Raw genomic sequence first — 57,671 nt, 5'->3', positions numbered from 1 at the left:
ATTATCAGGCTATCCAGGCGATGAAGCAAGACCCGGACTGGATGATGAACGAGTTTGCCGGACAACCAATCCGAAAAGGACGTACAATCGAAGACCCGGACTTCCCACGTATCGCCATCACGTACTCGATGCAGGAGAACGAGGACAACTCGAAACAGGTCGAGGACGAGATGCGACAGGTCATCGGTGACTATAACGCGTATTTTGGGACGGCATGGTCGATCGAGGACATCGAGCGCTACAACGGGGACATCAACAACCGTCTCGCGCGTAAGAAGGCGGAGTTCAAGGAGTTTGGGAATCAGATTGACCTTGTCATTGTCGTCGACCGACTGCTCACCGGCTTCGATGCGCCGACCATCCAGACGCTCTTCGTCGACCGGAACCTGAGTTATGCCAACCTGATCCAGGCGTTCTCCCGAACGAACCGAACCTTCCCGGGAAAGACGAAAGGATTGATTGTCACGTTTCGGAAGCCCGCCCTCATGGAGAAGAACGTCCAGGATGCGACCCGGCTCTATTCGAACGAGAACGACGATTCGAGCCTCGTCTATCCGACGTACGAAGAATCGAAGAAACGATTCAAGAAAGCACATAAAGCACTAATTGAATTAGCTGCAGATCCTGGTGAAATTGATGAACATTCGACTTTAGAAGAACGAATTGAATACGTGAAGGCATTCCAGGAACTAAGTAATGCTTTTGAGGCGCTTGTGACCTATGACGAGTATAACGATGATATGGAAAAATCGAAGACACTTCAGGACCAAGTGAAAACAATCGAGGATTTCGTCGGTAGTTATAATACGGTCAAAGGCTCTTTATTAGAAGAGCCTGACCCTGACGATATTGACCCGGACAACACGCCTGATTTCTCGGATATCGAGTTCTATGGGGACAATGCTGCGAGGCTCTATGATGTCGACTCGAGCTATATCGACAAGCTACTCGGTACTTATTCGGCCAATAATGCCGACGTTCGTTCTGAGATTGAAAAGGCGCTTCAGAAGTTGAACAAGTCTGAGGTTGTTAAAGAAGTATACCGATCGATATTAAATGCGATTGATAGTGGTGAAGTTGAAGCAGATGACATCTTCACACTGAAACGAAGCTATTTCACAGCTGCTTACGAACAAGCTGTCCGTGATTTTGCTAAGACGTGGTTTGTGGAGGAGAGAGAACTATACGCCTCGGCTGTTCAATACAACATTGGCGCTGACCCGATTCCAAACATCGGTGGCATCATCAATAGTAAAGACTTCGCAGGTTATAAAGAAGAAAATCCTGACGCTTTACCATTAAAGTACGGTCCGGCGATGAAACGAGAATGGCGAATCACGTTAGACGAGACCGTCATCCCACTTAGTCAAGAGCTTCGCTAAAAAATCAAAGTCACAAGACCGTGTCTAGGTCTTGTGATTTTTTGTGTTTTGAAACAATAAAGTTTTGAATTCCTATGCTTTGGCAAGCCATTCAACAACCCGATTTTAAAAAATATGAAATGTGAACGATGGATTGTTAGTGTTTTTCCGCTGATTTAGAAGGTACCTGATAAAGGTTATAAATTAAAATCAGATCAATAAATAGTTTTGTTTTTAAAATAAGGAAATATTCCCGTTAATTTTTAATGAATATGTGCTATCGGTTCCGAGGTCTTTTAATATCAATGTATTTTCAATACATTGATTAAGCAGAATTAAATCTGCTAAATTACTAAAAAAATCAATCCCGATATTAATTTCATAATTTTCATAAGCTTCTTCAAGAAAGTTTTCAAAATCGTTCGAAGTGAATGTTATATTATAGTCACTTTTTTTATCGATAATTTCTAAAAGGTCATTATTTGTTTTAACCGCTACATTTTCTTTTTCTTGTATTTTTTGTTTTATAAATTGATTGAATAAACGTTTTTGAGTTTGATAACGGAGTAAGGATTGAAAATTAATTTTGACTTTTATTTTCTTTGTGTCATTCACTAGTGCGATTGGAACAATTGTTAATAGTGAAATTACTATAAGGGATACAAAGATTGTACTATTAAAAGTCGGAATGTAAGTTCGAATATAATCTACAATTCCATTGACTAAAGAATAGATATTGCTTCCTGGTCCAGAACTAGACCATGTAAAGAATCCGCCTAAAAATAAAGTTACATAAACAAATGAAGCTATTTTTTTGTAGCGGTTTTCATGAAAATTTTGTTTTAGCATTTGATTTTGAACCAACACATGGTACCTACTTCTTTCAGTCCTCAAAGTTTCATCAGATATATGATTTTGTACTCGATTTTTCATAATATTTCTCCTTTTCTATTAAAATCCTAAAACCATATATTACTTATCGGCTATTTTTTTAATATTTTCAGAAAATAAAATTTAACATATAAAAAAATATTTGGACGGCTTTGTCATAGCGACAGAGATTCATTTTAATTTAGACCAATGTAAGAAGATCAATAACTCAATCACATCAAAAAAGTGTAGAAGAGTTGAGGGCAACGCCGGCCTTTGATTTGTTTAAGGCACAAGGTGTTTCGGTCTAATTTATTGTTGTACTTGGTTCATCATTAACGATTCGGACAGACACCACAAAACTTTTAGGACAAGTAAAAACTTGAGCCCAGTTTTCTTTCGAACTTTTTTAAGTACTCAAAATAATAAAACCGTTCATTCCCCTTGTTCTCATAATAAGAGACGGGATGGAGTAAAAGTGAAAATATTCTTTCTTTTTTAAATTGAGGAGCGATACTTTGTTTCGCGAATCAGACTTCGAACAACCGTTAGGGCGTTAGTCAATCGACCGCTCTACATAAACAATCGCCTCGAATGGAACATGGATAATCCCGTCTCGCTCGTTGGCTAGCTCGACGGTCCGTTCCATATAGTTCGTCCGGTGTACAAATCCCTTAAACCGCTTCATCTCCTGTTTCTCCACATACTTCACCTCAACCATATCCCCACTAAAGATTGCATCGTTCAACACGTTTTCATAGATGGACAGCACTTGTTCATCGATATCCGGCATCTCAATCTTTTGAATTTCTTTATAGTATTTCGTGAGCAGCGCACGATGCTCCGGCATTAAAAATGGGATCCATTTCAGTTCACCTCGATCGCGATACATCGTCATCACAGTTCTCCTTTCATGAAAACGAACATTTGTTCTCATTTTATACCCGATCTATCAAGTTTGAACAGTCTTTTTTCGTAAACCGTCATCCGTGCGTCCTGTTTCCGTACTCTAGCTCGCTGGTCGTCGGTGCAAGGGACGTCAAAAAATGACGCGCCCTCCGGCCCGTCTTCCTTCGCTTTAGGCTCAAAGCAAGGCTTTTCGCTCGTTGGCTACGGAAGCCTGGTCCTCCGTTTGCTCTACGCATTTTTTTGAGGCTCTCCCTGCGGTCGCCCTTGCACCGTCTCCCGACGCTCGCTGCGTTCCCGTCAACAGGACGCACAACGGTGTTCGTTCTGAGGACAGCTTATCCGAAAGGGGACAAATCATCATGGAACTATCGTCAATCATCGAGGTCATCCGTATCAAACAAGAGGTTCGCAAGGAAATGGTCGCCCTCGAGCACGCAGTCATCCAATCACCCAACAATGCCCGACAAATCGGGGCATCCTTTATCGGGGATGATGACCGGGAGGTGTTCCTCGTCATCATGCTCAACACGAAGAATCGGGTCATCGGCGTCCATCGGGCGCACGTTGGGAGCGTCAATTCGAGTGTCGTCCACCCGCGGGAAATCTTCAAATGCGCCATCTTGAACAATGCCTCGTGCATCATCGCCTGTCACCAACATCCGAGCGGGGACCCGACCCCGAGCCGGGAGGACATCCTCGTCTCCGAACGCTTACATGAGGCGGGCGACCTCATCGGCATCCCGGTGCTCGACCATCTCATCCTCGGTGCGGACGAGTCGTACGTCAGTATGAAACAGCGGGGCTACATGGGTTGAACCAAATGGGGCCGGGCCGGTGGACCGGTCCTGGTCCGTCCGGTAAGGGCAAGGAGGAAAAACATACGTTTTTCTTTGACGGTTTCGGCGACTCGCGTTGCTCTCGCCTGGATCCAGAATTCGTATCCGGGAGAAGGAATGTTTTCGCGTGGCGAAAACAAATGGTTTGGTGAGAAGTCAAAGGCATAAAGAAATCGCGTTGCTCTGTTTTTTCATGAATGTGTATTTGCGATGTTTGGATTAATGAAAAATGAGTGCTTGTTCGGTGAAAATGGCCGTTTTTCCTACGTAAGCCCTGGGCTTGTTTCAAACAAGCCCAGGGCTTACATGAAACAAGGCGAGATGTCGAGTGGTCATATTCAAGGTATCGTTGAGCTATCAACAGGAGAGGATGATTCAAATGAGTCACACATTGGACCAGCAAACGATCAAAGAAATGAAAGAGGTATTGATTAGAAGACTTCCTGAACGGATGGACATCGACCCTGAGGCCTTCGAGTTAGTAAGCATGGATATCCTTTGTGAAGTGAGAGAAGGGGAACGATTGAAACAGATGACGGTCTTCCTCAATACGAACATGCTTCAAGTACATAACTGATTATTTCAAAATGTATACAATTATACTTGTCGATGGGTATACATGTATACATTTTTTTCTCTTATGAATGGTTGAGGAGTTGTTGAGGAAGATGTAAATCACATAAATATGGATATTTGGAAACGGTAGATAAAAATTGAAAAGGATCAGACATGATAGAGGAGTAGCTGCTCAATAATTAAGTGTGTGTGGATGACTTTTTATTAGGCAGTAGAGGCATGGTCTTTTCATTCGGAAAGTATTTTATTCCTCTATATCGATACTATCGCATCGACTATAATGGACCTATCGAGAAGGTCTAACCCTCAACATATGGGTACTTATTGTTTTTGTTGAGATACCGTGACGAAAAACAATTCTTTCGATGTGATCAGTGTGTAACACGATAAAATTACAGGAGTAACCACTAATGAAGCAATTGACCCCTTCGCAACTCAGTGACATCCTAACCAAGCATAGAAAATGGCTCATCAAAGAAGTAGGTGGCGAGCGCGCTGACTTAAGCGGTGCTAATCTAAGTGACGCTAACTTAAGGTACGCGAATTTGAGGAAGGCAGACCTTAGTTTTGCTAACATCAATCATGCAGATCTGAGTTTTGCTGATCTAACCAAAGCGAATCTAAAAGGAGCAAATCTAACCAAAGCGAATCTACTTGCTACATCGTTAAATGGTGTAGACCTAAGGGATGCATACATAGATAGTGCCGAACTAATTGGTGCATCTTTAATCAAGGCAGATCTAACTGGAGCACGATTCCATTCCGCTAACTTAGTTGACACTGACCTACACCATTCGAACCTAACAAAAGCTGACTTACGCGGCACAAAACTAAATGGCGCAGACTTACATCACGCCAATCTTGTTGAAGCCATGTTAAACAATGCCAATCTCGTTGAAGCCAACCTAAGTTATGCGAATCTAAGTTGCGCAAACCTAAGTGACGCGGACCTAAGGCACGTGAATTTAGTTGATGCAGACCTTAGTTTTGCTAACATCCATCACGCTGATCTGAGCTTCTCGAATTTAGACCATGCGAATCTAAAAGGAGCAAACCTAACTAGCGCGAACCTATTTGCTACATCGTTAAATGGTGCAGACCTAAGGGATGCACAATTAGATCATGCAGAATTAACTGGCGCGTCTTTCATTGAAGCAGATTTACATGGTACACGATTCCATTCTGCTAACCTCGTTGCCGTTGACCTAAGCCATGCAAATCTAACGAAAGCCGACCTAACGGGCGCAAGACTGGTTGAAGCCGATTTAGTTGAAGCCAACCTAAATTACACACGTTTAATTGAAGCAGACCTCAGTTTCGCTAACATCCATCAAACAGACATGAGTCACGCTAATTTAAGAGATGCAACCTTAAGAGAAACCAATTTAATTAAAACGAACCTCTTTGCTGCCTCACTGAATGGTGGAGATCTAAGAGGTGCACATGCATATCGTTCTGAACTAATTGGCGCATCTTTAATCGAAGCCAATCTAAGCGGCATACGACTACACTATGCTGACCTAGGTATAGCTAACTTCAGCTATGCTAATTTGACAAATGCTGACCTAAGTTCCACGAAACTACTTGGCTCATACTTAAAAGAAGCCAATCTAACAAATGCTGATCTAAGGTGGGCAAGACTATATAACGCAGACTTAAGCGGCGCAAGTTTATATGCAGCAGACTTAAGTGACGCTAATCTAGTTGAAGCGAATCTAGCGAATGCTGATCTACGGGGCACAATACTAAATGGTGCAGACTTAAGTGACGCTAATTTAGTTGAAGCCAATCTAAGCTATGTCGACCTAGTTGATGCTAATCTACGCTTCGCTGATTTAACCAAGGCTGACCTACGCGGGGCAATACTCATTAAGGCAGATCTCTATGAAGCTAACCTAAATGACATATTGCGACTGTAAGCATCTAAGTTGCCTATACAATATAGTGTTATTTAAATTGTCTAGCACAATGCGCGTGTCTCGATTAAATAGGCGAAGTATGTTGGGTGAAAAATGGCCGAAATTCGTCTTATGATGGAGAAAAAATAATAATCGCTTCATGTCAAAACTTCTCAAAAAATCTGTCAAAGTATCAATAATATGTATTAAACGGGAGAAGGAATATTAATTCGGGCTCATGCGTGAGCGTCTAGCGCCTTGTGGCGAAGTCGCTCATCGCACCGCTGCCTCCCTGACGGCCCGATAACAAGAGCTGCTTTAACATGCATCTCTATGTTCCTGGACCTTTCTTACGGGAGGCACGGAGCGTAAGGACAACGTCAAAAGCAAGAGCGTGGGCGTGTCTAGCGCCACGCGAGGAACACCATTCGGCTGAATGGTGTTTTTGTTTAATATCCATCTAGTGATTTCAAATCAATTCGAAATCGATTAACGTAACAGCTTACTTTAATACAATACTCATGGTATTATTTAATAAAATCATCATTGTGTTAAAAGGAGGCTTGGCATGTATACGATTGACGAAGCATTTCAAATCTTATCGAAGAACAAGCTCACGACTCACAAGGAGACGGTCCGCAACTGGGTACGAAAAGGCGTGATCCAGGCAGAACCGCTCGAGTCGCGAAAAAAAGGTTATCGGATCAGTGAAGAGGCGCTCGAACAGTTCATCAAAGAACGGATGCCGGAAGGATGGGAGCTGTATCCAGAGTCGGTAACAGGAGATGCTCGGGATGTCGTCAAGAATGAAGAAGAGGCCCCGTATCACGTTGAAGTCGATGTAGAAACGATTAGAGAGCAAGTCCGCGAGGAGATGTGGTACGAGCTTCTCGGTAAATTCGTCTTCGAGGACTACTTCGTCCTAAAGAAATCAGAGGTCAAGGCTGCCGTCGAGCATATGCGCTATTCAAAAGAGTTCGGAGCCGAGGTGTGGGAACGTTGCTCGAAGTATACGTGGGGTTATGCGACACCGCGAGTTCCATACCTGCTCGGATATTTCATGTTCGAAGGGGAGCGGATTCCCTTCGACAAAGATTTCGTGGGGAGAAATGAACAGATCATCCACGCATTGATTGAGAAAATTCGGCTCGATAAAGTGAATCGAAAGCGTAAATGAACATAAAAAGACATCTTCTTTATAAATGGAGGATGTCTTTTTATACAATCATCATTGTTTTAATTTTTGGTTGAAATCATTCCCCGGCCATCCCGTCGTTGTGGTTATCACGCATATTACAAAGTGATGCATGTCCATTGGCTCATCAAGTATCGCTTTGAGGATTGGGGCGGGGCATGGGAGAAGGAATGGTGATTCGGGCTCATGCGTGAGCGTCTAACGCCTCGTGGCGAAGTCGCTCATCGCACCGCTGCCTCCCTGACGGCCCGATAACAAGAGCTGCTGGCTCATCGCCGCATCTCGATGTTCCTGGACCTTTCTAACGGGAGGCACGGAGCGTAAGAGCACACCAAAAGCAGGAGTGTGGGCGTGTCTAACGCCACACGAGGAGCATCACTATCAAGAAGTGATGCTTTTTTTGTATATATAGAGTGTTTAGTAGAGATACTTTTAAATCCCGGTCAATTATTTTTATGGGTAATAAAAAGAAATAGATTAAGTAAAATATTTCAACTAAACTAAATTTATAACCTTTAATTAGGAAAGAATGGTGTATTGATGAATATTGAGGAAATGAGACAAAGAAGATTACAAATCATGCAGTCAGCTGAACAAAATATTCAGGAAATGGCTTCAATCAGACAAGAGACAGAGCGCGTAGCTGAAATTGCTGCTAATCCTCAGCAAGTGTTTGACGATTTAGAAACTATGTTTGAAAAGCAGACGGGCTTAGATAAAGTTGATATGACTTTCTTATTCTTTGCAACCGCTCTTCAATGTGTTCGACAGTACTGGTTAAGTAATGAAAAATTACGATTTAAAAATGATCAGGCAGCCAGCAAAGCGATGAAACGTTTCACCCCTCTCACTCTGACAGGTCCAGTTCCTTATGACGCATTTAAAAAGGATATGTTTTTTGAGAACACAGGAATTAGTGGTGCTAATCACCGATATACGACATTAGGGCACGATCCGTTGCTTGGATGGATTTTTGGAACAGCCAATATTTTGTCTGACACTGTTACAAAGAATAACTGGATGTTGGAATCGTATAATACGAATCTGATCGGAAATGAATATAAAATCTCTGGACCGACTCATGTTTTCACTATACTTGAACAGTCTTTCATGCGAGTTCAAGAAGATACAATGGATCTTGTAACGGCTGTATCGAAGCATGCAATTCATCTTGGTTCTGATGCATTCACAAAAATGGGACTGCCAATTCCAATCCTCAACTCAATCAATCCTGATATATCAGCGACACTACTCAAGAATTCGATTGATGTTTATAGCGTTGGTCGTAGTATGGCTGTGTCATCATTTATTAACTCGTTGATAGCCGTGATCCACTCACTTTTTTATGATGAAGCGAAACATCAAAATCTAAAGCTCTATGAAGTGAAAACAAGAAAGATTCTAATGTATTCAAACGTGATTGCAACTTCAAGTAACCTCATTTATGTAGGGTTACAAACATATTTTGGAGATAAGTCTTCACTGAAAAAATTAGATGTCGGCGGTTTAATTGTAACAATTCACAGAATAATTTCAGACGAAGCATTTATTCGTCAAATCAAAGAAGAATTCGTGTTAAACGGATTCCAGAAGAAAATACTTGGGGACTTAGATTCATAATACGAAATAGACAGGAGGAATACCTATTGTCCAAGATAAAAAAGTTTCAACTAAAGCATTTATTTGGTCCTATGATTCCACGCTACTTGTTAGGTTTAAAAAACAGCAGTGAATTAATAAAAAAGTCCCCTTTTTTGAGAAAAGCTTATGATATTGGAAAATCTGAAGGTAAACAAGAAGGATATTGTGACGCTTCAGTAGTCTTTGAAAAGAAATTAAGATCTCAAATTCTAGACTTTTTGGAAAAAGAAAAGAATCATGCATCGGACACTTTAGAACTAGAAAAGCTGCTCATAGAGATGGAGAACTTTATTGAATATTTAACGAGCCAAACAGCAGAATCAAAGGTTGATCAATCTAAATTAGAGGAAGCATTTCTTTTAGATTTAAAATCAATAAAATAGGAGTTGTATCTCATGGGATTTAAAAAAAGATTACTGAATTTGGTGGTGCCTGTCGGACCTGTGCTTATACCGGTTGTCAAAAATGTTACTAAACATGGTGTTAAAGATGGTTTAAGTGAAGCCCAAAAAGAAATTGAGCGAGATCACAATGAAATGTTAAAGAAATCAGTATTTTTCAGGCAAGCTTATGATTTAGGTCAACATGAGGGGCAAAAACAAGGTTATATTGACGCTTCTGTAATTTTCGAACAAAAATTAAAAAATCAGGCACTAGAGTTTTTATCAAAAGAACAAAGCGTTCTAACCAATTTGAATGAACTCGAGACTCTTTTAGAAGGAATGGAAACTTATATAGAGTACTTGACTCAAAAAAAGAAACTAACAGATCAAGAAAATCAAAATTTAAAAGAAGCGCTTGTTTTGGAGAGACGATTGAAGCAAATATAACAATATATAAAAAAGACATTGAGAGGATGTCTTTTTTATATACATCCTTACATTTTTAATTTATATTACATAAGAATTAACTATTTGAAAATAATAAACAAAATGGCCATTATAATATAATGATGATTATTTTATATAGTTAATAAAATAATCGAATAAAACGTACATGTTAGTGTTAGATGCAAAATCTAATTCGAGAGAGGTAGAAGAAGCTCTTAAGAAAATGTGGAGAACTGAACAACCTTTTGCGATTGAAAATAGTGCTGCATATGTACGTGTCGAGGAAGTAGATGTAGCGGTCAAAGACGGGGACAAAACAATTAATCTCACCTTGTCTATAAGTGCAAATAAGCTTGGGAATCCCTTATTCGATCAGATGTCCGTCAACGGGTTCACGCCAGACGAATTAGCCTATATGCGAATTAATTACTATTTGTTTAATAAAAAGTATGCCGTTAACGGAAAGATGAATCATTCAAATGGACTTATATACGGGTTGCATTCTGACTACAAAGTCTCTGAAAGATTGATTCCCGATTTACTAGTTCAAGGTATGGAGTTGGAATGCCTTCGCCTTCATCTTGTTGCGGCTCTTATCTTGAAATCCATTGTGGCTGAGGTAAACACCTTAAATCTATACGTTGAAAATCATATGATCACTCGTATTACAATTGAAGGTATTCGCCCACGTGTTTACGATAATGTCACTCCATCAAAAATAACAGTAGATCAACAGGTTCAATATTGAGTGAACTGAACAAGTGAAGCATGTAGATCTATTTACATTAACAGTTGTATCAAAAATGTCTGACACGCGACAGAAAAAGAAGTAGGGGAAAATATGGATCAACTCTTAAAAGAGACGCGCTGGTTATATGAGCACCTATTAGATAGCGAACAACAACACGCTATTCATTCGTTCATGGAAAACAAGGAAACTGGTCATGACACGAAGGCGTTATCGATCTTTTGGGGAAGTGATGCTGAGATTGGAGGGATCGGAGGCTATTCTCTACCTAAAAATCCAGTTCAAAACCCTTTTCCCGGAGGGGTAAAACGAAAAATATATAGACCGCTTCAATATGCAGCAAGTGAAATAGAACGGGATGTGGCATTTGGGAGTCGTTATATCGTTCAATATGCGGGTATGCATTTAGAAGCTGTTGCCCGTGAATATTTGGTGCAAACTCAAACACTGGGAAAACTTCGAAATTACAATTCTACGTTAGGAAAAGTCGTACACCAGATTTCTTCACTTCAGACATTAAACGAAACGAGTATTCAAAGTTTATTTCAGTTTGTAAGTTTGTACAATATGTCAAAACATGAAGTAAATCAAGATGATTCTAGGGAACGCTTGTTTACTAGTGAGGATGCGCTGATTGCCTACTTGACTGCTCGTATTTTAGGAGTCTATCTTTTGACGTACATAGACCTAAAAACCCAGTAATTCACGTATGTTTCATTTACTAGATCTAGAGAGGAGCTAAAACATGTTAGCATCTGAATTCGAAAAAGGGAAACTGTACAAGCGTTCTGAACTTCATGACCAATTTGGAGGGAATCGACAACGAGGCATTAGTCCTTCTGCAAATTTACCTGTGATTTTTATTTTCTCTGGAGATAGTGGAAGTCAATACGGGTATACGGACGGATGGAATGAAGACTACACAATCTTTACCTATACTGGTGAAGGTCAAGTGGGTGATCAAGAGTTTACAATGGGGAATAAAGCACTGCGAGATCATATTGAATTATCAAAGGATGTATTTTTATTTACTGCTGCGTCCGGTGGTCAGTATAAGTTTAATGATCAATTAACTTTAATCAATTATGAAAAGAAACCCGCTCTTGATCGTAATGGCGATTCACGTATGGTAATCTCATTTACGTTTGAATCATTTACCGAGATAATTGAATCTTCAAATGTAAACAATCTACATGATGGCAATCAGTCATTAGAAGAATTAAAACAAATAGCATTAGACGATGCTTCCTCAGAACAGGCATCGATTCAAGAGAAGAGAGTAGTGATCAGAAAGCGCTCTGAAGCAATTAAAACGTATGCAAGAAGGCGAGCGGAGGGAGTATGTGAAGCATGTGAACAACCAGAACCTTTTGATGCTCGATCAGGTTCTTCTTTGGATGTTCATCATCTGTATCGTCTTTCAGACGGTGGACCAGACCACCCGGAACATGTGGCAGCAATTTGCCCAAACTGTCATGCTCGTATTCATCGAGGAAGGGACGGAGCGGAATACAATCAAGTATTGATTAAGAAAATACGTGAAAAAGAACGCTAAAATGAGGAATGCATCAATCATAATATAGAAAGACACTGGAACAAAATAAACCAATCTTAAATACTATTTAATGTAGAGAGGGGACTGGCCACCAAAAATCGGTTACCGGTTCCCTCATTATAATTTCATCGCTGTTTCCATTGATAAACTCAGTAGGTACATGCCATATGTAAAAAGTCGATATCACCTTTTACAAACTGGTTATCCGACGACATTTCTTTTTATTAATGACTTTGATCAAGGATGATTCGAATTTCCTGAATCGTATACGGTGGAGATTTACGATGGAGCATCGCATGGCAGTTAGGACAGACCGGTATCAAGTCGTGAATTGGATCGATTACGTACTCTTCTTTGATGGTATGTATTTCTTTTAGGTGATGGACATGAATAAACTTATCACCAAGCTCTCCATATACAGCGGCAAAATTAAAGCCACAAACTGAACAATCATACCCGTGTTTAGCTAGACATGCTTGTCGAGCTTTACTGTTTCGCTCATATGCATTAACGATCACTTGTTTGGCACTGCCCTCCATGTAAACTGTCTCCGAGTTTAGTTCTTCTGTGAGTTTAATGTCTGGCAACTCTAAAGAATTAAGCTCATTTCCTATATTCCAATTCTCACAAATCACTCGAAAAGTCGCAGGATTTAAGGGCATCGAAGAGGCTTGGAATCCATTCATCAAATACACATCCTCTGTGCGAGGTTCAAGCTCCCAATCATCCAACCGGATCGGATTTTCATAATTCGAGTAAACATAACGAATTGGAACATGATATCGCTTCTTATCTTCCTCTTCATAGTAATAGGGATCATGTGCGCTTCTATATTCGGGTAAGCCTGTCACTTGTACGATTGCATATATACCTCGTGACATTCGTTCAAGTCCATTCAACTGTTCTCTTGAACGTGTATCATTCCCAACACGAATGATCCCGAACTGTCCAATCTCAAACCAGTCCTTTTGCCACGCAGTGACGGAGAAGCTGTCATTAGTCTTACCTGAGAGCAAAAACTGATCCATCGCCCATTTATTCGGATTACAAAAGAACGTCCAACATCCTGTCGGTAAGACCTTCTCTTGTTTGATTCGACCTTCTTCTTTCCATACTCGTAGTTTTTCACGTCGGACCGATTCGTCGGTCGTGAAATTATAGCGATCTCCATTCCATGTCCAGGTCTCTCCGAGATACATTCCGTTCTCAATAATGGTATACGGTCTAGATTTCAATTCTGCATAGTCTTTCAACCAAAGCGCCGCTGCCTGTATATGTGGAAGTTCTTTCAATTCTTGATCGTTTTTAAAAATTACAACCGGTTTATCACGACGATTTGTTGCAATAGGACGTCTCAACATAAATGCGTTCCTCCTTAAGAAACTTTGAATAGCCTGATACAAAAAAGTGTATACCTGAAAAAAATTAAGGTTTTCTTACATTTAACGGATTATAATAAGTTATACACTGGATAATTTTACAACATAACACGACTGGAGAGATATAAGTTGATCAAAAAGAAAATGATGAAAATGGGGCTAGTAACTCTATTTAGCGGGGCATTTTTAGTGATGCCACATAGTGAAGTATCTGCAGCTTCGAGTATCAAAGTCCATTACATCGATATCGGCCAGGGTGACGCCATCTATATCAAGATGCCGAGCGGTGAGGACGTCATCATCGACGGCGGGAACAAAGGCAAGGGTGATGCCATCGTCGCCTATCTCAAGAAGCAAAAAGTGGATGATATCGAGGTGTTGATCTCGACGCATCCGGACGCGGACCATATCGGTGGATTGGACGAGATTCTAGATGCCTATCGTGTCGAGAACATTTACGCACCTAAAGTAAAACATACGACCCAGGCCTATAAAGACTTCCTGCAAGCCGTCAAACGAGAAGGTAAGACGATTAAAACCGCTCAAATGGGCGTCTCACTCCCAATCAAAGGTGTGAGTGCGAAGTTTGTCGGCCCAGTCAAATCATATTCGAACAGTGATTTGAACAACTGGAGTGCTGTGCTTCATGTCACATATAAAAAGAATACATTCCTGTTCACCGGTGACGCAGAACATGTTTCTGAGAAAGATATGATGGCGAAGAAACAGACGCTTCGAGCGGATGTCTTGAAGGTGGGGCATCACGGTGCCAAGACGTCGACGAGCAGCACGTTCCTGAACACGGTCAAACCGAAGCATGCCATTATCAGTGTTGGAAAGAACAGCTATGGGCACCCGACATCGGAAGTGGTGACGAACTTGAAACGACAAAAAGTGAATACGCTTCGTACAGATATAAACGGCACAATCATCATCACGGGGAACGGCTCGAGTTACGCCGTAAAAAAATCCAAATGAAGCGGCGCCGAGGAATCATCGACCGCTTTGAGGGAGACCTGGCTGTCGTCGAATTCGGAGAAGTGATGGAGAATATTCCAAAGTCACGACTTCCTGACAAGGTTGTAGCGGGTGACGTACTTTGGTTTTACGAAGATGGACGAGTTGAGGTAGATGTAGAGGGAAAACGACGTTTATCGAAAGAAATTGATGAGTTGATGGATGAGCTTTGGGAGGACTAATCTTTATTCTAAAATGAAATGAAAAAAGGAGATGAATTTATGTATAAAGCGTTTAATTTGTATTTAGAAGAAAACTACGAGAGATGGTATGGGGATGGAGAAACGGTTTATCGAGATAGCCAGAAGAAAATTCATTCCGATTTAGCAAATTATTTACACAACGAAACTCATATTCTTAACGGTAATACGATTGAGAGCGATTGGTTCCCATTGCTTAACAACGTTGATGTTTTTTTATCACATTCACATAAAGATGAACAACAGATAATTGGTTTCGCTGGATGGCTACATAAAACTTTCGGATTAAATGTGTTTATTGATTCTTGTTTATGGAATCATTCAGAGGATTTATTAAGATTAATTGATAATCGTTACTGTTATGACAGTGAAAAAAACACATACGATTACCACAAGAGAAATTATTCAACTAGTCATGTCCATATGATGTTGTCTATGGCACTTACGAAAATGATAGACAGATCAGAAACCGTTATTTTTGTTGAATCTAAAAATTCTATTCATGCTATTTCCGAAACGATAGATAAAACCACAAAATCTCCATGGATATACAATGAGTTAGTCATTACAAATTTAGTAAGAAAAAGAGAACCTAATCGAAAAATGGATGTGATGCTTGAGAAGCGTGCACAATTTGAAGCGAATCAATTAGATATTTCCTATGATGTCGGATTTTATTTAAATAATCTTCTTCCTCTGAAAAAAGAAAACCTAAAGTTGTGGGAAACATTTTACTCTAAAAATTTACAATCAGGAGTTCATCCTCTAGATGTTTTGTACACCCAATACGAAAAAAAGAACAGTGTACTACTAGGTTGATGAAAATTTCAAAGAGAAAAATAATATTTTGGAATTGAGGAGGGTTATAAATGCTAACAATTACAAGAGAAATAAAGACTTTTTTAAAAGACTACGTTAAGTCTATTCAAAACTCAAACGCAGCAATCTTTGCAGGGGCTGGACTATCCCGTCCTGCAGGCTATGTAGATTGGAAAGAACTTTTAAAGGACGTTGCGGAAGAGTTAGGACTAGATATTGATCAAGAAGATGACTTGATTACTTTAGCGCAATATCACGTTAATCACACAGGTGGAAGAGCAAAAATCAATCAAATTTTGATTGATGAATTCACAAAAAATACTAAACCTACAAAAAATCATTACATTTTATCTAATATACCGATTGAAACATATTGGACTACTAACTATGATCAATTGATTGAAAATTGCTTGGAAAACAAAGGTAAAAAAGTAGATAAAAAAATCACTGCAACTAACCTTAGTCATACTGTTAAAGGTAGCGATGTAACTCTATACAAAATGCATGGTGACAGTAGTTTACCTGATGAGGCCGTGTTAACTAAAGACGATTATATAAGCTACGATCAAGATCGTTTACTTTTTAAAACTGCTCTACAAGGGGATTTAGTATCGAAAACTTTTTTGTTTATCGGGTTCAGTTTTGATGATCCTAACCTGGATCAAATAATAAGTCGATTACATAGTGTTTTGAAAGAAAATCGCCGAACACACTATTGTTTAATGAAGAAAATAAATAGAACTTTCTATAAAAAAAGTGAAGACTTTCAGTATGCTCAAATAAAACAAGAGTTAAGAATACAAAATTTAAAACGATACGGTATAAACGTAATTGAACTAAATGAATATGAGGATATTACAGAACTTCTTCAAACTATTCTAGCGCTCGTTAATCGAAAAAATGTCTTTGTTTCAGGTAGTGCTAAAGAGTATGGTGACTGGAGTGAAGAAGATGCTTTTAAATTTAGTACAGAGTTAAGTAAAGCATTGATTCAAAATGGATACAGTGTTGTATCTGGATTTGGATTAGGTATTGGAAGTTGTATTATTTCCGGTGCTTTAGAAGAATTATATACTAGTCATACTGACAGAATAGAAAATAGACTCATAAGTAGACCTTTTCCTCAAACAACTACTGGGAAAATGAATATTCGAGAATTATGGACGAAATATCGCAAAGATATGCTTTCAAACGTGGGTATAGCTATTTTTATTTTTGGAAACAAAATTGAAAATGGAGAAATAATTGACGCAAGTGGAATGGTGGAAGAATTTGAGTTGTCTATAAAAAATGAAATTATCCCTATTCCTATAGGAAGTACTGGATTCACAGCGAAAAAAATATGGGATAAAGTGATGGGTGATTTCACAAAATATATTGGAGACGAAGAACTAAAACCACTATATGAAAAACTGAACGTGCATACTTCTCAAGAAGAAATGATTTTAAATATAGTTGAAATATTAAATAAGTTAACAAAAAAATAATAGTCAAAAAGAGAGGCGGAATACCTTTTGGCGAGAAAAACTTTTATATCTTATAAATATTCAGAAGCAAGATTGGTGCGAGATAAAATTGTGGAGTCTCTTGAAGATGACGTTAAATACTATCGTGGAGAAACAAGTATCTCGCCAAATTTATCTGATCAATCGACTAATTACATTAAGAATCGGTTAAAAGATATGATTTATTCTACTTCGGTGACTATTGTAATTATTTCACCAAATATGAAGCAGAGTAAATGGATTGATTGGGAAATTGAGTATTCACTTAAACAAGTTAAGCGTGGCGATCGTAGATCGGGAGTGAATGGAGTTCTCGGCGTTGTGATGAAGTACAATGGTGGATATGAATGGTTAAGACCCGAAAGCAAGAAAGCAGACGGTCATACGATTGTCCAAACTAATAATCAGTTTCTATATGAAATCATTCATAAGAATAGGTTTAATGAGATTCATCCAACTTACATTTGTCCAGACTGTAAAACAGTCGATCCGTGGAGCGGTTCCTACATTTCTTTAGTGAATGAAGAAGCGTTTTTAGCAAATCCCAATTATTTTATTGAAAATGCATATTCAAAAAGTCAAAATCTATTAAAATATTCTTTGTTCAGAAAAAAAACAATATAAAAGTTTGTAGGCTATAAAACTCTCCCTCGAATGATTTAACTTCAAAAAGAGGGAGAGTTATTGTGTGATTACATAGCACATCAAACTTTGGAAATGTCAGAATTAACTTAGTCGTTCAATATTCAACAGATTGGTTCTTGATAAAGACTTCTTTTCATTATAAAGCAACATCTTGTGCCAGCGCTCTTCAAGATTTTTTAAGAGTGGCTTTTCAACTTTATGATTCTTTTCTAAGTCATGTAGAGGATGCACGGTTCTTTCAGGATCAAAGTGCCCGCTGATCAATGATTTATCCGGTAAGGCGATTGTATAGGCAACAAGCTGATCTTCACTGAAGTCATGATTATTGGAGATGCCGAATTGTTGAAATCCGAGACCCATGCCATGAATATACATGAGCGGCTCATCGACACGATCCATCTTCAGGTTCGTCTCGAGGGTCGCTTTTGCGTTTAGATAAGATCCCACTTCTTCAGGAAACACACGCTGTACAGCATGAACCCGTTCATAAAGACTTAGGTCAGTGTCTTTCCATCCCATGCGAATGTCCAACTGCTCGAGGTATTCGAGTGGACTCTGTTCTTTCTCATGTTGCAAGGTGTGCACCTTCTCGAGATGTGATTCGATATGGTCGAGGAAGCTTGCGGACGTCTGATGGACCTCCTGCAACAATTGTTCCTTGTCTAGAAGTTCCTTGTCTTTCGTCCAGCCGGCCAAGTAAGACAGTGAGAAGTCGTCTGTCGGAAATCCGAGTTGATGTGAGACGACATAGGCGACCATCTCGGCCTGGAACTCCTTCTCGGGTGCCGTGAGCGGTTGATCGCGTTCAAAATTCCGCTCCTGGTTGTGTAGCTCTGCATGAGCGAGCTCGTGGATCAGGACGCTGATATCCTCGATCGATGTGTTCCGCGGGTTCAAGGCGATCGCATGCAACTCCGGATAGTAACAGCCTTTCGCCGTGCCGATCTCGTCGAGCGGTTCCTCCAATAGCGTCACATTCCGGGCATCCGCGAGCGTCGTCAAGGCGTCACGGATGTCTTGTTCGTTCTCCAACCCGCCGTCACGATGATACCGTTTGAAGATGACCGAGACCTCGATTCCTTTCTCGCGCGCGTCGGTTTGCGTGTACTCGAACACGTGACCGATTTTGAAGTACATCATCTTGCGTGACGGGATGTGTCCTTGTTTCACGCCGTCCTTGATTGGCTTCGGTGCTTTGCTGAGCGGCACCCATTCATCTTTGTGCAGGGCGTACGTCACCGGGCTTGGGACAAACACCTTGATGCCACGCTCACCTTTTTGTACCTGTGCGCCTTGCTTCTCCCAGAACGGATAAGAGCCGACCGCGACCGCGCCGGGGAACTGGGACTCGATCAAGACCGCGTTCCGCATCGAGTATTGATGAAACTTGCCGAGGAACTGCAGATGTTCCCGGATCTTCTCCGGACTCTCGAAGTAGCTGTCAATCTGTTTTCCCATCTGCTCGGTCAAGGCCTCGAGCTCGGCTTTCCGTTCTTCGTTCGTCTTCATCTTGGCCATCGTGTCAGACTCCTTCCTTCAACAAGTCGGTGACAGATTCATCACTATCCGCAAAATCGTTCAGTTCACGCTCGAGGTGTGGCGACGTTTCCGGGATGTCGAGTAACAGCCGTGTCCGTTCGAAATTGACGGGAAGCAAGACAATCTCGTCTTGCGCGATGTTGGTTAAAAGTTGGCGTTCGGAAGTGGACACCGGAATGTCGTACCGCTTTCCATAGATGAGGACCGTGACGGTGTCCGGTTGAAGCGTCAACAGTTGTCCCATCGTGAAGGGACGGTCAAGTGGGCGCATAAGGTTCATCCTCTCTCAAAAGTTAGTGTGTCTTTCTTCTGTTTTTGGTGTTCGATGCGTTCCTGGACGATGCGTTCCGCCGTTGCGAGAAACGTCGGCTTGAACTGGTCCGTCGTCATGATGTCCTCGATGCCCTCGGTCTGCATCAGCGCCTGCAGGAGCTCTGTCAGGATTTGCCCGTGGCGGTCGGAGCGGTTCGCGGCGAGCCGGATCCGCTCGAGTTCCGCCGATATCTGCTCGTTCATCAACGCCTCGATATGACGGGAGACCTGTGTGCTGATTGAGCGGGTGAGGAACTGCATGTCCCACTTCTCACCGGCCAGTTGTCTATGCTCGTCTGTGATATGGTCAATGACCTGACCGAGGTGGCCGAAGCGTTTGTCGTCGGCGAACTCTTCTAAATATGCGACCGTCTCCGGCTTTAATCGGAGACGGATCTGTCTCAACTCTTCCATCGTCCTCCCTCACTTTCCATATTCGATGTCCCGTTCTAGCTGTTCGAAAGCGCGTTGGTTCTTCAAGTGTTCGAATTCGTCGTTCATATGCCGCTCGATCCGGTAGAGTGATTCGTTGAATATCTTTTGTTCTTTGAACGCACGTCGGACCGGATGTTTGATAGGTTCACTCTTCTCATTTACTTGTTGCTCTTTCGCTAGCTCACGCATCTCAGTGAGGATGGCATTCCCCATCCGGGTGTAGAGGTCCTGACGCTTCGTCGTCCGGTACCGCTCGGCCTTCTCCGTGTCGCCGTAGCTACGACGATGGAATGACACTTCTTGCTCGAGCCGCTCGTTGAAGGCTTGGAACTCTGATTTGAAGTGAATGTCGATATAGCGGTCGGTCAAACGATCGAGCGACTCACGGAGAGGCTGCATCCCGTTCATGTTGTAGCTCCACTGTCGTTTGTCTTCTGGCAAACGTTCATAGATGTCTTTGAACTGACGGACGAGCTCGGGATGCAGGACACGGTTCGGGAGCGTTTGAATCTTCCGGTTCCGCTTATAGGCGACCAACTCATCTCGGATGAAGGCGTTCAGTTTATCCTGTTCTTTCGTCCGGTCGGCGAGGGAATGGATGACTTTCGACTTCATCAGCTCGATTGATTTCGGTTTTCGCTTACCGCGCTCGCGCATGTGGCTCGTCTCGACGATGGCGACATGCACGTGGATGTTGTCGGTGTTGTAATGCACGGCACCGGTCCAGTAGGCATGGACCATCTTCTCTTTTTGGAGCATCGAATCGACCGCGTTCCGTGTCGCCTGAATCAATCGTTTCTCGTCGATGAGGTCATCATGGAGCACACCGGTATCGCGTAACCAAGCGTTATCGAACGAGATGACATCTTGCCAGAGGATGCTTCCTTTCTCTTGCGCGTGCTTAAAAATGTTACGGACGACGCGCCGCTTGTCGTCGTCCAACCGGTCGTCCTCGCGTGTGAACAGACCGCTCGATTTCGTCTCGTCGTCCATGTAATCATGGTACGTCTCGAACTGTTCACGGCTATCTTTCGCGTCCGGACGATTGATGTAATCGAGGTACGTCGTATAACGACGCGACTTCTTTTTCGTACCCGGCACTTTAAATTTCGACTTGATGACGACGCCCGGCGTCTCACGCATCCTGCATCACCTCGTTCAACAATCGGGTCACTTCGGCGAGCTCGTCCGCGCTCCGCTTTAGATGGAGCGTGTTCGCCTCGAGTTGCCGTTCGAGTCGATCGACCTGCGTCGATTGGATACCGTTCGCGCACCAAGAAGCGAGAAGTTCTTTCAAATATTGTTGCCGGGAACGGTTATGTTTCTTTGCCCATTCGTCAATCTGCTTCACGATGACGGGGTCGATGTCGCGGAGTAACAGATCCATCTGCCTGACCACCTTTCTAGAGGCTATATTTTGCCGACGTCCTAAAAGTTCATTCAAAAGAGCATAAGGGGAAACTGCTATCACTTGTCGTGATAGCCCAGGCAGAGCCTGGGGTTTCCGTGATATCACCAAAAGTCCGAAAACGGCACGAAATGTGCCAGTAAAATCATCGATTTGGCACGAAATGTGCCACTTAAATTGATAGTTCCCGGAGCCGAACACGCAACTTGTCGTGCTTTTCTTCGAGCGCTACGACCGACTGTTCGAGCTTTTCAAGTTCTAGTGTGAGCTCGTCACGCTTCCGGCCAAGATCGAAAATTTCGTTCTCCTGTTCGACCTGTTCGTCGAGCGAGAGGTAGGGAAGTTCGTCTTCGAGTTCCTCTTTGTCACGGTCGAGTCGCTCGATTTGTTGCCGTTGTGCTTCGACTGACTGCTGTGCTGTTTCCAAATGCCGTTCGGTCTCCGCGAGCTCGTCCTCGACGAATAGTCTCGTGAAAGTTGTCTCGTCAGATGATGTGTGGCTCGCCTGTTGGATGGTCCGACGGTCGGCATAGAGTGACGTCAAAAGACTGTTCTCCCGTTCCTCGGATGTGAGTGTGTCGATCGATTGTGACTCATCCAATCCGTAAATCCGGACAGCGAGCTGGTCGAAGTCGCTCGGAACATCTTTCAATTCGAGCACGTATTGATCGTTCCGGTCATACAGCACCATGACTTCCTTCTCGGAATCCGGACGTGCCTTATAGACATAGCGGAAGAGATGATCGTTCGTGTTACCTGGTGCTTCATCGAGCGAGAGTCGGATGCGTATTGTCTTGGCCTCCGTATCGTAACTGGACGCGTGGAGCGTCACGGTCTCCCCGTTCGAGAGACGGATTGCCTCGTTGATCGGCGTCTCATTGACCGGTGCCTCCTCGGCGAAGAAGAACGACGAGGTACCGAAAAAGAGGAAGCCGACGACAAAGAATACGCCGAGTCCGAGGTAGAACCGGGAGACGTTCTGGGTGAGACGCCGTCGTGTTTGTCGTCGCATCTAGATTCCTCCTTCAGGTGTCAGGTCTTCCATTTCGGTGACGACCAAACGTCCTTCGATAGACTCGAACGTCAGGGCCAACAGTTCTTGCGTCGTCTCTTCATAACCCGTCTCGGTAATCAACAGGTCCTGTTCGAACCGTACGAGACAATCTTCTCCGGAGACAGAAGGAAACACCTCGATGTTGCGGACGGTCGTCTCGAACGTGCCGACATCACTGCCGTCAGAGGCGAAGAGCGTGGCCGCGAGTTCTTCCGACATGACGTCCTTCGCCTGTCGTTTCTGGGTCGTGTAACTGTCCTTCATGATGGTGAAGGCGTACTCGACGAAGCGCGTCGCGCGTGTCGTCAGCTCCTCCATTCGTTCCGTCTCCTTTGAAGCGACGACTTGTTCGGTGTCCGCTGACGTATCCTCGGAGGTTGCCGATTCAAGGGAAGTGACGCTCTCATTTTTCGTCTCACTAGGGTCTGAAGTACTCGTGACAGCCGTCACTTGTTGATAGAAAAAGATGTTCGCCGCAATCGAAATCAGGAGCAAAACCCCGAGCAGATACGCGAGGTGACGTGCGGTGAAGTTCATTCGTCTTCCTCCTTTCCATACATCCATGACTCACAATCCGAAGACCGGGGCGGGGTCGATATGACCGGACCATTCACCCGTCTTGATCTCGAAATGCAGATGGTTCCCGCTCGAGCGGCCGGTCGTGCCGCAGTACCCGAGCGCCTGTCCAGCGTCGATTTGTTGCCCCGTCTGAACGCCGAGACGACTCAGGTGCGCGTACGCCGTGATGTAATTGTCATGCCGGACCTGGACGAGATTGCCGTACGGTCCACGATTCCCGCTATGGATGACGGTGCCGCTCTTGACCGCGTGGATCGTGTCGGACGGGGTGCAACTGAAGTCGATACCGGTATGATTGTCCCGTTGCCCGAAGACGACGCGCCACCCGAAACGCGATGTCACGTTGAGCGGGATGGCGAGCGGGGAACGTAACCCTGATAACAGTTCTTTCGTGATGACCCCGTCGGCGACGGCAATCGGCGCAAGGTATTTCAATACCGCATCGACATACTCGATGTCTCCGTAACAGGCGCCGTACTGGACCGCGCTCGGACGATGACAGCGGTAGATGCCGGTGTGCTTCACGTGCTGGTACATCATCTGCGAGAACGAGATGGCGAGTTCTTTCGAGTAGCGCCCACCGTTCTCCTGGACATAGTCAATAAAGCCGCCTCCGAAGTTGTAACTCTGTAGCGTGAGCTGCACGTCACGGTTCGCCCGTTCGAAGACGGAGGTAAAATGTTCGACGCCGTAGACGATGCTCTCCTCGGGGGAGGTGATGCATCCGATGCGTCCACATTTCGATTCGCTCGCCTGCATCGGGTCGTTCCCGCGTCCGCCGCTTTCCTGCATCATGAGCGCGAGTACGAGGTTCGTCTGTTCGGCCAGTCCGTGCTTCGACAGTTCCGATTCGACCAGGCCCCGATATTGGAGCACCTGGTCGCTTACCTGTAGACCTCCTGCGGTATTGAACGTGACGTCGGTCGGTTGTTCGTTCTGGACACCTGTGAGCGTGTCGAGGATTCCGACGATGAGGATGACCAGGAACAAGACGAGTGCCGCGATGCCGAGCAGGATGAGCCGCCACTTGAGCGTCGCGAGCTGCCACTTCGCCATGAGGGCGAAGCGGGCCGTCCGTTTCGCGGCCGCCCACATCAGGCACCTCCACCGAACAAGGCGAGTTCCTCGGGCGCGACATCGACGTCAAAGATGAGGTTCTGCACGCCCGAGATGCTGAGGACGACGCGACCCGTCTCGAGCGAGGGAATGATGCGCATCTCGGAATTCGAGAGTTGGCCATCAAACACCGTCTGGATGATCGGGATGCTCTCCGCGTCCTGTTCGCCGATGATCTTGTATTGCGTAAGCTGGAAGAGCGACTTGACGTTCTCCGCGTTCTCGGACTTCGATCCGGCCGGCACGAAGTCGGTGATCAGATGCGACACGAAGAAGATGCCGCCGAAATACTTGCGCGCCTCGCGCATGCAACGTTGTAGATACAGGATGGCCGGCTGTGCGATGTCACGCGTGTTGATCAAGTGGTGCGCCTCATCGATGACGATGAGGTACTTGCATGCCTCTTCGGTCCGGAGAACGCCCTGGTTATAAGCCTTCAGTTGACTCGAGCCGTTGGCAATCATCCCGTCCCACAGCATGTTCATCAAGGAGAACACCTGCGCCTGAAACACCTCGTCCCGTAGGCTCGTCAGGTTCCGGAGCGGGAACGAGACGATGAGCTCCTCGTCGAACCGGTCGATCGAAGAGTGTCCGTCGAAGATGTTGCCGTAGTTATGGACGAGGTTCGTGACGGCGAGCTCGATGTTCTCGAGACGCCGCACCCGGTTCGGACTGATCGCTTCTTTGATCGACGTGCGCGTGTCATCCGTGTAGAGTTCACGACGCACGAGATGCAAGAAGTCGGAGAACGTTGGGTACCGGTTCGTCGAATGCGTCGTGATCGGCAACTCGCCCTGTTCGTCCCAGAGCCCGTGCCGGACGTACAAATCCCGGAGCAGGATCTCGAACTCGTTCGTCTCTTCCTGTGTCGCCGCCGGGTTGATGTAGTGATAGAACACGGCCATCTTTGACAGGTGCTGCATGAACGAGAGCGCCTCGTTGGCGCTGCCGTCGTTATTCGTCACGGTCTTATAGACATGTAGCGGATTGATGAGCCCGGCCGACCCGTCGAGCGCGATTTCTTTCCCGCCAAGCTGACGCACGAGGTCAGAGAACTCGCCCGTGACGTCGAGGATGCGGATTTTGTTGCCCTTGATCGCTTGGTCGAGCACCGTCTTCTTGAGGAGCGTCGACTTGCCGGATCCCATCTTGCCGATCATGAGCGCGTTATAGAACTTGCGTTGCTTGTCCTTGTGGAACAGGTCGAAGATGACGCTGCCGTTCGTGTCGGTCGTCCCATAATACGTGCCGGTCGCGTCCTGGAGCGACGTGAAGTGGAACGGATAGCCGCCGGCGATGGAGAGGGACGGGATCTCTTTCCCACGGCGCCGATTCGGGAGCTTCTGTTGCTGGTCATAGCTCGTGAACAAGCTTTGCCACTCCCATTCCTGTTCGTTCAGGAAGATCGTCGAGCGGAAGTTCCGGGCCTCGAGTTCTTCCATCACTTCCTGTACTTTCACCTCGAGCGCGTCGAGCGTCTTCGCTTTCACATAGAGACGCAGGTGCAGATATTTCATCGTCTCGCCTTGGGTGATCTGTTCGTAGAGTTCGTTCAGTTCTTTATATGTCTCCCTAGCGTCGATGCGGTCGATGTTGTCCTTCGCGTTCTCGAAGCGTGTGTTCTGTTCGGCCATCGACTTGTTGATGGTCTGGATGATCTCGCGCTTGTCGGCCGTCCCGATGTCGAGCGTCGTCAGAACGCCCGGCATGTTCAAGATCGGTTCGAGCCAGTAGTCGTAGACGAGCGATTGATATTTGTAGACATGGAGGCACGACAGGTAGCCGTCCCCGAGCCGGACGAAGTTGGCATCGAATCGGATGCCACCCTGCGGCTGGATCTTGGCGATAACGTCGGGATTGTAGCCTTTCTCGATCTTGACGGTCTCCGGTTCCTGTTGTTTGGATAACTTGTCACGCAGGCGCTGCCACATGCTGAGTCACTCCTTTCTTCAGGCGTCGAGTTGCGGTTTCGTGTTCGGGTTGTTCAATTGATAGAGCACATGGACTTTCTGGTCGAGCGTCAGCTCGCGCATCGGGTTTGAGCGGCGGAGCAGTTTATAGAGATGCGTCTTCCGCTCCCGTAGCGTCCGCTCGTCATCGGCATAAAAAAAGAGGAGATAATCGCGATTGGTGCGATGCTCCTCGAGGTATTCAAGCTCCTGCTTCTTCTTCAACAAGAAGGGCAGGTAGGCCGGTGTCTGATTTTGTCGAATCTGTCGTTCGATGCTGATTTTCTGCCGTTCGAGACTGAGCGGTGTGTTCAGCGGCACGACCTTAAGCGGGTGCGTGTACGCCTGCAGAAGATAGGCGAGCGAGAACACATCATGGTCTTTTTCCTCTTCATTTAAAGAATAGATGTCCTTTGAGGTGAGCTGGACCATGTCGAGATAGGTCCCGTCGCGCATCTCGAACGCCTCGGTCCCAGTGATGTCGACGACCGGCATCAGCTCGGCGACCGTCGGTTTGACGACGACCTTGTCTTTGACCTTCCGCTTCTCGACCACATCCTGTTCGTCGAGCCAGGTGCCCGTGGGTCTTGGTCCCTGTAGTGTGTCTTCGATAAACGCCATCTCAATCACGTCCTTTCGTCTGTGCATCGAGCGCGAGATAAGTGTCTTTTCGTTTGATGAGCGCGTAATAGAGCGCGTGGACCATTCGCTTCTGCGGATTGGTCGCCGGTCGGAGTACCATGAACAGCCCGAAGACGACGAGAAAGACCGTGAACGGGATGTGCAGCACGGACGGGATGAACGGGAGTGTCACGAGCCGGAGCACGATGAGCCCGACGAGGAACAGGAAGTCGTGCAGATAGAGTATCTTGTTGATCTTCAGCTCGGTCGTGACCTCGTTCGGGATTCGATAGTTGCGCATGGATCATCACTCCTTCTTTTTAGTTTGGTCAGGTCGTGGTGGCGAGGTCGGATAAATCCGTCGTGACTCTTCATGGTTCTGCGTGTGACGGTGCGTCTGATTCTCGCGCACCTGTTCGATGATCTCGGTCTCTACATCAATCACGGTGTCCTGATGGATAGTCCGTCGGGCGCGTCCTTGACGTTTCTCTGATACCGTGTCATTTGAATCCGGCACAGATGACGAAGATGAGCCGTTTGAACTTGGTACGTCATGGTGTGTCGGTGACGTCGGGGCTTCTCCGGCTACCGATTCGCCTTGACGATTCTCAGGTCCGGATGCGGTATCGATAGAACTAGTGATCCGTTCGATAGGCGCCGAACTAGGGCTTGAAGCATGACCAGAACTTGAATGATCGTGAATCGACTCTGGTCTTTGCGTCTCCGATAATATTGTTTGCTGGTCGGGTCCACTTTCGATATTCGATTCAGGGTTCGTCGCATGAATCGATTCGGGAGACGTGCGGCCCGACGCTTCCTTCAAATTTGGAGATCCTGGCGCTTCCGGTTCTGATTTTTTAGCACTGATTGGTTGCGCAACGTCCTTCGAATTTGTCTGTTTCTCTTTGTCGATCTGCGTGCGACTCGCGGTTTGGTTCTCCTGTGCGACATTATCTGGATCAATGTGTCTCTCGGCGTCCATCCGCTGTGCAGATTGGCTCATCACATTAAGCGGTGAATCATTTTGCGGCATGGCATTCGAATCCATCCGAGCCGTCGCGGCTTCATGGAGCGATGGCATTTTCGGTTCGCCTTGTGTGACACGCGCGACCTTCGAGACTGCATGGGCACCTGCCGAGGTCACGCCTTTCCCAGCGGCATAGGCGCCGAGGGCGACACCCCAGCCCCGCTTGAGTCCCGCATCGATCCCGAACAGCCGCTCGACCATGTTCGGCCCATCGATCAAGGCGACCGAGAAGGCGATGAGGGCGATCAGATAAGCGAACCCGTCCAACGTCTCCGCGAGATAGGCGGTCCCGATCGTGTACAGCTTGATGGAGACGAAGATCAGGATGATCACGAGGAACGTGTTCAAAATGCTTTGGATGACCTTTTTCGTCTTTTGACCACTGTGCAGATCAGCCGGTGCGACGAGGATTGCCAAGACATAGTTGAAGGCAAGCTCGAACGAGAGACGAGCCAGTTTGTAGGCGATCGAGAACAGCGTGAAGCCCATGATTCCGAGTGTCACGAAGATGGTCAACCAGTTCGGCTGATAGCGGTAGTAATACTGGTTGTTCCATTCGACGCCACTTTGGTCGAGTTTACCGAGACTTGTCTCTTTTCCGTTCCATAGAATATAGGACTCGGCCAATTTGTTTCCTGTTGCCGATAAGTCATAGTTGTTCTTGTCGAAAATCTCATTAATTCGGATATTATCAATCAACTCAGTCGGAATGGCATTTAATGATTCGCCTGTATTAGCATCAAAATTCTTCGAATCGTGCTCAATCAAATCATGTACATTCCGCTTTAAGATACTCTCAGATAATGAGGCTTCTCCGTCGTAAAGCGAGTCTGTTCCGATTTCTGCGATTGCCTCATCAGAGAACTCCTGAATTCGGCTCATAGTTGGTGAAAGTAAACCTAAGATCAATAGTGTGATGAACAGGTTGATCAAAAAATTCTCACGTTCAAATTTCTTTTGGAAAATCAACAAGTACCCAGTGAACAAGAAACTTCCTGCTAAAAGAACATACAAAAAAGGTTGAATCGTAAGAACGAATTCAACCACTTGTTCATTATTGAAGAATGTATTGGTTAATAGGATTTGATTCGTGATTGATTCAAGGCCGTCAATCAAGACTGATAGTCCTCTGACAAGAATCCATCCCATTGAGCGCAGTGCGTCATTGACCATACTACTTATTTGGAGTACATCTTCGTATTCCTGTAATTTGGTGATTAAATCGGAATCAGCCATTGAAAGACCCCCAATCTACTGAGTCCTAGTAAAGAAGTCTGCTAACTGTTGTTTGTAATTATCCGCCGTCAACATTCCAACATTGATTTCATCTGTGACGTTTCCATCTTGAATCGAGTATAGAACGGCACCTTTTAGTTCGTCAGTGTATTCAAAGTTACCACGATCGACAAGTTCTTCGCCATCTGGCTGAAACGTATTATAGAGCGTGACTTGTTGACTCTCTTCGTTCGCTACCTCTTTTACGAATTCAACGAACTCTTCGAATTCACCATCTTCTTCTTTTACAATCAGCAAATAATCATCCTCTTCGGCTGTCATGACCTTCTCAACGTGTTCAATATCACGTTGAACCAAAGACTCATTGGAATTTGAGCAAGCTCCAAGTAAAAACAAGCTGATTCCTAAAGTACCCGCAAGTAGTTTCCTCATAACGTTTACCCCTCCGTCAGACGATTTTCCCCTTCAATAGATCCGCGACTTTCAGGTTGACGCGGAAGTCGAACTTATCTATTAGTGTAACAGTTTTCGGGGTGTCTGAGGTGTCGTCCTGATAGACGGTCAGAAAGCCATCGGTCGTCTGAATGTTGAGCACGTCGCCCCGCTCGAGGCGGACGCGCTGCGTCTCGATGATCCTCGCGACGACACGCAATTCGTTCTGGATTCGCTTCTCTCTTGCACTCTCGGCCATGGGTTCGGCCTCCTCTCTACGGTGTGCCTTGCTTTAGTTTCTCGAGTCGCTTCGCGATCATCGTGCTCAAAAAGCTCTTCTGGCTGTCGGTGACGTCGTAAACTCCTAGGTTCAGGTTCGTCTCGAACTCAGGGAGGGACATCCCACCGATGTCATGTCCTTCGAACATCGAGCGGAGGATGCTGTCCTGCAACACATCACGTACCGTCAAAGACTTATCTTCTTGATTCGCTGTCGCGTTGCCTTCCGTCTCGTCTTCTTGCTTCGCGAAACGAACGCGGATCTGTTCGAAGTCGAGACCGGCGTGACGGCATGGGATGTCGATGTCATGCAGGGAGCGGTCCGTGTCGAAGTCATCCGCCAGGTATTCGTAGCGGTACTTCATCGCCGTCTTGCCGCTCAAGAAGATTGGATACGACTGGATGCGTCGCTTCTTCATGTCCTGACGTTTGATGACACGGATGATGAGCATCTCGCCTTCTTTGAGTCCCATGACCTCGGTCGCTGTCATGAGCCGACGACCGTCCACGTTCTCCGTTTTCGATTTCTTGAGCGAGAACGTTTGACCGGACCGCGATTTCGTGACGATGGTCGCCTCACCGAGCTTCTTCGAGATCAGTTCGGCGGTCGACTCGTCCGCGGTCAATAGATAGTGTGTGTTCCCGCAGTTTCCGTCGATTGTCTTCCAATCCTCTCCGTATAGGTTCTCGAGTTGGGAATAGGCTTGGATGACGAGATTGAAGCGCATGTTGCGCCCGAGACAGACGGTGATGATGTTGGCCATGCCCTCAATCGGCGGCATGTTGCCGAACTCATCGAGTAAGAAGACGACCTGGCGCTCGCATTTGCCTTGTATAGTCTGCGAGGCGACCCGGGCGAGCGCCGTGTACACCTGTTTGATATAAAGGGATGCGATGACATTGAATGTCGGGTCATAGTCCGGGACAATCAGGAACACCGCCACAGGTTGGAGTTGATGCATCACCTCACGGATTTGGATTGCACCGTCGATAGAGTAATCGAATTGTCCGGTTTCCTCGTCCTGCGTTTCCAACTGAATCATTGAAGTACCTGAGTCGGTCGAGATTTGAACGGTGTTTCCATATTGAAGCGACGACGTATGATACACGATGAAGCTGCCATCGTCATCGGTCGTGAGCGCATGGGTTGTCCCATCCGGGAATTTGAACGTGATCCGTGTCAAAGGTTCAGTCCGTCCACTGATCCAGCGGTTGAATCCGATGCGTCGCATGTCGAGCGAGTTCATCGACGTCAGCTTCCCGGTCCCGTTCAACGTGAAGATCCCGAGTTTCGCATTGGTATTGGCTAAAATACTCGCCCGTGTCTGACCACCCGAGAAGTGGAGCGTCGCGAACTGGAGCCGGGCGGGATGGTTCTCCGGGAATCGATGAAAGAACTCGTCGAGCGCGGAGATCTCCTGTCCTTGTCGCGTCACGACCATCCGTGAGCCAAGGTCCGAGAGCATGAGGGCGACGTTGTACATGTTGATCTTCTCTGGCGTGTCCTTCGCCTCCTCACAGAGTCCGAGGATGAGCGCCGTACACAGGTCGATTGACGAGTTGGCCCAGAAAGGGTCCCGTGCCTTCGGGTCATGGTACAACATGAAGGCGACCGAGCGCGCATACTGTTGGGCGAGCGAATAGTTCTCCTCGAGGAATGCGTCAATCGTCAGTTGCAACAGGTTGTACGACATCGACTGGAGCGGGTTCATCAGGTTCAACACCTCGACCTGATAGCCGCGTTGCTCGAGCGTCTCCTTCGAGGCGGCAAAGAGCTCACCTTTCGGGTCGTTGATGATCAAACTCGCCTGGTCACGTGCCCGGCTGTACAGATCGATTGTCGAGAAGACGAACGTCTCGCCCTTCCCGGATCGGGTTGTGCCGATGACAAGGTTGTTGACGGGCGAATCATCGATGAACAGCTCGTTCTTGACCCGTCCGACAGGGACACCGCCTAATCCGTCATACCGTTTCTTCCGGTCGGGGACGCGGCGGTACTGTTGTTTCATTTCATCGAATGAGGTGAAGCGGGCGCTCCCTTTCTGATTTTTCCGCAAATCCCGGAAGTTCAGCCATACCTTGCCGAACACGACCAGTCCGATGAGCAGACTGAACGCCATCAGTCCGATCAAGACGGTCGAAGAGGGAAGACTTACCTCCAAGAACAGGGAGGGGGAGAGCGTTGGAATCGTCGGTCCAGCCAACAGACCTTCTTGTAAGATTGGGGTCATGATTTGTCGAATGATGTTGTAGACCCCGTTCAGCAGATAAAAAATCCCGACCGGCAACACCAACAGGCAGAACAGGGCGGGGAAGATCAGGCGTATCGAAAATAGTGGTGATAGAGACAGAGTTCTCAATTATTTCACCTACCTTAATCTGAATAAAGAATTGTTTGCAATTTAATTTCTTCTGTAGCGATAGCGACTTGAATCTTCTCACGGGCCGAAGTGTCCTTGCTAGAGGTTTTCTTCAGTTTCTCGTTCAGTTTGTCGATTGCGGCCATGCTGTCTTGATAGTTGTCCACTTTTTCTTGTACGGCAGTGTCGTTCGTCTTAGACGCCCACCCCTTTGCGGACTCGATGTCGCCGAGATAGAGATAGGCGGTCACTTTCGCAGAGACGCGGAGCGCGGTCCATTCCACATTTTCCGTCTTGGCCACGGTCTCATGGTCTCGTTCCAGTGTGGCGATATCGAACGCACCCTCATCGGTCGGATGTGACGCTTGGAACTCCTTGAGCCGTTCCAATTTCTCCTGATCGGATAGGGCGAGCCCGGCCAGCTTCGTCTCGATCAGGATTGGATCATCCGTAAGCTTGAGCGCCTTCTGGTCTTTTCCTTCCGCCAGATAGAGGTCGATCAATAGGGCATCCTCTTCCTCGGACCGATCTTTTCGTTCCAGTAAATTGATTAATGAGGCTTCCTCACCTTGGAGCGCCTGGTCGTAAGCATCTAGCCACACCTGTTCGCCCCCGGTTACCTGCTCAGCGTGCGCCTCTTTATCGATAAACCATTGGGTGACAGTGAACAACGATGTGAAGAGAATCCCGACTGTGGCCGCCCCGTACATGAGGCGGCGTTGCAAGCGAGTCAGCCGTGACTGATAGGTCGACGAGACGGTTGTGATTTGTTTAACGGATTGGCGCTTATAGTGGTCCGGTGTCTCGGACTCGATCTCGTCGAGGAGCCACATCTTCTTCGCGTTATCCTCTTTCTTCATCCGGATCCGTAGTACCCGATCTTTCACCTGATGATACAGGTTCGGATACGTTCCTTCGGACCCGAACGTGAACGTCCCTCGATAGAGCAACTCGTCTTTCTGATCGAAGAGCCGGAAGTCACCGGAACAGCTCGTTCCTTCCTCGCTACGTGCCTGGTGCAGATTGTGAGTCGCGACGACCGCCTCGGTAAAGGGGAGCCGTTCATAGTTCTGGATCCGTGTGTCCGGCACGTCGGTGAACCGTACAAACAGCATCTCGTTCCTCCTCTCGTTTCAAGCAACAAAAAAAGCCTTCCGATTGGAACGCTGCGTGAGTTTGCATTAGAATTTGATGTTCTGGTCGACCATCTCGGCGAGCGTGAACGCGCCCATGACGATGATCAGGCCGACGGCGCCCCCGACGAGCCAACCGACGGCCTTCGAGCGGCCACGATCTCCTCCGAAGATGAAATAGAAGCCCCCGATCGCGAAGGCGATGGCCGCGGCGATGACGGCGAGCCCCTGGAAGAACTGAAGCAAGCTGAGCCCTGTCTCATTGAGTCCCATGTCGTTCCCTCCTTAGTCCTGGTGCGCCGGCGACTTGAAGCTGAGCTTCGCCTCGAGCGCCTCCAAAATGAGTTCCTGGTTGTCCTGGATGACTTGTTGATGTTGCTCATCGAGCCACTCCTCATAGTCCTTCCCACGGATGCGTAAAAGTTTCTCGGCGAAGCTACGATTCTGTTTCTGTTCTTTTGATGCCACAGTACACACTTCCTTCCCTTGATCTCGTGATGTGCAGCAGCACATCATTAAGGACAGTCGGATTCGGTGCGGTGGGTTTCTAGCCGTTTCCCCACGAACTCTGCTCCACATATATCTAAGGAGCTGTACAGGGTTTTTCGATGACCCGAAACGATGCGGTGACCTTGTGACGAGTTTTAGGCGACTCTCGCCGAACCATCTGTGCGTAGATCCCGCTCACCCGGTCACTGGTGAGGGACACGCCGATATGTGATTGGATTAGACCATCCTTAAGGATGTGCTGCTGCGTCGATGACGGTTACTGTAAGATCCTTTTCCGCTTCTTGACGTGGATGAGCTCGTCATCCGGGTTCTTGCGTTTGGCGAGCACGTGGGCATCACAGACGACCGTGCGGATTCGATAGTAGAGTTGCGTCAACTGGACAGCCTCGCCGCTTGCCTTCTCGATGCCGATGAAACCGTGCAGTTCATACGTTTTCCCGTCAAACGTGCGGACCGAGTCGGCCTGCGGCAGTTCCTTCAGGTCGAACCGACGGCGCTCGAGCTTGGAGACAGAATGTTTTGCCCCGTAGCCGTATCCAAATTCGATGGCGTCCCATGGAACCGTCGCGAGCGTGTGTCCAAATGCGCGAGCCAGATGATCGATGTCGGCAATCGATGGCATCGAACGATTCTGTTCGTATTGACTGATAGCGGGCTGTGAAATCTCTCCAAATGTCTTCTCTGATAATTCAACCTGTGACCAACCTGAGAGTCGGCGGTTCTCCTTCAACCACTCACCGAATCGATACATAAGCCTTCCCCTTTCTGTAAACCAGAGCGGCGACCAAACAGATGTTTCCTTTTGTTGGTTCCAATATAGCAGGATTAAGCTACAAAGAACATCAGTTTTCTGATATGTCAGAAATTTTACAATTGACGATTCTTGTCGAATCCGCACTATACAAGGGAGGAAGAGCAACAGTAACTCAATATTTTTTATTTTGTCGCACAACTGTAAAAAAATAACGCTTTAAGTATAGAAAATAATGACAAGTATTTTGATTTCAAGAGATTGTGGTAGGGTAGAGGAATAGAAGCGTTTGTAAAGAATAAGTGATGAAGAGAGTACTTTGATCGTGGGGTGAGCAAGTGGAATTGAACGAGGCAATCATCGAACGAATGAAAGAGCTCGCAGCGGAACGGAATATGACAATCCATCAAGTAATTCAAAAAGGTGGATTGAATCAAGCTACAATTTCTGAGTTGATGAACGGACGAACGAAGCATCCTAAAGTGAGTACAATTAAAAAGTTTTGTGATGGACTGGAAATTACTTTAAATTATTTTTTTGATGTCGATATATTTAAATGAATTTATTTAAGGGAGTGTTTGAACATGGATGTTACAGATTTAGGGATAAAAAATGAAATTGATGAAGAGAATCAGTTTGTAGAGTACGTGGAAGAAGTCGAAGTTACAACTAGAGGTGTAGATTTTTCTGTAAGAGAACTTAGAACTTTAGTTAAAGAAGAAGAGTTAATCATTCCACCTTTTCAGAGAGAACTTGTTTGGGATGCAAAAAGGAAATCAAGATTTATTGAGTCTATTCTTCTCGGATATCCTATACCGGGTATGTTTTTTACAGACTACGCTGAAAATGTCATGATGATTATTGATGGACAACAGCGCATTCATACATTGATTGACTATTTAGACAATAATTTTGCTTTAAGTAATATTTCTGAGATAAATCCCAAGTGGGTGAATAAAAGATTTAACGATCTAGATACTAGCTATCAAAGGAAACTAAGAAGTACGAATATACGAACCGCAGTATTCCAAATATTATCCGATTCAGAAGAAGAACGTAATATTGCGTTATATAGTTTATTCGAAAGAATAAATACAGGGAGCATACAATTGAACAGTCAAGAAATAAGACGTGCCATTTACTTCGGTGAATTTGTTGAACGTCTACAATTTTTTGCAGAAAAGGAAATATGGAAATCTGCGTATAGAATGGTATCACTAGATGAAGCTAGTAATGTCGAAGCAGACAAACGCCTCCAAGATCAAGAGATTCTAGCTAGATATTTCACATTAAAACATATACTTGATACACCTTTAAAATCATCTAGCAGTATTTCATATAAAAAAGAAATTAATTCTTTTATGCTTAGGATTTCTCACGCAAATTCAAGTGTTATCAATAGTCTTTTTCAGGAATTAGAGACTAATCTCATTTGGTTAGAACAGCAAGTAAATGATAATACAAATTATGAATCAGTAGGTGTTTTATTCAGAAGACATGAATTAAAAGAGGACGGAGAAGGAGATAGTTCCTACACAAAAAAGATAAATATTCCTCTCTTTGAGGCATTGATGTACGTACTAAGTAAGCATAGTTTAGAGGAAATCAAATTAAATAAAGATAGATTTTTAAACTTATTTGCAGATGAAAAGTTCATTGATGCAATTACTTCCCAAACAAATAGGATGCCAAAAATTATGTATAGAGTTAAAAAAATCGAGGAGATTTTTGAATGATAAGATCGGATGAAACTGACTCAGATCAGATTGATGAGCTTTTTGAAAAAGCGAAATTTCTAGAGACTTTAGTTGAAGATTTGACATATGACTCACTATTAAGTGTCATAGAATACTATCAAAAAATGATAAAAATGACTGCCCAGGAGAGATCCTCAGAAGTATACGGATTGATGAGTACATACGGATTACTCTTACTCAATTCAACATATGATGCTGCTATAAAAGAGATTTTTAATTGCATTTTTGATAACTCTATGCGACATCAACCTACTGTTAAATTGTATTTATCTGAAGTTTTAAATAAAAATATATTAAATAATAATATGACAAATATTAAGCATAAAAAAATACAAGATAAATTCACCTTAAAACAAGATGGTAAAGATGCTTTATTGTTACAAAGTATTGCCAGCATAAATGATTTGATTGCTACACGAAATTCTATAGCTCATGGCCTAAGTCCCTCAGAAAAAGGGCACAATGATTTGTATCAATCACTATGGGCTGTCCTCCACTATTTAGAATGGTATTCAACACAACTAAATAGTAAGTTTCAAAAAGAATGAAAAAAAGTCTCGTAGCTGCATTTAGATAAATAGCTACGAGACTTTTTTATTTGTTTGGAAGAGATATTCTAAACAATAATTAAAAAATCATTTTCACATTCTAAGTGGATAAAGTGGATCAAATCTATTATTTTTTCAAGATCTTTATTAAACAGTGAGAAAATCTTCATAATCCATATTAGTTAATGAGGAAACTGCTTTAATTTTCAGTTTAGGATTTTTATTTTTATCAGGTATTTCTGAACTTAATTTATTTGAAAGTGTAGGAGAAAAAATTAAAACCCTCACTTCTTTTATCTCTTCGTTTTCATCCATCATTCTAGAATATAGTTTTAGTAATTTTGTTAATTGATTTGTATTAACTAGTTTAAACTCAAACAAAATATTGTTTATTGCTGGATAACCTTTAAAATCTTCCACGCAATCGTATTGATTGCTTTTTGAATTTATTTTATTTAATAGAAAAATCATCATCTGTTCAAAGATAAGTGTTTGAAATCCAATAAACTGATTGGTAATATCTCGAACTTCGTTATTTGGGTCATCTGCAATATTCATTCCATGTGCAATTTGATTTCTTAAATTATTAAACTCTTGAAATTCCGATAATAATTTTCTAGATATTACTTCTTTTTGATGTAGTTTTTGCATAATAAAGTATATACCACGGTGTGTGTTCTTAGATTCACTGCCTAATAGATATTCCGACTCAGAAAGATCTCTCATCCATTTTTCAAAATGAATATATTCATTTAAAAAGAATAGGAATGGAGAAGATAAATGATATTTATTTTCTATTGCTACATTATCAGACCACTTATATCTTGGTAATTCTTTTCCGTAGCTTTCATCTGAACTGTCGGATGAATGTAAATTTACAAGTATTTCATTTTGCACCAATTGTTCAATTAATGTTTCCGTATGTTCTTTAATACTTTCATAAAATAGATTCATAAAAGCATTTTTAGATAAATCATTTTCTATTAATATGTCTTCAATATTAAACTCTACATGTCTCATTCTTTTAATTTTATTTATAGTAATGTATAAAAAATAGACTAAATAATCTTGCTCCACTTCAGAAAATACTGATTTTTCGCTACAGATTATCTCTTCTTCAATTTTTCTAATAATTTTTGAGATTTGAGCATTTGTTTTTAATAACTTGTTGTCGGATTCAATATTTAAAACGGCATTTCCGTCTTCATCAAAGAAAATATCATTTCTTACAACGCCTATAAATTTTCGAAGTACTCTATTCGAAGATAAAATATTTGCTTGGATATACTGCTCAATAAGGTCTGAATCATAATTAGTATCTTTAATTAAAGAATAAAAGTAATTTTCAAATACCTCCGAACTAGGCAAGGGTATATGTATATTTCTTGTAAAAATGCTTCTGACTAAATTGTCTTCCTCAATATCAGCCATTAAATATTTATATAGCATTCTTTGACCAAAAATTAGTACAAAATTAGTTTTCCCATTTAAAAGCAAAGGTTTTAATTCCGAAATAAAACTATTGATTTCGGTTTCTTCTTCAATTTTGTCTAATTCGTCAATGATTATTACCAACTCGATATTGATTTGATGAAGTCCATTAATAACTCTATATAATTGACTTTCTGCTATTTCATCATCGTATAAAGTTTTTTGACTGATCTCATCACTTTCTTCCTTGTTCTTTTTATAACTAAACTCAGCAATAAAAATAACTATCATTATGAATATCAACATAGAAACAAAAGTCCAATTAACTTCTCCCTTTTTAAAATAATCAATTAAACCAAATCCTCCAAAAATTAAAAAGAACGTCCGTATAAAAATATTGACTGTTGATGGATTTAAACCAATACCTTTACTTAAGTTTGTTTCTATCAAATAATTTTTTTTAATAGAAACATCTTTAAAAGTTCTTATGTGCAATAATCTTATTTCCTCATACAACTTCTCATCTTTTTCTTTTATCTTACTTTTTATTTCACTGCTCTCATCTATTGAGAGATAAATTTCACGAATTAAACTTCTAATTATTAACGAAAAATCTTTGTATTTGCTAACTTTTAAATTCACAAATAATTTCTCTAATTTATTTTGATTGGTGTTTGAGTTTTTCTCTTTTATTTCAGAATTAATCTCTTGGACTAATGTATTAATAAACGAGGTCTTTCCAACTCCTCTATATCCCGATACTAAATAAGAAGTTGGACTCCCTTGTAGTAACTCCATTTTTAGCTTCTGAAATGAATTTGACTCTTTTACGTTAGAATTATTTATGGGTGAATCAGTAATTTTTGATAAATCCACTTTTATTATCATATTAGATATGCCTCCCTTAAACTTACATACAAACTAAAATTGAATTAATTATCTAAGATAACTATACATCAAGATGATTTTTTTAACATATTTATCTTCATCATACTTGTGATAATATAAGGTTATCACAAGTTAATTATTAATATTTGTTATATCTGTTAATAATGTATTACTTCATAATCGCTAGAATAATCTAAGAAAACAATTGTATATAATTAAAAATACAGCTGTATTACATAAAAAATCACTAAATATTGTGCATATGTTTCATTTTTAATGAAAACTGATTAGAAAAGAGGAAGAGACATGGAGATCAAGAAAAAGCAGCAGGCCTTCGAAGTGGCATTGCGAGAATTGACCGGGGCAAATCCTAAATTAGCCGAGGCGCTGAAAAAAGACCACATCGATCTCGATACGTTAACTGACATCGAAGTGATTGAATTGTTCTGGGCAACGGAATTATTCCCAATCTACGCTGATAAGAGTCCGCACACGCGTCGTGCCTATAAGCAAGATCTCGAATTCGTTCTCAGTTTTGTGATGACCAAAACCGAAGGTCTAAAGCGCTTGACCGTTCTAGATATTCATCGTTACTTGTTTGACGTAAACGAGCAATATTCACCTCGCACGGCGCAACGCAAGAACAATATGTTAAAGCGTCTCTTAACTTACCTTCATATCAATCAATATCATCAACACAACTTAGCTTTCCATGTGAAAAATCAGAAGCGACCAGAACCCCTTCGTCGAGAAGTTGATTTTGAAGAGATTGAACGCATTGCTGAATCATTTCGTTATACGGTTCAACGAGCACAAAAAAAGGAACTCATCGAGCTCCGAAATGAAACCATTGGCTATTTGTTGTTGACGACCGGAATGCGAGCCTCAGAACTTCTTTCTGTAAAATTTAACAACGTGAAGCGAAATCAGCATACATTCTATATCGAAGTGAAAGGAAAACGTGATAAATGGCGTCGAATCCCACTCACAGAAAAAACGAGTCATCTGATCAATCGACTACAAACACTCATGATGATTGAAGAAGTAGATACTCTTTACATCGCTTTCAGTACAAAAAAATCAGGAAAGGCTTTGACTTATGAAGCGCTCCGTTTGATGACTCATAAAGCTGTGGAGGTCGTAGCAGCAAAAAATAGTAATCCGCCTCACTGGTTCCGCCGTGCTTATATCACGAAACTCCTTGCCAATGGAAGTCCGCTGATCGGAGTTATGCAGTTAGTTGGTCATAATTCAATTAACACTACGAATGCGTATCTGCAATCTCTAAACGAACTCTCAAACTTACATGTAACAAATTTACCGTTCGAGTAAATTCTCATTCTACGTTTAATATATGACAGTTTGTCAAATTAACCGCAACATGTATAAAGAACGGGGTAACTTGAAATGGATGAGCAAGCATTATTTATTTATGAAAATCCTATTAATGAGGCTATATTTGGAGGGAATCAAATGAAAGTGAGCTTTTATAGTGACGTTACTGGTGAAATAAAAGCTTTATCTGGATATATTAAGCAAATGGATTAATTTTAAAATATTCTAAATTTTCATGGAAATCAAACAACATAGTAGCAATACCTTTCAAAAAATTTTTAAAGTAGAAACATTAAACGAACTATAAAAAATACAGTGTCTTAAAAGCTATCTGTAAAAATGTAGAAAGAAATAAATGGTATGATTTATATGCAGATTAAAAAAATAAGGAATAAGGGTGATTTCATGGGAGTCGGTGAAAATTTTAATAGTTTCTGTTTTAACTTAAACATGAGCTCTTTAACAGTCGAAACAATTCAATATCGTTATAAACGAATAGTAAAGCAAATTAATCAGTCTTATTGGAATTCAACTTCTGAAACTGCACACGGTCTTTACGTAGGATCATATGGACGTGGTACCGAGATATGGACCAGTGATATTGATATTATCGTAAGTCTTCCGCATGCTATTAAGCAAAGGTATGATGCGTATGTTGGAAACAGGCAGTCTGCATTTATTCAAAACGTAAAGAATGAAATTGCTAAAACTTACCCTAGATCAAAAATCCGTGGTGATGGCCAAGTCATAGTTATTGAATTTGATGACGGTATTCGGTTTGAAATAGTGCCTGCTTTTCTTGCTTCGGATTTGAGTTCATATATATATCCAGATACTAATAATGGTGGATCTTGGAGAGTAACTGATCCAAGGTCTGAGATGAAAGCAATGAATGAACTAAACGCACTAAAAAATAAAAATTTAAAGCGACTATGTAGAATGGCGAGAGCATGGAAGAGTGAATGTAATGTACCCATCAATGGTATTCTAATTGATACACTGGCTTATAGATTCCTAAATTCTGTTGATACTTATGATAGCACGTCTTACTACTATTATGATTGGATGAGTCGGGATTTCTTCAAATATTTAATGGAACTCAGTTCTACGCAAGAATATTGGTATGCACCAGGGAGCGTTAGGAAAGTTTATAAGACAGGCGACTTTCAGCATAAAGCTAAAAGAGCATATAATAAAGCTCTTGAAGCAATTGATGATGAAGAATACCCGACATTATCTAAATTAGCCTGGAGGGAAATTTATGGATCGAAGTTCGCAAACTAGTAGTGGTTATAAATTAGAATCACAACTTAGAGAGGCATATGGGCGTATAGTGTACACACAAACTGCTCATAATAAAATCGTACACAGACTACTAAAAAGAAACAGTAATATTAAAATAGGGCAGATTCTTTTGTCAACAGTAACTACTGGTAGTTTTATAACCTTATTCGTAAGTGAAACTACTAAGACTGCAACTATTTTTGGCGGGATTTGTTCTTTGCTTTTGTTAATACTAAACTCTTATGCTAAAAGTTTTGAATTAGTTGAAACAGCTCAAAAGCATCGAAGTGCTGCTGATGCACTTTGGAAAATCAGAGAAGAATATGTGACTGTTCTTACTGATTTTGAAGACCTCGATGCAAATCAAATCCGAGAGAAACGTGATGAATTACAAGAAAGAACAAGTAAGGTTTATGAAGAGTCACCTAGTACAGATGAAAAAGGTTATAAGGCTGCTCAAAAATCTCTGAAGACAGAGGAAGAGCAGACTTTCAGTGAAAAAGAGATTGATTTAATGTTAACTAACTCAATTCGTAGAAATATAAATAATAAAGAAGAATGCTGAAATGAACTGCCCCATAAAAGTTGGACATGAAAATCCAACTTTTCTCCCGCTCGATCTGTTGGATGCAACGTTCGAGCTTCTCCTCGTTGGTCAGTTCTTCTTCTTATTGCTTGGTCCCTCCGCGCCGGTCCTCGAGCCCGTGCACACCATCGGGGTCATATTTTTTCGTCCAGCCCTAGACCTGGTGGTACGACACGGCGAATACCTCGGCCGTCCGTAATTATCAGGAGACGCGTGGTTATAATAAAGAGCTTCGCGCTAAACATTACATGATCTCAGCTTAAAGGTTGCAGGTTTTGAAAGACTCTATAAAGAGCCTCACTTGAAAACAATTGAGGACTAAATGAATCTCTACACCACACAGATTGAGGAGTGGGCATAGGATTCGAACTAATTGATTCATACATACTCGAACTACTTTTTAATAGCCGTAATACAAAATTATATAATCAGAGGGTGATGACTATGGAAGAAAAAAAACTTAATCATAAAGAAAAAGAGGCTTTACAGCTATTCTATAATAGATTTTATGATTTATATGATGAAATCACGGACGATAATTTTTTTGACAATAATGAAAAAATCAGATTTTTCAAATTAAGAGAAGCATTTTCTATATATAAAGAAGTGTTAAGTTATGAACCCCTCAAACAATATGTAAACTGGATGAAAAAAGGCGGTCGTCCACATGTAGAAGGTATAATAGCAGATGATTTATTTAGTTTTATTAGAAATACGTTATTACACTTTCCTATATTTGAAAGTTGGAATGAAGTTTATATAAATAAAAATTTAGCTACTTGGAGTAAAGCCGGTCAGATAGATAGGTTTTTGAAGAAATGTACAGACATTAAGATTAGCGGGAAAGGAACTGTAAAATACCGAATTTGGGAGAAAAAAAAGAAAGAAATGACTCATTTCGAAGTGAATTTCCCGCAAGAATACGAGAAAAATAATATCTATTTAGCAGAAATTATACAAGAAAAAGTAGGTACGAAATTCTGTATGGCTCTAATGAAGGAAGTATTAAATACCCAAGTAGAAAATGCAGAAGACCCAGATATCGTAATTATGTCACAAGTCTATGTGCCTGTTCCTAACCTAAAAAGATGAGCTAGAAAAAAAGTGATTTTATTATGTTAGAGCATTAAAAAATAGACCTATTTATATTGTTTTGTGAAGAATAAAGTGCGGGCAGTAAATTAAAAGAAACGAATGGAATACTGAACTGGCACAATTTAGTCTCCGATTTAATTAAAAATCTATGTAATTTATACGATATTAGATGACACAGACTTTGTTCTAGTGTCTTTTTTGCTTTCCATTACCACGTTCTCGATTGACAGATTCAGCTGATGATAATGCTCTAATATTTCTCTATGAGTTTTAGTAATTAAGCTCGTTATCAGTTTAGAGCTATTTTAAAAGTTCACTTCTGCAATCGGATATTTGATACGTAAATCTGCCTTTTTTAGTTCCTTATTCATAATCCGTCTATTATTCTAAATTCATTTTTCCTGATCAAGTGGTATTTAATGCATTGGATTTCGAGAAAATACAAAAAGAATCATAAAAATAATCCCATAACAATTGGGTTTTCATGCCCAACTTTCATGGGATAGCTCAAATATAATTTTTCCATCGTTTGCAATTATTATTGAAAACAATTATAAAAATAAACATGTGAATTTATCTACCTAACCTTTTTCACATCGTGACTATTGCTGACATTGAATGAAAGGGTAACGATAAATCTTTTGAAGAATTATAAACTCTATCAATTAACTCTAATTGCGAGTTAATTTTTGCAAGCCTTTCTATTATTTCTTCTCTTCCCTTACTCATTGAGATTTCAGCCAGCTTTAAAGATGTAGCTAAGTCCTTCCCGTTGCAAATTTCTTCAATAGTAAATACACCCAATACAGCTGCTGCAAGTGAATCTACTGTCCATAAATGTCCCAAAACACTTTGAAAATCATTTAACAAACTTTCTGCTAAACTCTCAAAACTCATGCTATTATATCTTATCTCTGCTGCACTACTTTGACAGGCGTTTAAAACTAAATATCGCTTTTTATCTCGCGGAATTGAAGTCTCATTTAATTTCCTAATATTTAAATTAGAATCTTCAGCTACTACTATTTCAGACAATGAAGGATCGTCATAATTCAAATGGGCATGAGAAATAATCCAAATTAAATCGTAAGTGGGATTTTCATACTTCTCTATAAATAGTTCTTTTGTACATTCATTCCCTTTAACTATTTCATAATCAATGTTTGCTTTACTAAGTAAATATTCTATGCCTTCTATTTCAAATTGAGAACTATACAGAGTACCATCTGGATTAGCCCAGATTAGAACTTTTTTAATTTCCCCTTGCTCTTCAGTATATTTATTACTGCCTAAAACAGAATACACATGTTGAGTTTCAAGACTTAACAAAGAAATTATGGGTGAGTTGATCCAAGTGGATTCTAAATATTTAAATTGAACTGGATTTTCGATGTTATTCATCTTTTCTTTGATTCTTTCTAAGTCTATAAAACTTGATAGTTTTTCTATGTATTCGTTTGATTTCTCAACAGCTAATCGTGTAGGCGGTTTAATATTTAATGCCTCTAAATCCCCCGAAAAATATGTCCATGTGCCCTCAATTTCATCTTTTAGTGTAAGTATGTCAGACAAATTTATATCGGTCTTTGCCAATATAATTTCTATTTGCTCTTCATGATAGATAATAGTAAGCACCTCATTAGCTCTTGGATTTGGTGTTACTATAACTACTGACATTTTTTTGTATTCTTCATAATCATAGTCAAACGACGGACTGTATGTTTTCCACATTAAAGCTAACTCAATAGCAAGCTCAAATTGTTCGTATTCTACACAAGTTGTTAGACAGTAATTTAACAAATGACTATTTTTTCTTTTAAATAAGTTAAAAAGATAAGGATCCGTTATCATTTTACTTCCTAAATATAAAAAATTGCTAACAATTTTTCTGAAGCGAACAAAGTCAGGTTTTTCAGAAAGTAGAACTGCATGACTTCGCAAAATTATTGCACTTGAATAAAATTTTTTATCAATATCAGGAGAATCTTGAAATTCGAGTATAGATGTCTCAGCCCATACATAGCTTTCTGAAACAACTGTTAAAGTATACGCAATCATTCGTGCAGTCTCTAATCTGTTTCTTTTAATTTCAATACCATATTGGTATTCTAGGTTAATTATTATTCTTTTTAATTCTTCTGTTTTAGAGTTCTTTGATTTTAATAGCTCTGCATATTCACAGAAAAATAATATATCTGCTTGAGTTGCGTCTTCTCCTAAAATTGCAAAATCAACATACATACTATATAGCATTGAAGACTCGTCATCTAAATCGCCAATATACTTAGAATTTTTGAATTTTATAGCAGGTAATTCGAGAAGTATTTCTCTACTCCTTTTATGCTGAGTAAATAAGAAATTTGACAATCTCATACAATAAAACAATTGGAAATTTTCAGATTCTCCTCCTTGAGTGTCAGTAAAAGAATTATCTAATTTAATATGTGGATCAAATGATTTCGCTAGGGCTTTGAATGTTTCACCTGGTAATCCAATGGAATCAAGTCTCGCAGCCAAATTCAAATATAGTCCACTTGCCAAAAGATTTGGAACAGAAAAATCCGCATATTTTTTTAACAGTTTACGGTCTTCAAAAACAATTTTTTCGAAAATAAAGCCATTAAAATATTTTAATATTTTTGAGTGTTCTTTTCCCAATTCTACTAACGCATCACTAAAAGAGTAAACAAACTCAATGTGTAGATAGTACTCTTTGTCAGGTATAGATTTAGTTATTTTAACGCATAAATCTGAAACATCCGCTAAATCTTTAGATTGGTGATTGAAAGATATTCCTCTAATAATTTTATATAGTTTGTCAGAATTACTTTTATCAAATTTTTCAAGTTTTTTAATTACCTCCAAAGCTTTATTAAATTTAATTTTTAACATTTATTTACCTCGCTATTGTTAACTTTATTTTAATTAATAATATTAATTGTTAAACCTTAGCTTATCATTAAAGGTTTTAAATTTAGTTAGGTTTTACTTTTGATTTTATCATTGTTAACCATGAACAGGAGTAATAGTATTTATAAAATTTAAATTAAATTGTTTTTTTGAAAGTATGCGCCGGCGCACACTTTATGGTATTTGAAATAAATAAAAAACAAAAGTATGATTTTTTACAAATGTGCTATATTTAGTGAAGAAGAGGTGATTAACATGGAGAATCATTCATCCTCCATTAGCCGCTCGCAACAACTCATCATTTCTCAAGCGGTTAATACAATAAAGCAGCATGGTATGGAGGAGATCCTCCATAGTGTATCCATTTTTGATATTCAGGAATTTGTCTCAACACTCTATCAGGAGCACTATGCGCTTGAAAATATCGAAAGCGCCTATAAGAAGATTCGTTATTACTATTTTATGAAACTAAAACGCCGCTGGGTAAAAACAGCCGTGCGAAATTATCAAGAGAATCGTGGTTACAACAAAGAACTTCGAGCCAAACACGACATGATCTCAGCTTATGTAAAAGTTGCAGGTTTTGAAGGACTTTACAAAGAGTTTCACGTGAAAACAATTGAAGACTACATGAATCTCTGTATCACCGAGATTGAAGATTGGGCAGAAGATCCAAACCAACTAATCCATACGTATCCGTACTGGTCTCAAAAAACCGTCAATCAAAAAACTACGACGTTAAAAACAGATGTGCTCATGATATTAGGGGAAGTTGCGAAGGAAATTGATTCAACTAAGCGTGTAGCACATCACTCTCCAACGCTTGCTGTTGATATTCCATTTTTCGGGATGTCTGATCGCATCAAAAATAAGACTGAACAACTTGATGAGAAGCTCAATGATGCGTCACAACTTAATCTCGAGCTTTTGAACTACGACTCGGTCGTCCCGAAATATAAAGATGGCGTTCCACAGAATCTTTCTGTTCTAGTTAGTAAAGAGTTTATTCAAGAGTTAAATGGTAAAGTGCCTGATTTAGACGCGAAAGACTTCGAGGCTTTCACCGAGATCTTGTCATACCGGGATATCTCGTTCCAAACGAGTCGCAAGATCATCTTTCCACTTGTTCAATTAGTTGAAAAACTCTATGCTAACAAGAGTGGAAAGAGCTATGACTTAACAACAAAACGCCTTATGAAACTTGGTTATTATCGAGTAGCTGGGCACAATGAAGAAGGCGATTTCTTTATCCGGGGCCTCTTCTCTTCCGTTACCATCAAGAACGCCACAACCCTTGCGGATAGTCAGGTAATCGTCACAGTAGCTGAAGAAGTGTATGATGATCTACTCAAGCAGCAAATCGTCAGTATCTACGGTGAACAGATTGAACAGTTGAAAGGGAGCTTTGCCTATCATTTGGCATTCGTTCTTCAAAAAGAACGCATTGCGTCGCTTCAAACAGGGGAGCAAAGCCCGGTTCGTCGGCATTGGCGTCAATTTACTTATTCGATTCGCTTTAATAAATCACGAAAGTCAGAGAACTTGCGGGAACTTGAGGCAAATCTTGATCGCATTAAAGAACATGAATTTATTTTGAAAGATTGGCATCGCTCGGGCGACTACTATTTCTTCACGTTTTACCCGCTTGAATCATGGGAGCTCTTAAATCATCCCGATACATTGCTACTCTAATAGAAACAAAACATAGAAGAAGCCTGCTCTATTAAAGGCTTCTTCTTTTTTATTCTTACTCTTTAGTTTATGTTTCACATGGAACGTTTTTTGGTGGATTGATGATTAAATACAGGTGAACGCCAGCGTATAACTATCAGTTCCATCCTTTCAATCTACTCAATCTACAATTAAGTGATGTGATCAAATCATTTTTGCTAATTAGTTGAATGAACTCTTCGTACTGAAATGACACTTATGAGTAATTTAGAAAGAACATTTTTACCAAATTGTTCGCTTTAGGGTGAAATGATTCGTAAAAGTACGTACTGAAACAACATTTTAATTGAATTTGGTCGCAAATTGCCGTACTAAAATGACATGGCTCTTAATTTGGTCGCAGATCATCGTACCGAAACGACATTTATTTGGTTTTTGTCGCAATTTGTCGTACTGAAACGACACTTCTCAACTTTTTGATGAAAAATCAAAAAAAAATTAAATGTCTGTCTCTTAAAAATGGTCGCAAATCATCGTACTGAAACCGCATTTTCGATTGATTTGGTCGTGAATCGTCGTACTGAAACGACACTTTTATTAAAATGGTCGCAAACCGTCGTACTGAAACGACATTTCGACTACTTTTCGTATGAAATTTCTACTCTGAATCACGCTTAAATGGCTTTCTTAAGCAATTCCTCCTAATTTGGTCGCAAACCATCGTACTGAAACGACATATATTTATAGCTCAAAAATGGCTTAACATCAACGTTTCATCAAATTTGGTCGCAATTCATCGTACCAAACCCACACTTTGACACTATCTCGAAAGAACAAGATACTAAAACTAGCATATTTTAGGATAGAGGAGGTGTAGGGTACGTGGCTTACAAAAACCGTCACATTTTAGTTGCAAACAAACTACTCATCGCGATGAGTGGCTTAACTCGTTGGACGAAACGAGCTGATCACTATCGCTATGAACAGCATCACTATAACATCCCTACATGCTTCACTTCTTTTAAGTGGACAAAGTCGCGGATTCGCCATGTCCTCACACTTCTTTCTTATGCAGATGACCAAGGTAAGATTGAGTTTATGGAAGATACAGAGCTTGCTTCTTCCGCTCATACGTCTGTCCGTTCTTTACATAATAACTTAAAAACATTTGAGAGCTATGGCTTGTTACGGCTTGTCCGGCATTTCCCTGGAGTGCTCTCGATTGAACTAACCGATTATCTTGAGAATTATCGTGATCTTTATGTTGACGGAGCCTCTGTCGTTTCAAAGACCGGGTACACGTCTATTTGGCATGATCTTCTTTCCGAACTGCTCACACTTGATAATGTGAACGCTTTGCGCCTTGCGTTACGTACACTCGTACAAGTTGAAAAAGATATCCATGTTCAATCACATGACCAAGCCATCCTTACCTATGACGAGATCAAAGGCTTCTTGCCTAAATACTGTGGCCACAAACTTGCCATTCAAAAGATGATGGCTCGTTTGAAATTCCTTCAAGTGTCCCTTATAGAAGATAGCCGTCATTTCTTAAATGTGGTGAAGCAAAATCTCACGCTTAAAAAACGCGTTCAAGATATTTCGCGTCCAGTCCTCGTTGAATTGACATTAGACAAATCTCAAGACAGTAAAGTGATTCGAGAAGAAGAGCGTTCAGATGCTCAAATTGCTTGGTTCGAGTTGCGTAAGCGCGTTGGTGAGTTCTTCGATTTCGATGCACTAAAAGTAAGCCGTGAATCTCTCTACTCTATGAGTGATACGTTCGGTGCATCAGCGTTCCGTGAAGTCTTGGCTGACTTGAAACAAGCGTTTCTTCACCATCGTGAAGACTTAATTCATTCAAGTGAGCATCAACTCTTCTTCAAGGAGCCGATTCTTTACCTTCATCAACAACTAAAACATAAAGTTGAAAAATTGACGATCGCATGATGGTCTTTTTGGCATGCCTCATTTTGAAAAATTGTATGAAAGCATCCCGAATCTATATCCATTGTTGATTCATTCCATCAAAAGGCATCATAAATGACCTGTGTTTCATAAGGTCATTTTTATATTTTACATCTTCGGAAAAAAATCAAATACAATCGTTTTTATTTCAAATATATAGCGAATAAAATTGGCTGTTGGATATGATTTATCAAAAAGGAAATGAAAAAAAAATAGCCCCTTTGAATAAAAGAAACTATATCTGACATATTTACAATCTTCTAAATCTCTCGAAAACGTTGGTGTCAAACGGTTTTTCGGACTTTCATTTTTCCTAATTCTTTTAATCTATCTTTAATTCTTATTCATTCTATTTAATCTTTTTTATTCATAAGAATATGGTTTTGTATTCTTCTCTTAATCGATTAGATCTGAGTGTTTGATTACATGTACATTCTCTAACGACTTAAATCATAGTAATCGTTCAAAAAACCGTTCATACAATATCATGAAGATGTCACATCCATGATGACTTAATCCTATATACCCCTCATACAATAAAGTATATACCATCTTCTAGGAGGTCTTTCCTATGAAACGAAGTATTCGCTATGATGTTGATTATGTATTCGCTGGTTTTGACAATATTGAAAAGTATGGACATTGGACATATCGTGATGAAATTACAGATTTAGAACTTAAAAACGCTGGAGAAAACATTGAGAATCTCGTATTTACGGGTCAAATGTTAGATGAAATTTTTGCAACTGAAATTTTCTATCAGTATGTGACACAACAAATCGGTGCCCCTTGTGTCACCACCAATGCGATATTCGAACATTTACATAATGAAGATGACGGTGTCTATACACTAGGATCACTCTCTGTTTCGCTTATGGAGCCAACCTATCAACTTGACATGTAAATGTATTCTTCATTAGAGCTGCACGATTGTCTTCGCGTTTATTTGATTTCATCTTATCTATCGATATTTCCATGTTCGGTGTTTTTACTTTAAATATGTATGGGTTAGAAGCTGTATGCTCCTCTAATATCCACATATTCTGATAAAGGCTTAGCTCAAGTTGCTATGTATTATTCATTTACTAATTTCAAATTCGAAGACTATAACCCAAGGTTGTAGTCTTTTTTCTATTTCCAATAGTAAAACACTCGTGAGGTGAGAGTCGTAAGTATACATTTCGACGTCGAAATGTATACAAATCAGATGAAAAATTAAATTGTATAAAATACGTATACAATCTATTTTTAAATTGTATACAAAATATTCATTTGAATATGTAAGTTGTTCACTATTTTTAGTTGTTCCTTAAAACAGAGTGTGGCATCATAAGAACTAGAAAGGGGAGAGGACATGAACATATTAACGTTTTACATTTCGAAAGGTGGATCTGGTAAAACCACCTGTTCCTTGAACATGGCCTATGCATTAGGAGAGTTAGGGGAACGTGTTCTTCTCATTGATTTAGATCCTCAGGGTTCTCTTAGCAAACTAATGTTAAAAGAATCCGATACGATCAAATACATGACCATGTTTGATGTACATACACGAAATTTAGATATCAAAGATATTCTATTTGATGACGAAACGTATCATGTCAGTCTTCTTCCTTCAAATGAACGAAATGCAAGGTTAATTAATTTACTTTCTGAGCAAGATAAGCTCTTCCTATTAAAGGATATGATCGCACCGCTCGAAGATGAATTTGATTGGATCATCTTAGATTCAGTTCCTTCGATCAACGAACTCTCAAAAATTGTCTTGTCGACTGCCAATACGACCATTATTCCGTTTATGCCGAAAAAGCTTGTCTTTGATCAGCTAGGAAGTACCATTCGCACCGTACAAAAGGTGAAAAAGTTCTATAACCCAGATTTAGAGATTGCCGGGGTCTTACCTGTGGCGATGGACCATACGTTAAAAGCCGATAAAGAATACTTCGAAGCAATGGAACAAATTGCGTTGACTGAATCGTTGCCTATTTTACCTGTCATCAAACGATCGACATTTATTGAAAAAGCAGCGGATAGCGGAAAAAGTGTCATTCAATACCGCTCCAGAGAATCAAAACAGTTATCTGAACCGTTTCGAGAGTTGGCACACATGATCCGAACAGCCAGAGGTGATTCTGTATGAAGGCCAGAAATCGTAACATTCACAAAATCAAACCGAGTGAGCAACACCCTTATCAGAGCGGTTTAACGAATATCAGTTCACTAGTTCAAAAGCTGCCAATTTCAAAGGAAGTTGAAGATCTCGTTCATGAAATCAATGAACTCGCCAAAGTACAAACCATTTCCGTATTTGAGATTGGCAAACGTCTAGTGATCGCCCGTTCTGAGATGCATGATAAAAAAGAGTGGGGGACGTTTTTAGAAGCGGTCTCCATGTCCGCCTCACTTGCCTCACGATATATAAAAGCCTATGAAACACTGCATCCGCTCGAGTCATCGCTAACCAGTCTACCGGCATCCAAAATTTTTGAACTTATGTATCTCGATAATGTTGATGAGGTCGTCGAGCAAGGGCTATATATTAATGGTGAAAGAAGACAGGTCGAAGAGCTCACGGTCAAACAGATCCGTGATCTTCGAAAAGGGAACACTCATACACCCCTTAAAGTGAAACCTTTTCAGCAAGATAAAAAGTCATCTTCGATCTTGTCCGCGCGTATTCCAAGCGATCTTTCGGAACAATTTCAACAGTATGCCCATGCACATAATCGTAGTGTCAGTGAGTTACTAGCTGAAATGATTGAACGAACTGTATCAGACAATATAATTGAAGCCACAGATGAACAAGGAGAACAGTCATGAAGAAAATCGCATTGTACAATCGTAAAGGTGGAGTTGGAAAATCAACTACAACCATCAATTTAGCTCATGCCTACGCACGGGATGGCTTACGTGTACTCGTGATTGATGCCGATGATCAGGCGTCTTCAACGAATGGATTAGGTCTGACGAACGACTATGAAGGGAAAGTGCTATTGGATTGTCTACTCGAAGACAACGATCCATTTTATACACCGATTGAACAAGTCATCGTCACTTGTGAATATGAGACTGGAACGATTTACTTAGTTCCGACAAGACGGTCTGCTTCACCGAGTGATTTAACGAGTCAAATTGGTTATGAGTACCGACTTAGTGAAGAATTGGCCAAACTAGATGAATTATTTGATATTTGTTTAATTGATTGTCCTGGTTCGACGTCAGCGTTGAATCCTTATGCGCGCTGCGCTCTTGTCGCGCAAGATCGAATTATCATGCCTGTACAGATGCAAAAGTTTTCAATGGATGCGGTGTACTCGGCTCCTGAGGAGTTAGAAGAGATGAAGCGATTCCGAGAAGATATTCATATCGCAGCCTTTATCCCGACAATGGTCAGTGCACGTTCTAAAGGGGATACGACGACGGTAGAAGAACTTGAAGAGCTCGGGAAAGAGGTCGGGATTCCTGTCCTTACAACAATCCCGTATGCCGTTAAGGTACAAACCCTACAACGTGAATCTAGACCTGTGATTGATCATAAAAGCCCTGCAACGGATGCTTATTTACAACTTGCCCAGGAGGTACTTTCTCTATGAGTCGCCCTCGTAAAAAACATACGCCTAAAATTTCGACATTCAGTGCTAATTTACCGGTAAAACAAGGAACACAATCTAGTGAAGATCGTACGGATCAAGTGGAAGCTGTCAAAGAATTTTCTGCAACGACGACTATCACGAATCCGTATCAGTCCTTACCAGCAACCGGACTTTCTCGTATTATCACAAAAAAACTGCCCGAAGACATGGAAGGCATTGTTCAATACTATAATCACATTGATGCGATTCAGGCGACAAGTTTTGTCGAAAAGTGTCGTATTCTTGCGCATGCAAATAGCCTGTTCCGTGATCCGGAAACAAAAAAGGAATTTAAACAAGAAGAGGGAAATTGGAAAGACTTCTTAGCGAAGATTGGGATGTCTCATTCCCAAGTGAATCGTTTTGTTTCTTTTTGGAATACGTTTGGTCCGAATATTTTAGAAAAAACGATTGAACAAGATTTCAGTGCGACCAAGTTAGCGGAACTCTTGTCATGGCCGGAAGATCCAAAGCTCGCATTACTTGAGAGTAAGAAATATTACACAGCAAATGGGGACAAAACAGTTTATGAAATGACACGTGAAGAATTGCGTGAAGTGAAGCGTATGTTGATTGAGCGTCAGGAACAACGTGTGCTCGAAGTCGAAACTAAATCTGTGAAACCAATGCGTGTACAAATTCGGTTCACTGATTTAACAGATCCTTTATATGTTGGACTAACGCAAGCTGCGCGAAAAGAAGATGTGCCAGAAGATGAGATTATCCGACGGGCTCTTACCGCCTATTTGCATACGAATTGAACAGAATAATGAGTAATAAACTATGACCCACTGAGACTCCTAAGCTATTGGAACAGAGTGGGTCATTTTATTTAGGAAGAACATATATTGCTTGTTTTAATCAAGACAAAAATCTCGAGAGTATTATGGACGCTTTATTAGTTCTTAATAAGTTTTGGAAGTGGAGTTTGTCGTGGTCGGTGCTTCAAAAATACCCCTTTATATTGAAATGATGAATAAGAATGCTTCGTATCCTCCAACGCGAGATATTGATTTTCGCGAAACTGAGGGAGTTTAGGTAGAAGTCTAAGAAAATGAGTTCGGGACAAATAAGAAATCTGCTCGACTTGGTAAGTTCAATGAGAATGTGTTTTTTTAGATGGACTAGGGTGTCTTTCATGAGGTAAAAAAATCTTTGTATTCTGTTTTGTGAAACCTCGATTCGGCTTCCGTTTCGACCATTGGACGTTGATGCTTCACTTAAACGGCGAAAGTAGAACGAGATTTCAAAATGCTCCTAGACCTCAATTTATAGATAGAGAAAACTTTAAAAAGGGAAAGAGTCGTATACACTTCAAGGAAAAGTGTATACGACTCTTTTAAATTTGTTTTTCTTATTCTTATTATATACGACTTTCGGGGCCAGAAGAGGACCTTGATATCATGGACCACCAGAATGACATACATCCCTTGTTTCGAAAACATGTCACGAGAAGTGTGAGAAGATTTTCCTTGAACCCGTCGACGATGAACGGTTTCTTTTTTTAGTCATGTGTGCCACACATGTTTGGGGAAACCAGTCTAAGTTGATAACTACATTCTCTTAATTGATTGGTTATAGAAAGGAAGGGATCGTAAGGAATAAATTATGATATTTCATGATGGATTGAGGCTATGCGCTTGATCAATTTGAGAATGAGACAAACCAATCGTTTTTTCTGATAACGCTCATAAGACCCTTTAAACGCTAAAATAAGACCTTTTAGGGACGTTTGATTGAAAAAAAACATATATTTAGTTAAATTTTGTTTATACAAATAAAGGAATGATAAATATGTATAAAATAGACAAAAATGTAATTGTATATAGAGAGAATGGGGAAATCCTTTTAATAAACATGAAAACGAATAAATTCTTTGCTTTAGATGAAATCTCTACATATGTGTGGGAGCGGATTGCTAAAGTAGGAAAAGTAGACGACATCATCCATGATTTGGGGAGAAGATTTCCAGAGGCAAAACACGAGATACAAAGAGATGTGGATTTGTTTATATCATCCCTGGTAAGCGAGAAAATTATCAATAAAAGGGGTCGGATCTTGTGAAAGATTACATCTACCTATTCTTTAGATTATCCGTTCTGGACATGGAGTTGTTCTTAAGAGGTTTTAATAAAACATTCTTAAGATACTCCAAAAAATATGAGGTCGTGAAAAACTATTATGACCAGGAAGAAGAAATGAAAAAGATTTTTCCTGACATTGAGAATCTATTCTCAAAATTAGATGTCGTCTGCACTTGGTACCCAAGAAAAGCCGATTGCATCCACAAAACATTCTTGGGTTACCGGATTATGAGGAGCAGATTTTATATCCCGGTCGATATGAACGTGGGCGTAAGGAAATTTCCTTTCGAAGCTCACGCCTGGATCACTTGTTACGGTCAAAATTTTTTCGATGATGAAGAAGAGACATCTAAATACAACATCATCTTAACCTCTCTCAAAGAAGGTGAACATCATTAAATGGTATGCAGCAGTAATCAACTTGGGGCATGAACATGAAAAAAAACCGTTACTACTTAGAGAGAGGGTTGGTCTGAGATTCGGGAAGGACGTCTACTCCTCTGTCTGCGAGAGTCCGGATATTGATTTTGAACTCGTCAGCACCCACCCCTTCTCCTCAGCGTCCTATTACTCCGGAGGCATCTATGTTTTTGGGGATATCGATTTACATAATCGGCATGAATTGAAGGAGATGCTGGGTGAAGCGGCAGGTGACATATATGGTCAGGAAGAGCTCTTGATACGGTTGTTCGAAGAGACGGGCATGGACTTCGTGAAGAGATTGGTCGGGGTTTTTTCGTTCGTCCTCTATGACACTAAAAATGACGTGGCGTACACCGTGAGGGACCACATGGGGATGAAACCAATCTTCTGGGTCAGAGATGGACAACGATTGATTGTCTCTAGCGATATGTTTCTGATAAAGGACGAATCATCTGGCCATGATTTAAACGAGACCTACTTCTCCGAGTTCGTAGAATCTAATGGGATTGTGGACAGCGTCAACACTCCTTATAAAAAAATAATGCGGGTTCCCAGTTCTTCTTTCGTCCGACACCATATGTCAGAGAGTACGGTAAGGAAATATTGGGATCTGGCTGATGTGAATGAGCCATTAACGTTTCCCTCGTTAGAAGGATATATAAGCGAGTTCGATGATTTGTTTAGAAAAGCAGTTCAAAGAAGACTGAGGCGAGATAAATCGGACGCCGTCATGTTAAGTGGCGGGTTGGATTCGACGGCAATCTATGCGACAGGAAAAGAATTTGAATCAACATCTGATTATAGATTGGGTTCTATAAGTGCAGTTTTCGAAGAACTTTCCGAGTGTGACGAATCAGAGTACATCGATGGGCTTCTAAAGAAATACAACTCTGAAGGTCTCTTTAAAAACTTTGACAACATTTTGATGTTTGAAGGGTTCCCACACTCTATCCCCGTCTCAGACGAACCTAATGTCAACTCGCTCACCTATAATTTCACAAAGAAACTTATCGATTTGTCTGCAGCCAGGGGCCATACGAACATATTGAGCGGTTTTGCGGGGGACCATCTGTTAGGAGGTTCGGCATATGTCGCCTCTGATAAGGTCAAAGAGTTGAAGGTGCGGGATTCTTTAAAGATTCTCACGAGTTACTCGATAGGGACAAATACATCCGCCTTTAAGAATTTCAAAAACTATGTGGCCAGCCCGAAGGTCCTGGACAAGGAGTTTGGGGACAAGACTGGGAGGAAGTACAAAGAACTAAAATCTAAACTCGAAAGAATTAAAAGGGCGAGTAAGAAAGAATTGTACGTTCAGATGGCTCAAGCTAAATCTC

General features: G+C 41.7%; 59 protein-coding genes (1 of these 59 running past the window's edge). 35 read left to right on the top strand and 24 right to left on the bottom strand.

The window, feature by feature from the left end; all coding sequences use genetic code 11:
• Positions 1-1,382, top strand: partial view of a type I restriction endonuclease subunit R, EcoR124 family gene (locus tag KNO98_RS13745; RefSeq protein ID WP_214701424.1) — the end only. The gene continues 1,786 nt to the left of window position 1, outside the view; only the last 1,382 of its 3,168 coding nucleotides appear in the window; its start codon lies off the left edge, out of view; the stop codon is at positions 1,380-1,382.
• 213 nt (positions 1,383-1,595) lie between these two features.
• Here KNO98_RS13745 and KNO98_RS13740 read toward each other — a convergent pair whose 3' ends face one another.
• Positions 1,596-2,294: a hypothetical protein gene (locus tag KNO98_RS13740; protein ID WP_214701422.1), complete on the bottom strand. Its 699-nt coding sequence runs from the start codon at positions 2,292-2,294 to the stop codon at positions 1,596-1,598.
• Between the two features lie 493 nt (positions 2,295-2,787).
• A complete protein-coding gene (locus KNO98_RS13735) occupies positions 2,788-3,129 on the bottom strand; it encodes a YolD-like family protein (protein WP_214701420.1) in 342 nt (113 codons plus the stop codon).
• A 370-nt stretch (positions 3,130-3,499) separates the two neighbouring features.
• Between KNO98_RS13735 and KNO98_RS13730 the strand changes: the two genes are divergently transcribed.
• From KNO98_RS13730 to KNO98_RS13685, 10 genes are all read left to right on the top strand, one after another.
• Positions 3,500-3,955, top strand: coding sequence for a JAB domain-containing protein (locus tag KNO98_RS13730; RefSeq protein ID WP_214701419.1), 456 nt, complete (start codon positions 3,500-3,502; stop codon positions 3,953-3,955).
• A gap of 400 nt (positions 3,956-4,355) precedes the next feature.
• Complete coding sequence (locus tag KNO98_RS13725; protein WP_214701417.1) at positions 4,356-4,553, top strand: hypothetical protein; 198 nt, start codon at positions 4,356-4,358, stop codon at positions 4,551-4,553.
• 409 nt (positions 4,554-4,962) lie between these two features.
• Positions 4,963-6,471: a pentapeptide repeat-containing protein gene (locus KNO98_RS13720; RefSeq protein WP_214701416.1), complete on the top strand. Its 1,509-nt coding sequence runs from the start codon at positions 4,963-4,965 to the stop codon at positions 6,469-6,471.
• Between the two features lie 547 nt (positions 6,472-7,018).
• Complete coding sequence (locus KNO98_RS13715) at positions 7,019-7,627, top strand: helix-turn-helix domain-containing protein (RefSeq protein ID WP_214701415.1); 609 nt, start codon at positions 7,019-7,021, stop codon at positions 7,625-7,627.
• Between the two features lie 558 nt (positions 7,628-8,185).
• Positions 8,186-9,265 (top strand): hypothetical protein, encoded by a 1,080-nt coding sequence (locus KNO98_RS13710; protein ID WP_214701414.1) that lies wholly within the window; start codon positions 8,186-8,188, stop codon positions 9,263-9,265.
• 26 nt (positions 9,266-9,291) lie between these two features.
• Positions 9,292-9,669 (top strand): hypothetical protein, encoded by a 378-nt coding sequence (locus tag KNO98_RS13705; RefSeq protein WP_214701413.1) that lies wholly within the window; start codon positions 9,292-9,294, stop codon positions 9,667-9,669.
• 12 nt (positions 9,670-9,681) lie between these two features.
• Positions 9,682-10,116 (top strand): hypothetical protein, encoded by a 435-nt coding sequence (locus KNO98_RS13700; RefSeq protein WP_214701412.1) that lies wholly within the window; start codon positions 9,682-9,684, stop codon positions 10,114-10,116.
• Between the two features lie 166 nt (positions 10,117-10,282).
• On the top strand, positions 10,283-10,864 hold the full coding sequence (locus KNO98_RS13695; RefSeq protein ID WP_214701411.1) for a hypothetical protein: 582 nt from the start codon (positions 10,283-10,285) through the stop codon (positions 10,862-10,864).
• 93 nt (positions 10,865-10,957) lie between these two features.
• The gene (locus KNO98_RS13690) at positions 10,958-11,566 is read left to right on the top strand and encodes a hypothetical protein (protein ID WP_214701409.1); all 609 of its coding nucleotides are present in this window, start codon (positions 10,958-10,960) and stop codon (positions 11,564-11,566) included.
• 43 nt (positions 11,567-11,609) lie between these two features.
• A complete protein-coding gene (locus KNO98_RS13685; protein ID WP_214701407.1) occupies positions 11,610-12,419 on the top strand; it encodes an HNH endonuclease in 810 nt (269 codons plus the stop codon).
• Between the two features lie 224 nt (positions 12,420-12,643).
• Here KNO98_RS13685 and KNO98_RS13680 read toward each other — a convergent pair whose 3' ends face one another.
• Positions 12,644-13,780 carry an HNH endonuclease gene (locus KNO98_RS13680; RefSeq protein ID WP_214701406.1) on the bottom strand — a complete coding sequence of 379 codons (1,137 nt, stop codon included), beginning with the start codon at positions 13,778-13,780 and terminating at the stop codon, positions 12,644-12,646.
• A 165-nt stretch (positions 13,781-13,945) separates the two neighbouring features.
• Between KNO98_RS13680 and KNO98_RS13675 the strand changes: the two genes are divergently transcribed.
• The 5 genes from KNO98_RS13675 to KNO98_RS13655 are packed head-to-tail and all read left to right on the top strand — an operon-like array spanning position 13,946 to position 17,963.
• Positions 13,946-14,776, top strand: a complete 831-nt coding sequence (locus tag KNO98_RS13675) for a ComEC/Rec2 family competence protein (RefSeq protein ID WP_371742829.1) — start codon at positions 13,946-13,948, stop codon at positions 14,774-14,776.
• A complete protein-coding gene (locus KNO98_RS13670) occupies positions 14,773-14,997 on the top strand; it encodes a DUF3006 domain-containing protein (RefSeq protein ID WP_214701404.1) in 225 nt (74 codons plus the stop codon). The genes KNO98_RS13675 and KNO98_RS13670 overlap by 4 nt, the downstream gene beginning before the upstream one ends.
• Positions 14,998-15,036: 39 nt before the next feature.
• On the top strand, positions 15,037-15,834 hold the full coding sequence (locus KNO98_RS13665) for a hypothetical protein (protein WP_214701403.1): 798 nt from the start codon (positions 15,037-15,039) through the stop codon (positions 15,832-15,834).
• 50 nt (positions 15,835-15,884) lie between these two features.
• Complete coding sequence (locus KNO98_RS13660; protein ID WP_214701402.1) at positions 15,885-17,321, top strand: SIR2 family protein; 1,437 nt, start codon at positions 15,885-15,887, stop codon at positions 17,319-17,321.
• Positions 17,322-17,348: 27 nt separating this feature from the next.
• Positions 17,349-17,963, top strand: coding sequence for a TIR domain-containing protein (locus KNO98_RS13655; RefSeq protein ID WP_214701401.1), 615 nt, complete (start codon positions 17,349-17,351; stop codon positions 17,961-17,963).
• 102 nt (positions 17,964-18,065) lie between these two features.
• On the opposite strand, the gene KNO98_RS13650 is transcribed toward KNO98_RS13655, so the two are convergent.
• From KNO98_RS13650 to KNO98_RS13560, 19 genes are all read right to left on the bottom strand, one after another.
• Complete coding sequence (locus KNO98_RS13650; protein WP_214701400.1) at positions 18,066-19,502, bottom strand: ImmA/IrrE family metallo-endopeptidase; 1,437 nt, start codon at positions 19,500-19,502, stop codon at positions 18,066-18,068.
• A gap of 4 nt (positions 19,503-19,506) precedes the next feature.
• Entirely contained in the window at positions 19,507-19,794 is a 288-nt protein-coding gene (locus KNO98_RS13645) for a hypothetical protein (RefSeq protein WP_214701399.1), read from the bottom strand.
• Positions 19,795-19,799: 5 nt separating this feature from the next.
• Entirely contained in the window at positions 19,800-20,249 is a 450-nt protein-coding gene (locus tag KNO98_RS13640; protein WP_214701398.1) for a hypothetical protein, read from the bottom strand.
• A 9-nt stretch (positions 20,250-20,258) separates the two neighbouring features.
• Positions 20,259-21,413, bottom strand: a complete 1,155-nt coding sequence (mobP2, locus tag KNO98_RS13635) for a MobP2 family relaxase (RefSeq protein WP_214701397.1) — start codon at positions 21,411-21,413, stop codon at positions 20,259-20,261.
• On the bottom strand, positions 21,406-21,657 hold the full coding sequence (locus tag KNO98_RS13630; protein ID WP_214701396.1) for a hypothetical protein: 252 nt from the start codon (positions 21,655-21,657) through the stop codon (positions 21,406-21,408). The genes mobP2 and KNO98_RS13630 overlap by 8 nt, the downstream gene beginning before the upstream one ends.
• Before the next feature lie 193 nt (positions 21,658-21,850).
• Positions 21,851-22,690, bottom strand: coding sequence for a hypothetical protein (locus KNO98_RS13625; protein WP_214701395.1), 840 nt, complete (start codon positions 22,688-22,690; stop codon positions 21,851-21,853).
• Positions 22,691-23,269: a hypothetical protein gene (locus KNO98_RS13620; RefSeq protein ID WP_214701394.1), complete on the bottom strand. Its 579-nt coding sequence runs from the start codon at positions 23,267-23,269 to the stop codon at positions 22,691-22,693.
• A gap of 30 nt (positions 23,270-23,299) precedes the next feature.
• Positions 23,300-24,406, bottom strand: coding sequence for a lysozyme family protein (locus KNO98_RS13615; RefSeq protein WP_251130031.1), 1,107 nt, complete (start codon positions 24,404-24,406; stop codon positions 23,300-23,302).
• On the bottom strand, positions 24,406-26,358 hold the full coding sequence (locus KNO98_RS13610; protein WP_214701393.1) for a VirB4 family type IV secretion system protein: 1,953 nt from the start codon (positions 26,356-26,358) through the stop codon (positions 24,406-24,408). The genes KNO98_RS13615 and KNO98_RS13610 overlap by 1 nt, the downstream gene beginning before the upstream one ends.
• 18 nt (positions 26,359-26,376) lie before the next feature.
• Entirely contained in the window at positions 26,377-27,024 is a 648-nt protein-coding gene (locus tag KNO98_RS13605) for a hypothetical protein (RefSeq protein WP_214701392.1), read from the bottom strand.
• Complete coding sequence (locus KNO98_RS13600; protein ID WP_214701390.1) at positions 26,999-27,298, bottom strand: DUF5592 family protein; 300 nt, start codon at positions 27,296-27,298, stop codon at positions 26,999-27,001. Before KNO98_RS13600 ends, KNO98_RS13605 begins: the two co-directional genes overlap by 26 nt.
• A gap of 6 nt (positions 27,299-27,304) precedes the next feature.
• The gene (locus KNO98_RS13595) at positions 27,305-29,260 is read right to left on the bottom strand and encodes a pLS20_p028 family conjugation system transmembrane protein (RefSeq protein ID WP_214701389.1); all 1,956 of its coding nucleotides are present in this window, start codon (positions 29,258-29,260) and stop codon (positions 27,305-27,307) included.
• 15 nt (positions 29,261-29,275) lie between these two features.
• A complete protein-coding gene (locus tag KNO98_RS13590) occupies positions 29,276-29,692 on the bottom strand; it encodes a hypothetical protein (RefSeq protein WP_026824338.1) in 417 nt (138 codons plus the stop codon).
• Positions 29,693-29,708: 16 nt separating this feature from the next.
• Positions 29,709-29,951: a hypothetical protein gene (locus KNO98_RS13585; protein WP_012390470.1), complete on the bottom strand. Its 243-nt coding sequence runs from the start codon at positions 29,949-29,951 to the stop codon at positions 29,709-29,711.
• A gap of 16 nt (positions 29,952-29,967) precedes the next feature.
• Positions 29,968-32,331 (bottom strand): VirD4-like conjugal transfer protein, CD1115 family, encoded by a 2,364-nt coding sequence (locus KNO98_RS13580; protein ID WP_214701387.1) that lies wholly within the window; start codon positions 32,329-32,331, stop codon positions 29,968-29,970.
• Positions 32,332-32,345: 14 nt separating this feature from the next.
• Positions 32,346-33,446, bottom strand: a complete 1,101-nt coding sequence (locus KNO98_RS13575; RefSeq protein WP_214701385.1) for a hypothetical protein — start codon at positions 33,444-33,446, stop codon at positions 32,346-32,348.
• Positions 33,447-33,512: 66 nt separating this feature from the next.
• On the bottom strand, positions 33,513-33,737 hold the full coding sequence (locus KNO98_RS13570; protein WP_012390467.1) for a hypothetical protein: 225 nt from the start codon (positions 33,735-33,737) through the stop codon (positions 33,513-33,515).
• Between the two features lie 12 nt (positions 33,738-33,749).
• Positions 33,750-33,932, bottom strand: coding sequence for a hypothetical protein (locus KNO98_RS13565; RefSeq protein WP_021065836.1), 183 nt, complete (start codon positions 33,930-33,932; stop codon positions 33,750-33,752).
• A gap of 298 nt (positions 33,933-34,230) precedes the next feature.
• Positions 34,231-34,725: a helix-turn-helix domain-containing protein gene (locus KNO98_RS13560; protein WP_214701383.1), complete on the bottom strand. Its 495-nt coding sequence runs from the start codon at positions 34,723-34,725 to the stop codon at positions 34,231-34,233.
• 338 nt (positions 34,726-35,063) lie between these two features.
• On the opposite strand from KNO98_RS13560, the gene KNO98_RS13555 reads away from it, so the two are divergent.
• From KNO98_RS13555 to KNO98_RS13545, 3 genes are read left to right on the top strand one after another with little or no spacing between them, the layout of a single operon-like run.
• Positions 35,064-35,285 (top strand): helix-turn-helix domain-containing protein, encoded by a 222-nt coding sequence (locus KNO98_RS13555; protein WP_214701381.1) that lies wholly within the window; start codon positions 35,064-35,066, stop codon positions 35,283-35,285.
• 24 nt (positions 35,286-35,309) lie between these two features.
• Entirely contained in the window at positions 35,310-36,461 is a 1,152-nt protein-coding gene (locus tag KNO98_RS13550) for a DUF262 domain-containing protein (RefSeq protein ID WP_214701379.1), read from the top strand.
• The gene (locus KNO98_RS13545; protein ID WP_214701377.1) at positions 36,458-37,030 is read left to right on the top strand and encodes an MAE_28990/MAE_18760 family HEPN-like nuclease; all 573 of its coding nucleotides are present in this window, start codon (positions 36,458-36,460) and stop codon (positions 37,028-37,030) included. Before KNO98_RS13550 ends, KNO98_RS13545 begins: the two co-directional genes overlap by 4 nt.
• A 147-nt stretch (positions 37,031-37,177) precedes the next feature.
• Here the strand turns inward: KNO98_RS13545 and KNO98_RS13540 are convergent, their stop codons facing one another.
• Positions 37,178-39,349 (bottom strand): P-loop NTPase fold protein, encoded by a 2,172-nt coding sequence (locus KNO98_RS13540; protein WP_214701375.1) that lies wholly within the window; start codon positions 39,347-39,349, stop codon positions 37,178-37,180.
• A gap of 306 nt (positions 39,350-39,655) precedes the next feature.
• On the opposite strand from KNO98_RS13540, the gene KNO98_RS13535 reads away from it, so the two are divergent.
• From KNO98_RS13535 to KNO98_RS13510, 6 genes are all read left to right on the top strand, one after another.
• Positions 39,656-40,681: a tyrosine-type recombinase/integrase gene (locus KNO98_RS13535; RefSeq protein ID WP_214701373.1), complete on the top strand. Its 1,026-nt coding sequence runs from the start codon at positions 39,656-39,658 to the stop codon at positions 40,679-40,681.
• 75 nt (positions 40,682-40,756) lie between these two features.
• A complete protein-coding gene (locus KNO98_RS13530) occupies positions 40,757-40,897 on the top strand; it encodes a hypothetical protein (protein ID WP_214701372.1) in 141 nt (46 codons plus the stop codon).
• A gap of 192 nt (positions 40,898-41,089) precedes the next feature.
• Positions 41,090-41,968 (top strand): SMODS domain-containing nucleotidyltransferase, encoded by an 879-nt coding sequence (locus KNO98_RS13525; RefSeq protein WP_214701371.1) that lies wholly within the window; start codon positions 41,090-41,092, stop codon positions 41,966-41,968.
• Entirely contained in the window at positions 41,946-42,533 is a 588-nt protein-coding gene (locus KNO98_RS13520; protein ID WP_214701370.1) for an SLATT domain-containing protein, read from the top strand. The genes KNO98_RS13525 and KNO98_RS13520 overlap by 23 nt, the downstream gene beginning before the upstream one ends.
• Before the next feature lies 1 nt (position 42,534).
• A complete protein-coding gene (locus KNO98_RS13515; RefSeq protein ID WP_214701369.1) occupies positions 42,535-42,753 on the top strand; it encodes a hypothetical protein in 219 nt (72 codons plus the stop codon).
• Between the two features lie 245 nt (positions 42,754-42,998).
• Complete coding sequence (locus KNO98_RS13510) at positions 42,999-43,646, top strand: hypothetical protein (protein ID WP_214701368.1); 648 nt, start codon at positions 42,999-43,001, stop codon at positions 43,644-43,646.
• 594 nt (positions 43,647-44,240) lie between these two features.
• On the opposite strand, the gene KNO98_RS13505 is transcribed toward KNO98_RS13510, so the two are convergent.
• Positions 44,241-46,541 (bottom strand): CHAT domain-containing protein, encoded by a 2,301-nt coding sequence (locus tag KNO98_RS13505; RefSeq protein ID WP_214701366.1) that lies wholly within the window; start codon positions 46,539-46,541, stop codon positions 44,241-44,243.
• A 273-nt stretch (positions 46,542-46,814) separates the two neighbouring features.
• Here KNO98_RS13505 and KNO98_RS13500 point away from each other — a divergent pair, with 273 nt between their 5' ends.
• The 10 genes from KNO98_RS13500 to KNO98_RS13455 all read left to right on the top strand — a co-directional run.
• Positions 46,815-48,251: a hypothetical protein gene (locus KNO98_RS13500; protein WP_214701364.1), complete on the top strand. Its 1,437-nt coding sequence runs from the start codon at positions 46,815-46,817 to the stop codon at positions 48,249-48,251.
• 861 nt (positions 48,252-49,112) lie between these two features.
• A complete protein-coding gene (locus tag KNO98_RS13495; RefSeq protein ID WP_214701363.1) occupies positions 49,113-50,180 on the top strand; it encodes a hypothetical protein in 1,068 nt (355 codons plus the stop codon).
• A 589-nt stretch (positions 50,181-50,769) separates the two neighbouring features.
• A complete protein-coding gene (locus KNO98_RS13490) occupies positions 50,770-51,102 on the top strand; it encodes a hypothetical protein (protein WP_214701362.1) in 333 nt (110 codons plus the stop codon).
• Positions 51,103-51,552: 450 nt separating this feature from the next.
• Positions 51,553-52,335, top strand: a complete 783-nt coding sequence (locus tag KNO98_RS13485) for a ParA family protein (protein WP_214701361.1) — start codon at positions 51,553-51,555, stop codon at positions 52,333-52,335.
• Complete coding sequence (locus KNO98_RS13480) at positions 52,332-53,015, top strand: DUF3102 domain-containing protein (RefSeq protein ID WP_214701360.1); 684 nt, start codon at positions 52,332-52,334, stop codon at positions 53,013-53,015. The genes KNO98_RS13485 and KNO98_RS13480 overlap by 4 nt, the downstream gene beginning before the upstream one ends.
• Positions 53,012-53,788 carry a ParA family protein gene (locus KNO98_RS13475; protein ID WP_214691631.1) on the top strand — a complete coding sequence of 259 codons (777 nt, stop codon included), beginning with the start codon at positions 53,012-53,014 and terminating at the stop codon, positions 53,786-53,788. The genes KNO98_RS13480 and KNO98_RS13475 overlap by 4 nt, the downstream gene beginning before the upstream one ends.
• Positions 53,785-54,588, top strand: coding sequence for a hypothetical protein (locus tag KNO98_RS13470; protein WP_214701359.1), 804 nt, complete (start codon positions 53,785-53,787; stop codon positions 54,586-54,588). The genes KNO98_RS13475 and KNO98_RS13470 overlap by 4 nt, the downstream gene beginning before the upstream one ends.
• A gap of 1,024 nt (positions 54,589-55,612) precedes the next feature.
• On the top strand, positions 55,613-55,891 hold the full coding sequence (locus KNO98_RS14865) for a PqqD family protein (protein WP_371742822.1): 279 nt from the start codon (positions 55,613-55,615) through the stop codon (positions 55,889-55,891).
• Positions 55,888-56,310, top strand: coding sequence for a lasso peptide biosynthesis B2 protein (locus KNO98_RS13460; protein ID WP_371742821.1), 423 nt, complete (start codon positions 55,888-55,890; stop codon positions 56,308-56,310). Before KNO98_RS14865 ends, KNO98_RS13460 begins: the two co-directional genes overlap by 4 nt.
• Before the next feature lie 22 nt (positions 56,311-56,332).
• The coding region (locus KNO98_RS13455; protein WP_214701355.1) for an asparagine synthase-related protein at positions 56,333-57,671 on the top strand (1,339 nt) is incomplete at its 3' end.

Source organism: Exiguobacterium sp. s57 (assembly GCF_018617685.1).
Taxonomy (GTDB): domain Bacteria; phylum Bacillota; class Bacilli; order Exiguobacteriales; family Exiguobacteriaceae; genus Exiguobacterium; species Exiguobacterium marinum.
The sequence above is the reverse complement of the archived record's forward strand: the minus strand, read 5'-3'. Positions and strand labels throughout refer to the sequence as shown.

Excerpts from the sequence above, each read along its gene's own strand:
- KNO98_RS13510 (WP_214701368.1), top strand. The coding sequence starts at position 42,999 with ATGGAAGAAAAAAAACTTAATCATAAAGAAAAAGAGGCTTTACAGCTA.
- KNO98_RS13560 (WP_214701383.1), bottom strand. The coding sequence starts at position 34,725 with ATGTATCGATTCGGTGAGTGGTTGAAGGAGAACCGCCGACTCTCAGGT.
- KNO98_RS13550 (WP_214701379.1), top strand. The coding sequence starts at position 35,310 with ATGGATGTTACAGATTTAGGGATAAAAAATGAAATTGATGAAGAGAAT.
- KNO98_RS13535 (WP_214701373.1), top strand. The coding sequence starts at position 39,656 with ATGGAGATCAAGAAAAAGCAGCAGGCCTTCGAAGTGGCATTGCGAGAA.
- KNO98_RS13715 (WP_214701415.1), top strand. The coding sequence starts at position 7,019 with ATGTATACGATTGACGAAGCATTTCAAATCTTATCGAAGAACAAGCTC.
- KNO98_RS13625 (WP_214701395.1), bottom strand. The coding sequence starts at position 22,690 with ATGCGACGACAAACACGACGGCGTCTCACCCAGAACGTCTCCCGGTTC.
- KNO98_RS13720 (WP_214701416.1), top strand. The coding sequence starts at position 4,963 with ATGAAGCAATTGACCCCTTCGCAACTCAGTGACATCCTAACCAAGCAT.
- KNO98_RS13620 (WP_214701394.1), bottom strand. The coding sequence starts at position 23,269 with ATGAACTTCACCGCACGTCACCTCGCGTATCTGCTCGGGGTTTTGCTC.
- KNO98_RS13730 (WP_214701419.1), top strand. The coding sequence starts at position 3,500 with ATGGAACTATCGTCAATCATCGAGGTCATCCGTATCAAACAAGAGGTT.
- KNO98_RS13700 (WP_214701412.1), top strand. The coding sequence starts at position 9,682 with ATGGGATTTAAAAAAAGATTACTGAATTTGGTGGTGCCTGTCGGACCT.
- KNO98_RS13590 (WP_026824338.1), bottom strand. The coding sequence starts at position 29,692 with ATGAGGAAACTACTTGCGGGTACTTTAGGAATCAGCTTGTTTTTACTT.
- KNO98_RS14865 (WP_371742822.1), top strand. The coding sequence starts at position 55,613 with ATGATAAATATGTATAAAATAGACAAAAATGTAATTGTATATAGAGAG.
- KNO98_RS13675 (WP_371742829.1), top strand. The coding sequence starts at position 13,946 with ATGAAAATGGGGCTAGTAACTCTATTTAGCGGGGCATTTTTAGTGATG.
- KNO98_RS13630 (WP_214701396.1), bottom strand. The coding sequence starts at position 21,657 with ATGGATCTGTTACTCCGCGACATCGACCCCGTCATCGTGAAGCAGATT.
- KNO98_RS13725 (WP_214701417.1), top strand. The coding sequence starts at position 4,356 with ATGAGTCACACATTGGACCAGCAAACGATCAAAGAAATGAAAGAGGTA.
- KNO98_RS13680 (WP_214701406.1), bottom strand. The coding sequence starts at position 13,780 with ATGTTGAGACGTCCTATTGCAACAAATCGTCGTGATAAACCGGTTGTA.
- KNO98_RS13470 (WP_214701359.1), top strand. The coding sequence starts at position 53,785 with ATGAGTCGCCCTCGTAAAAAACATACGCCTAAAATTTCGACATTCAGT.
- KNO98_RS13670 (WP_214701404.1), top strand. The coding sequence starts at position 14,773 with ATGAAGCGGCGCCGAGGAATCATCGACCGCTTTGAGGGAGACCTGGCT.
- KNO98_RS13660 (WP_214701402.1), top strand. The coding sequence starts at position 15,885 with ATGCTAACAATTACAAGAGAAATAAAGACTTTTTTAAAAGACTACGTT.
- KNO98_RS13520 (WP_214701370.1), top strand. The coding sequence starts at position 41,946 with ATGGATCGAAGTTCGCAAACTAGTAGTGGTTATAAATTAGAATCACAA.
- KNO98_RS13515 (WP_214701369.1), top strand. The coding sequence starts at position 42,535 with ATGAACTGCCCCATAAAAGTTGGACATGAAAATCCAACTTTTCTCCCG.
- KNO98_RS13575 (WP_214701385.1), bottom strand. The coding sequence starts at position 33,446 with ATGCTGTTTGTACGGTTCACCGACGTGCCGGACACACGGATCCAGAAC.
- KNO98_RS13530 (WP_214701372.1), top strand. The coding sequence starts at position 40,757 with ATGGATGAGCAAGCATTATTTATTTATGAAAATCCTATTAATGAGGCT.
- KNO98_RS13475 (WP_214691631.1), top strand. The coding sequence starts at position 53,012 with ATGAAGAAAATCGCATTGTACAATCGTAAAGGTGGAGTTGGAAAATCA.
- KNO98_RS13685 (WP_214701407.1), top strand. The coding sequence starts at position 11,610 with ATGTTAGCATCTGAATTCGAAAAAGGGAAACTGTACAAGCGTTCTGAA.
- KNO98_RS13545 (WP_214701377.1), top strand. The coding sequence starts at position 36,458 with ATGATAAGATCGGATGAAACTGACTCAGATCAGATTGATGAGCTTTTT.
- KNO98_RS13665 (WP_214701403.1), top strand. The coding sequence starts at position 15,037 with ATGTATAAAGCGTTTAATTTGTATTTAGAAGAAAACTACGAGAGATGG.
- KNO98_RS13695 (WP_214701411.1), top strand. The coding sequence starts at position 10,283 with ATGTTAGTGTTAGATGCAAAATCTAATTCGAGAGAGGTAGAAGAAGCT.
- KNO98_RS13540 (WP_214701375.1), bottom strand. The coding sequence starts at position 39,349 with ATGATAATAAAAGTGGATTTATCAAAAATTACTGATTCACCCATAAAT.
- KNO98_RS13480 (WP_214701360.1), top strand. The coding sequence starts at position 52,332 with ATGAAGGCCAGAAATCGTAACATTCACAAAATCAAACCGAGTGAGCAA.
- KNO98_RS13485 (WP_214701361.1), top strand. The coding sequence starts at position 51,553 with ATGAACATATTAACGTTTTACATTTCGAAAGGTGGATCTGGTAAAACC.
- KNO98_RS13650 (WP_214701400.1), bottom strand. The coding sequence starts at position 19,502 with ATGGCCAAGATGAAGACGAACGAAGAACGGAAAGCCGAGCTCGAGGCC.
- KNO98_RS13500 (WP_214701364.1), top strand. The coding sequence starts at position 46,815 with ATGGAGAATCATTCATCCTCCATTAGCCGCTCGCAACAACTCATCATT.
- mobP2 (WP_214701397.1), bottom strand. The coding sequence starts at position 21,413 with ATGCGTGAGACGCCGGGCGTCGTCATCAAGTCGAAATTTAAAGTGCCG.
- KNO98_RS13640 (WP_214701398.1), bottom strand. The coding sequence starts at position 20,249 with ATGGAAGAGTTGAGACAGATCCGTCTCCGATTAAAGCCGGAGACGGTC.
- KNO98_RS13600 (WP_214701390.1), bottom strand. The coding sequence starts at position 27,298 with ATGCGCAACTATCGAATCCCGAACGAGGTCACGACCGAGCTGAAGATC.
- KNO98_RS13525 (WP_214701371.1), top strand. The coding sequence starts at position 41,090 with ATGGGAGTCGGTGAAAATTTTAATAGTTTCTGTTTTAACTTAAACATG.
- KNO98_RS13610 (WP_214701393.1), bottom strand. The coding sequence starts at position 26,358 with ATGTGGCAGCGCCTGCGTGACAAGTTATCCAAACAACAGGAACCGGAG.
- KNO98_RS13585 (WP_012390470.1), bottom strand. The coding sequence starts at position 29,951 with ATGGCCGAGAGTGCAAGAGAGAAGCGAATCCAGAACGAATTGCGTGTC.
- KNO98_RS13645 (WP_214701399.1), bottom strand. The coding sequence starts at position 19,794 with ATGCGCCCACTTGACCGTCCCTTCACGATGGGACAACTGTTGACGCTT.
- KNO98_RS13690 (WP_214701409.1), top strand. The coding sequence starts at position 10,958 with ATGGATCAACTCTTAAAAGAGACGCGCTGGTTATATGAGCACCTATTA.
- KNO98_RS13615 (WP_251130031.1), bottom strand. The coding sequence starts at position 24,406 with ATGTGGGCGGCCGCGAAACGGACGGCCCGCTTCGCCCTCATGGCGAAG.
- KNO98_RS13710 (WP_214701414.1), top strand. The coding sequence starts at position 8,186 with ATGAATATTGAGGAAATGAGACAAAGAAGATTACAAATCATGCAGTCA.
- KNO98_RS13570 (WP_012390467.1), bottom strand. The coding sequence starts at position 33,737 with ATGGGACTCAATGAGACAGGGCTCAGCTTGCTTCAGTTCTTCCAGGGG.
- KNO98_RS13490 (WP_214701362.1), top strand. The coding sequence starts at position 50,770 with ATGAAACGAAGTATTCGCTATGATGTTGATTATGTATTCGCTGGTTTT.
- KNO98_RS13505 (WP_214701366.1), bottom strand. The coding sequence starts at position 46,541 with ATGTTAAAAATTAAATTTAATAAAGCTTTGGAGGTAATTAAAAAACTT.
- KNO98_RS13595 (WP_214701389.1), bottom strand. The coding sequence starts at position 29,260 with ATGGCTGATTCCGATTTAATCACCAAATTACAGGAATACGAAGATGTA.
- KNO98_RS13740 (WP_214701422.1), bottom strand. The coding sequence starts at position 2,294 with ATGAAAAATCGAGTACAAAATCATATATCTGATGAAACTTTGAGGACT.
- KNO98_RS13605 (WP_214701392.1), bottom strand. The coding sequence starts at position 27,024 with ATGCACAGACGAAAGGACGTGATTGAGATGGCGTTTATCGAAGACACA.
- KNO98_RS13735 (WP_214701420.1), bottom strand. The coding sequence starts at position 3,129 with ATGACGATGTATCGCGATCGAGGTGAACTGAAATGGATCCCATTTTTA.